The sequence below is a fragment of the Streptomyces sp. CS113 genome, from assembly GCF_002188365.1.
GTDB lineage: Bacteria > Actinomycetota > Actinomycetes > Streptomycetales > Streptomycetaceae > Streptomyces > Streptomyces tendae.
In genome coordinates this window covers 2,937,127-2,993,968 of record NZ_KZ195574.1, presented here as the reverse complement: position 1 = coordinate 2,993,968, position 56,842 = coordinate 2,937,127, and the positions used below count along the sequence as shown (strand labels likewise).

The 56,842-nt window shown below is 71.8% G+C and carries 49 protein-coding genes, 1 pseudogene and 1 riboswitch (2 of these 51 running past the window's edge); of the genes and pseudogenes, 27 read left to right on the top strand and 23 right to left on the bottom strand.

The annotated features are described in order from the left end of the window. The 6 genes from B9W62_RS12850 to B9W62_RS12825 all read right to left on the bottom strand — a co-directional run. A protein-coding gene (locus B9W62_RS12850) for a ribonucleotide-diphosphate reductase subunit beta (RefSeq protein ID WP_087807309.1) crosses the window boundary here: on the bottom strand, positions 1-192 show its 5' end (the start). It extends 840 nt beyond the left edge of the window; the window shows 192 of its 1,032 coding nt (coding positions 1-192); its start codon is at positions 190-192; its stop codon lies beyond the left edge, outside the window. After that, a complete protein-coding gene (locus tag B9W62_RS12845) occupies positions 192-2,567 on the bottom strand; it encodes a ribonucleoside-diphosphate reductase subunit alpha (RefSeq protein ID WP_087807308.1) in 2,376 nt (791 codons plus the stop codon). The genes B9W62_RS12850 and B9W62_RS12845 overlap by 1 nt, the downstream gene beginning before the upstream one ends. A 127-nt stretch (positions 2,568-2,694) precedes the next feature. Next, a riboswitch (cobalamin riboswitch) is annotated at positions 2,695-2,856 on the bottom strand. 61 nt (positions 2,857-2,917) lie between these two features. Then, a complete protein-coding gene (locus B9W62_RS12840) occupies positions 2,918-3,424 on the bottom strand; it encodes a GNAT family N-acetyltransferase (protein ID WP_087811880.1) in 507 nt (168 codons plus the stop codon). A 105-nt stretch (positions 3,425-3,529) separates the two neighbouring features. Beyond that, positions 3,530-5,140 (bottom strand): monocarboxylate uptake permease MctP, encoded by a 1,611-nt coding sequence (gene mctP / locus B9W62_RS12835; protein ID WP_087807307.1) that lies wholly within the window; start codon positions 5,138-5,140, stop codon positions 3,530-3,532. Next, the gene (locus tag B9W62_RS12830) at positions 5,137-5,427 is read right to left on the bottom strand and encodes a DUF3311 domain-containing protein (protein ID WP_179235466.1); all 291 of its coding nucleotides are present in this window, start codon (positions 5,425-5,427) and stop codon (positions 5,137-5,139) included. The genes mctP and B9W62_RS12830 overlap by 4 nt, the downstream gene beginning before the upstream one ends. 134 nt (positions 5,428-5,561) lie before the next feature. After that, positions 5,562-6,326 carry a GntR family transcriptional regulator gene (locus tag B9W62_RS12825; RefSeq protein ID WP_003973740.1) on the bottom strand — a complete coding sequence of 255 codons (765 nt, stop codon included), beginning with the start codon at positions 6,324-6,326 and terminating at the stop codon, positions 5,562-5,564. A 455-nt stretch (positions 6,327-6,781) separates the two neighbouring features. Here B9W62_RS12825 and dasA point away from each other — a divergent pair, with 455 nt between their 5' ends. The 4 genes from dasA (at position 6,782) to B9W62_RS12805 (ending at position 11,460) form a co-directional block, all read left to right on the top strand. Beyond that, a complete protein-coding gene (dasA, locus tag B9W62_RS12820) occupies positions 6,782-8,059 on the top strand; it encodes a N,N'-diacetylchitobiose ABC transporter substrate-binding protein DasA (RefSeq protein ID WP_087807305.1) in 1,278 nt (425 codons plus the stop codon). 88 nt (positions 8,060-8,147) lie between these two features. Next, positions 8,148-9,134 carry a carbohydrate ABC transporter permease gene (locus B9W62_RS12815; RefSeq protein WP_087807304.1) on the top strand — a complete coding sequence of 329 codons (987 nt, stop codon included), beginning with the start codon at positions 8,148-8,150 and terminating at the stop codon, positions 9,132-9,134. Then, a complete protein-coding gene (locus B9W62_RS12810; RefSeq protein ID WP_087807303.1) occupies positions 9,131-9,961 on the top strand; it encodes a carbohydrate ABC transporter permease in 831 nt (276 codons plus the stop codon). The genes B9W62_RS12815 and B9W62_RS12810 overlap by 4 nt, the downstream gene beginning before the upstream one ends. Before the next feature lie 8 nt (positions 9,962-9,969). Beyond that, the gene (locus B9W62_RS12805) at positions 9,970-11,460 is read left to right on the top strand and encodes a glycoside hydrolase family 3 protein (RefSeq protein ID WP_087807302.1); all 1,491 of its coding nucleotides are present in this window, start codon (positions 9,970-9,972) and stop codon (positions 11,458-11,460) included. Positions 11,461-11,974: 514 nt separating this feature from the next. Here the strand turns inward: B9W62_RS12805 and nagB are convergent. Beyond that, the gene (gene nagB / locus B9W62_RS12800) at positions 11,975-12,760 is read right to left on the bottom strand and encodes a glucosamine-6-phosphate deaminase (RefSeq protein ID WP_087807301.1); all 786 of its coding nucleotides are present in this window, start codon (positions 12,758-12,760) and stop codon (positions 11,975-11,977) included. A 134-nt stretch (positions 12,761-12,894) separates the two neighbouring features. Beyond that, positions 12,895-13,647, bottom strand: coding sequence for an SDR family oxidoreductase (locus B9W62_RS12795; RefSeq protein WP_087807300.1), 753 nt, complete (start codon positions 13,645-13,647; stop codon positions 12,895-12,897). A 96-nt stretch (positions 13,648-13,743) separates the two neighbouring features. Between B9W62_RS12795 and B9W62_RS12790 the strand changes: the two genes are divergently transcribed. Next, complete coding sequence (locus B9W62_RS12790; RefSeq protein WP_087811879.1) at positions 13,744-14,388, top strand: TetR/AcrR family transcriptional regulator; 645 nt, start codon at positions 13,744-13,746, stop codon at positions 14,386-14,388. A 426-nt stretch (positions 14,389-14,814) separates the two neighbouring features. Continuing rightward, positions 14,815-16,290, top strand: a complete 1,476-nt coding sequence (locus B9W62_RS12785) for a sensor histidine kinase (RefSeq protein ID WP_087807299.1) — start codon at positions 14,815-14,817, stop codon at positions 16,288-16,290. 187 nt (positions 16,291-16,477) lie between these two features. Here B9W62_RS12785 and B9W62_RS12780 read toward each other — a convergent pair whose 3' ends face one another. Both B9W62_RS12780 and B9W62_RS12775 read right to left on the bottom strand, forming a co-directional pair. Then, positions 16,478-16,735 carry a WhiB family transcriptional regulator gene (locus tag B9W62_RS12780; RefSeq protein WP_003973730.1) on the bottom strand — a complete coding sequence of 86 codons (258 nt, stop codon included), beginning with the start codon at positions 16,733-16,735 and terminating at the stop codon, positions 16,478-16,480. 320 nt (positions 16,736-17,055) lie between these two features. After that, complete coding sequence (locus B9W62_RS12775) at positions 17,056-18,024, bottom strand: diacylglycerol/lipid kinase family protein (protein WP_087807298.1); 969 nt, start codon at positions 18,022-18,024, stop codon at positions 17,056-17,058. 127 nt (positions 18,025-18,151) lie between these two features. On the opposite strand from B9W62_RS12775, the gene B9W62_RS12770 reads away from it, so the two are divergent. Then, complete coding sequence (locus B9W62_RS12770) at positions 18,152-18,625, top strand: hypothetical protein (protein ID WP_087807297.1); 474 nt, start codon at positions 18,152-18,154, stop codon at positions 18,623-18,625. Between the two features lie 48 nt (positions 18,626-18,673). Here the strand turns inward: B9W62_RS12770 and B9W62_RS12765 are convergent, their stop codons facing one another. From B9W62_RS12765 to B9W62_RS12755, 3 genes are all read right to left on the bottom strand, one after another. After that, positions 18,674-19,738: an RNA polymerase sigma factor SigF gene (locus B9W62_RS12765; protein ID WP_179235465.1), complete on the bottom strand. Its 1,065-nt coding sequence runs from the start codon at positions 19,736-19,738 to the stop codon at positions 18,674-18,676. A 17-nt stretch (positions 19,739-19,755) separates the two neighbouring features. Beyond that, on the bottom strand, positions 19,756-20,169 hold the full coding sequence (locus B9W62_RS12760; RefSeq protein WP_004925829.1) for an ATP-binding protein: 414 nt from the start codon (positions 20,167-20,169) through the stop codon (positions 19,756-19,758). A gap of 250 nt (positions 20,170-20,419) precedes the next feature. Beyond that, positions 20,420-20,680, bottom strand: coding sequence for a UBP-type zinc finger domain-containing protein (locus B9W62_RS12755; protein ID WP_087807295.1), 261 nt, complete (start codon positions 20,678-20,680; stop codon positions 20,420-20,422). Between the two features lie 61 nt (positions 20,681-20,741). Between B9W62_RS12755 and B9W62_RS12750 the strand changes: the two genes are divergently transcribed. Next, on the top strand, positions 20,742-22,334 hold the full coding sequence (locus B9W62_RS12750) for a Na+/H+ antiporter (protein ID WP_087807294.1): 1,593 nt from the start codon (positions 20,742-20,744) through the stop codon (positions 22,332-22,334). A 66-nt stretch (positions 22,335-22,400) separates the two neighbouring features. Here the strand turns inward: B9W62_RS12750 and B9W62_RS12745 are convergent, their stop codons facing one another. Continuing rightward, on the bottom strand, positions 22,401-23,309 hold the full coding sequence (locus tag B9W62_RS12745; RefSeq protein ID WP_087807293.1) for a 1-aminocyclopropane-1-carboxylate deaminase/D-cysteine desulfhydrase: 909 nt from the start codon (positions 23,307-23,309) through the stop codon (positions 22,401-22,403). A 256-nt stretch (positions 23,310-23,565) separates the two neighbouring features. After that, the gene (locus tag B9W62_RS12740) at positions 23,566-24,144 is read right to left on the bottom strand and encodes an N-acetylmuramoyl-L-alanine amidase (RefSeq protein WP_087807292.1); all 579 of its coding nucleotides are present in this window, start codon (positions 24,142-24,144) and stop codon (positions 23,566-23,568) included. A gap of 338 nt (positions 24,145-24,482) precedes the next feature. Between B9W62_RS12740 and B9W62_RS12735 the strand changes: the two genes are divergently transcribed. The 4 genes from B9W62_RS12735 to B9W62_RS12720 all read left to right on the top strand — a co-directional run bounded on the left by B9W62_RS12735 (position 24,483) and on the right by B9W62_RS12720 (position 28,600). Continuing rightward, a complete protein-coding gene (locus B9W62_RS12735; RefSeq protein WP_087807291.1) occupies positions 24,483-25,889 on the top strand; it encodes a family 2B encapsulin nanocompartment shell protein in 1,407 nt (468 codons plus the stop codon). An 85-nt stretch (positions 25,890-25,974) separates the two neighbouring features. Beyond that, complete coding sequence (locus B9W62_RS12730; protein WP_087807290.1) at positions 25,975-27,132, top strand: family 2 encapsulin nanocompartment cargo protein polyprenyl transferase; 1,158 nt, start codon at positions 25,975-25,977, stop codon at positions 27,130-27,132. Positions 27,133-27,342: 210 nt separating this feature from the next. Next, positions 27,343-27,939 carry a GNAT family N-acetyltransferase gene (locus B9W62_RS12725; RefSeq protein ID WP_087807289.1) on the top strand — a complete coding sequence of 199 codons (597 nt, stop codon included), beginning with the start codon at positions 27,343-27,345 and terminating at the stop codon, positions 27,937-27,939. Between the two features lie 76 nt (positions 27,940-28,015). Next, positions 28,016-28,600, top strand: a complete 585-nt coding sequence (locus tag B9W62_RS12720; protein WP_087807288.1) for a dihydrofolate reductase family protein — start codon at positions 28,016-28,018, stop codon at positions 28,598-28,600. 164 nt (positions 28,601-28,764) lie between these two features. Here B9W62_RS12720 and sodN read toward each other — a convergent pair whose 3' ends face one another. Then, positions 28,765-29,160 carry a superoxide dismutase, Ni gene (gene sodN, locus B9W62_RS12715; RefSeq protein ID WP_003973716.1) on the bottom strand — a complete coding sequence of 132 codons (396 nt, stop codon included), beginning with the start codon at positions 29,158-29,160 and terminating at the stop codon, positions 28,765-28,767. A 145-nt stretch (positions 29,161-29,305) separates the two neighbouring features. Here sodN and sodX point away from each other — a divergent pair, with 145 nt between their 5' ends. Beyond that, complete coding sequence (gene sodX / locus B9W62_RS12710; protein WP_179235464.1) at positions 29,306-29,743, top strand: nickel-type superoxide dismutase maturation protease; 438 nt, start codon at positions 29,306-29,308, stop codon at positions 29,741-29,743. On the opposite strand, the gene B9W62_RS12705 is transcribed toward sodX, so the two are convergent. Then, the gene (locus B9W62_RS12705; RefSeq protein ID WP_087807286.1) at positions 29,647-30,276 is read right to left on the bottom strand and encodes a CGNR zinc finger domain-containing protein; all 630 of its coding nucleotides are present in this window, start codon (positions 30,274-30,276) and stop codon (positions 29,647-29,649) included. The genes sodX and B9W62_RS12705 overlap by 97 nt on opposite strands. A 98-nt stretch (positions 30,277-30,374) precedes the next feature. Here B9W62_RS12705 and B9W62_RS12700 point away from each other — a divergent pair, with 98 nt between their 5' ends. Continuing rightward, positions 30,375-31,187, top strand: a complete 813-nt coding sequence (locus tag B9W62_RS12700; RefSeq protein WP_087807285.1) for a class I SAM-dependent methyltransferase — start codon at positions 30,375-30,377, stop codon at positions 31,185-31,187. Positions 31,188-31,248: 61 nt separating this feature from the next. Here the strand turns inward: B9W62_RS12700 and B9W62_RS12695 are convergent, their stop codons facing one another. Genes B9W62_RS12695 through B9W62_RS12685 form a run of 3 tightly spaced genes read right to left on the bottom strand, consistent with a single transcriptional unit; the run spans position 31,249 to position 33,950 of the window. Beyond that, a complete protein-coding gene (locus tag B9W62_RS12695) occupies positions 31,249-32,010 on the bottom strand; it encodes an amino acid ABC transporter ATP-binding protein (RefSeq protein WP_087807284.1) in 762 nt (253 codons plus the stop codon). After that, positions 32,007-32,957 carry an amino acid ABC transporter permease gene (locus B9W62_RS12690; protein ID WP_087807283.1) on the bottom strand — a complete coding sequence of 317 codons (951 nt, stop codon included), beginning with the start codon at positions 32,955-32,957 and terminating at the stop codon, positions 32,007-32,009. Before B9W62_RS12690 ends, B9W62_RS12695 begins: the two co-directional genes overlap by 4 nt. A gap of 30 nt (positions 32,958-32,987) precedes the next feature. After that, positions 32,988-33,950 (bottom strand): ABC transporter substrate-binding protein, encoded by a 963-nt coding sequence (locus B9W62_RS12685; protein WP_087807282.1) that lies wholly within the window; start codon positions 33,948-33,950, stop codon positions 32,988-32,990. Positions 33,951-34,586: 636 nt separating this feature from the next. Here B9W62_RS12685 and B9W62_RS12675 point away from each other — a divergent pair. The 4 genes from B9W62_RS12675 to B9W62_RS12655 all read left to right on the top strand — a co-directional run bounded on the left by B9W62_RS12675 (position 34,587) and on the right by B9W62_RS12655 (position 37,996). Further along, positions 34,587-35,816, top strand: coding sequence for an NAD(P)-dependent malic enzyme (locus B9W62_RS12675; RefSeq protein ID WP_087807280.1), 1,230 nt, complete (start codon positions 34,587-34,589; stop codon positions 35,814-35,816). 269 nt (positions 35,817-36,085) lie between these two features. After that, positions 36,086-37,051, top strand: a complete 966-nt coding sequence (locus tag B9W62_RS12665) for a zinc-binding dehydrogenase (protein WP_087807278.1) — start codon at positions 36,086-36,088, stop codon at positions 37,049-37,051. 169 nt (positions 37,052-37,220) lie between these two features. Further along, complete coding sequence (locus B9W62_RS12660; protein WP_087807277.1) at positions 37,221-37,430, top strand: HTH domain-containing protein; 210 nt, start codon at positions 37,221-37,223, stop codon at positions 37,428-37,430. Beyond that, positions 37,430-37,996, top strand: a complete 567-nt coding sequence (locus B9W62_RS12655) for a Clp protease N-terminal domain-containing protein (protein ID WP_087807276.1) — start codon at positions 37,430-37,432, stop codon at positions 37,994-37,996. The genes B9W62_RS12660 and B9W62_RS12655 overlap by 1 nt, the downstream gene beginning before the upstream one ends. A 67-nt stretch (positions 37,997-38,063) precedes the next feature. Here the strand turns inward: B9W62_RS12655 and B9W62_RS12650 are convergent, their stop codons facing one another. Both B9W62_RS12650 and B9W62_RS12645 read right to left on the bottom strand, forming a co-directional pair. After that, positions 38,064-39,137, bottom strand: coding sequence for a PadR family transcriptional regulator (locus B9W62_RS12650; protein ID WP_087807275.1), 1,074 nt, complete (start codon positions 39,135-39,137; stop codon positions 38,064-38,066). A gap of 1 nt (position 39,138) precedes the next feature. After that, positions 39,139-40,089 carry a DUF4097 family beta strand repeat-containing protein gene (locus B9W62_RS12645; RefSeq protein ID WP_179235463.1) on the bottom strand — a complete coding sequence of 317 codons (951 nt, stop codon included), beginning with the start codon at positions 40,087-40,089 and terminating at the stop codon, positions 39,139-39,141. A 137-nt stretch (positions 40,090-40,226) separates the two neighbouring features. Between B9W62_RS12645 and B9W62_RS12640 the strand changes: the two are divergent. The 9 genes and pseudogenes from B9W62_RS12640 to fxsT all read left to right on the top strand — a co-directional run bounded on the left by B9W62_RS12640 (position 40,227) and on the right by fxsT (position 53,276). Further along, a pseudogene (locus B9W62_RS12640) lies at positions 40,227-41,031 on the top strand (hypothetical protein). A 46-nt stretch (positions 41,032-41,077) separates the two neighbouring features. Then, on the top strand, positions 41,078-41,263 hold the full coding sequence (locus B9W62_RS12635) for a DUF6104 family protein (protein ID WP_030190019.1): 186 nt from the start codon (positions 41,078-41,080) through the stop codon (positions 41,261-41,263). Between the two features lie 167 nt (positions 41,264-41,430). Further along, positions 41,431-41,838 (top strand): CU044_2847 family protein, encoded by a 408-nt coding sequence (locus B9W62_RS12630; protein ID WP_256976306.1) that lies wholly within the window; start codon positions 41,431-41,433, stop codon positions 41,836-41,838. Next, on the top strand, positions 41,835-43,943 hold the full coding sequence (locus B9W62_RS12625; RefSeq protein ID WP_087807273.1) for a VMAP-C domain-containing protein: 2,109 nt from the start codon (positions 41,835-41,837) through the stop codon (positions 43,941-43,943). The genes B9W62_RS12630 and B9W62_RS12625 overlap by 4 nt, the downstream gene beginning before the upstream one ends. A gap of 151 nt (positions 43,944-44,094) precedes the next feature. Next, positions 44,095-45,213 (top strand): AAA family ATPase, encoded by a 1,119-nt coding sequence (locus tag B9W62_RS12620; RefSeq protein WP_087811877.1) that lies wholly within the window; start codon positions 44,095-44,097, stop codon positions 45,211-45,213. Positions 45,214-45,220: 7 nt separating this feature from the next. Further along, positions 45,221-48,544: an SAV_2336 N-terminal domain-related protein gene (locus B9W62_RS12615; RefSeq protein WP_087807272.1), complete on the top strand. Its 3,324-nt coding sequence runs from the start codon at positions 45,221-45,223 to the stop codon at positions 48,542-48,544. A 194-nt stretch (positions 48,545-48,738) separates the two neighbouring features. Continuing rightward, positions 48,739-48,912: a hypothetical protein gene (locus B9W62_RS40150; RefSeq protein WP_179235462.1), complete on the top strand. Its 174-nt coding sequence runs from the start codon at positions 48,739-48,741 to the stop codon at positions 48,910-48,912. Further along, the gene (locus B9W62_RS12605; protein WP_087807270.1) at positions 48,909-50,198 is read left to right on the top strand and encodes an aKG-HExxH-type peptide beta-hydroxylase; all 1,290 of its coding nucleotides are present in this window, start codon (positions 48,909-48,911) and stop codon (positions 50,196-50,198) included. Before B9W62_RS40150 ends, B9W62_RS12605 begins: the two co-directional genes overlap by 4 nt. Before the next feature lie 75 nt (positions 50,199-50,273). Continuing rightward, positions 50,274-53,276, top strand: coding sequence for an FxSxx-COOH system tetratricopeptide repeat protein (gene fxsT / locus B9W62_RS12600; RefSeq protein ID WP_087807269.1), 3,003 nt, complete (start codon positions 50,274-50,276; stop codon positions 53,274-53,276). A 93-nt stretch (positions 53,277-53,369) separates the two neighbouring features. Here fxsT and B9W62_RS12595 read toward each other — a convergent pair whose 3' ends face one another. Next, positions 53,370-56,842, bottom strand: partial view of a multifunctional oxoglutarate decarboxylase/oxoglutarate dehydrogenase thiamine pyrophosphate-binding subunit/dihydrolipoyllysine-residue succinyltransferase subunit gene (locus B9W62_RS12595; RefSeq protein WP_087807268.1) — the 3' portion only. 352 nt of this gene lie beyond the right edge of the window; only the last 3,473 of its 3,825 coding nucleotides appear in the window; its start codon lies beyond the right edge, outside the window; its stop codon occupies positions 53,370-53,372.

The following is a 56,842-nucleotide window of genomic DNA, read 5'->3' as shown; positions in this document are numbered from 1 at the left end:
CTCCTCGGGGCTGAGCTTCGCGAGGTCGGCGACGTCCGAGTGGAGGTCGACCTCCTCGACGTGCCAGGTGTTCTTGATGGCGTCCCGGTAGCGCTCGTAGAAGTCCGGGTAGCGCATGGGGCGCAGGGTCAGCTCGAAGCCCGGGTCGAGCAGGTTCTTGGTGGCGCGGGTCGCGGGGATCTCGGTGGTCATTACTGGCAGGCCTCGCAGGACTCGGGGTTTTCCAGGGAGCAGGCGACCGCTTCGGAGTCGGGGCCGGCCTGCACGGGGACGGTGGTGGCGCGGGCCGCGGCGCGGGCGATCCGGGTCGCCGGGCGGGAGCGCAGGTAGTACGTGGTCTTCAGGCCCTGCTTCCAGGCGTAGGCGTACATCGAGGAGAGCTTCCCGATGGTCGGCGTCTCCAGGAACAGGTTCAGCGACTGGGCCTGGTCGAGGTACGGGGTGCGGGCGGCGGCCATGTCGATCAGGCCGCGCTGCGGGATCTCCCAGGCGGTGCGGTACAGCGCCCGCACGTCCTCGGGGATCCAGGAGAAGCCCTGCACCGAGCCGTTGGCCTCGCGCAGCGCCTCACGGGTGCGGGCGTCCCACACGCCGAGCCGCTTGAGGTCGTCCACCAGGTAGGAGTTGACCTGGAGGAACTCGCCGGACAGCGTCTCGCGCTTGAACAGGTTGGACACCTGCGGCTCGATGCACTCGTAGACCCCGGCGATGGAGGCGATGGTCGCGGTCGGCGCGATGGCCAGGAGCAGGGAGTTGCGCAGCCCGGTGGTGGCCATGCGCTCGCGCAGCGCGGCCCAGCGCTCCGGCCAGGCGGGCTCGACGCCGTAGTGGTCGGGGTGGAGCACCCCCTGGGCCGTACGGGTCTTCTCCCAGGCCGGCACCGGACCGCTGCGCTCGGCGAGGTCGGCGGACGTCTCGTACGCGGCGAGCATGATCCGCTCGGCGATGCGGGTGGACAGCGCCTTCGCCTCGGGGGAGTCGAAGGGCAGCCGGAGCTGGAAGAAGACGTCCTGGAGGCCCATCGCGCCGAGGCCGACCGGGCGCCAGCGGGCGTTGGAGCGGGCGGCCTGCTCGGTCGGGTAGAAGTTGATGTCGACGATCCGGTCCAGGAAGGTGACGGCGGTGCGGACGGTGGCGTCCAGGCGCTCCCAGTCCATGTCGCCGCTCGCGGGGTCGGCGAAGGCGCCCAGGTTGACCGAGCCCAGGTTGCAGACCGCCGTCTCCCCGTCGTCGGTGACCTCCAGGATCTCCGTGCAGAGGTTGGAGGAGTGGACGACGTGGCCGGGGGTCGCGGTCTGGTTCGCGGTGCGGTTGGCGGTGTCCTTGAAGGTCATCCAGCCGTTGCCGGTCTGCGCGAGGGTGCGCATCATGCGGCCGTACAGCTCACGGGCGGGCAGCGTCCTGCGGGCGAGCCCCGCCTCCTCCGCCCTGCGGTAGGCGGCGTCGAACTCCTCGCCCCACAGGTCGGTCAGCTCCGGCACGTCGGCCGGGGAGAACAGCGACCAGGTCCCGTCGGCGTCCACCCGGCGCATGAACTCGTCCGGGATCCAGTGCGCGAGGTTCAGGTTGTGCGTACGGCGGGCGTCCTCGCCGGTGTTGTCCCGCAGCTCCAGGAACTCCTCGACGTCCGCGTGCCAGGTCTCCAGGTAGACGGCGGCGGCGCCCTTGCGCCGGCCGCCCTGGTTCACGGCGGCGACCGAGGCGTCCAGCGTCTTCAGGAACGGGACGATGCCGTTGGAGTGCCCGTTGGTGCCGCGGATCAGCGAACCCCGGGCGCGGACGCGGGAGTAGGCGATGCCGATGCCGCCGGCGTGCTTGGAGAGGCGGGCGACCTGGTGGAGGCGGTCGTAGAGGGAGTCCAGCTCGTCCTTGGGGGAGTCCAGGAGGTAGCAGGACGACATCTGGGCGTGCCGGGTGCCGGAGTTGAAGAGGGTGGGGGAGGAGGGCAGGTAGTCCAGGCGGCTCATCAGCCCGTACAGCGCGGCGACCTCGTCCACCGCGCGCACCGTGTCGTCCTCGGCGAGTCCGGCGGCCACCCGCAGCAGGAAGTGCTGGGGCGTCTCGACGGCCTTGCGGGTGATCGGATGCCGGAGCAGGTAGCGGCTGTAGAGCGTACGCAGCCCGAAGTAGCCGAAGCGGTCGTCGGCGGCCCGGTCGATCAGCGCGTCCAGGCGTTCCGCGTGCAGCCGTACGAAGGCGGCGGTGCGGTCGGCGATCAGGCCCTCGCGGTGGCCGGTGGCGACGGAGTCGGTGAAGGTGACGACGCCCTGGGAGGCCGCCTCGGCGCGGATGCCGATGGTCAGCAGGCGGGCGGCCAGCCGGGAGTAGACCGGGTCCTCGGAGATCAGACCGGCGGCCGCCTCGGTGGCCAGCTCCCGCAGCTCGGCCTCGTCCGCGTGGGCGGACCGGCCGCGCAGCGCGGCGGCGGCCACCCGGCCGGGGTCGGCGCCCTGGAGGTCGGCGGTCAGCCCGGTCAGGGTCCGCAGCAGGGCGGCACCGGGTCCGTCGGGTTCCCCGGTCGCCGTCGCCGGGGTCGCTGAAGCCGGATCGGCTGGCGCGATGGTCACGTGGAGCACTCCCTCGCTCGGCACGGGGCCTGGCGGAGGGAGGGCAGGGGGCAGCTCACGAGCGCACGCGGCGTCGCGTCCACCGGCCCACTCCACGAGGCCCGGACGTCATGGCACCCGGGCCAGGGCGGCCGGGCGCACTGTCGGCAGGTCCTCGGACTGGACAGGCGTGCGCGCACGTGCGAAGACGTACGGATGCACGCAAGTACACCGTTGCGGGACAGTTCCGGATTCGCACCGGATTCCCCTGCGGCGACAGCGAGCACGAGCATACATCTTGTGCCGGGTGGCGCGAGCACCCCCAGATGTTGTGTCCCGGCGGGGTGCCGTGCCGGGGTGCCGCGAGCGTGTCAGAGCGTCAGTTCGTAGGTGAGCAGCATGATGTCGTCCAGCTCCGGCACGGGATTCCAGTCGCGGTCGGGCGTGCGGACGAAGCCCAGACGCTCGTAGAGGCGGTGGGCGGTGCGCATGGTGGCCTGGGTCGACAGCACGACGCTCCGGCAGCCCTCGACGGCCCGGGCCCGGTCGACGCAGGCGCGCACGAGGGCCTCGCCCGCCCCGCGGCCGCGCGCCTCGCGGGCGACGGCGAGCATGCGTATCTCGGCCTCGCCGGGGCGCGCTATGTCCGCCATGGGGCCGCCGGACGGCACGAAGGTCACGCCGCCGAGCACCCGGCCGTCGGCCACGGCGTCCAGCACCTCGGCGGCGGTCGCGCGCTTGGCCACGTTCCTCAGCTCGTCGAGATACGCATCGCTCTCCCCGAAGTCGAGGAGGCCGTCGCGCAGGTAGGCCTGCGCGGTGATCTCGCCGAGGGTGTCGTACTCCTCGGCCGTCGCCCGCCGGATCACGAAGTCCATGACGCCGAGTGTGCCCGACGGGTACGGCAACGGGCCGCCGGATTTCTCCGACGGGTACGGCAACGGGCCGCCGGATTTCTCCGACGGCCCGCTGAAGGGGCGCCGCTAGTGCGAGCTGCCCGCCGTGGCCGGCGGCAGTTCCACCTGGACGCCGGGGTCGCCGGCGTCCGCCGTGTAGTCGCTCGGCTTGGTCTCGTCGACGCCGTCGGGCGCCTTGGCCGCCCGCAGGACGAAGGTCAGGACCACGGTGACCAGGACGTTCAGCACGAAGGCGGTGAGCCCGATGTAGCCGATCTCGCCGATGCCGGGGATCTCGTCGGAGGAGCCGCCGAAGTGCTTCTGCGTCGGCGAGGCGACACCGTAGGCGGCGACCGTGCCGTAGACCATGCCGACCGCCCAGCCGCCGAGCAGCGCCCAGCGGTGGAACCAGCGGGTGAACAGGCCGCCGACCAGGGCCGGGAAGGTCTGCAAAATCCAGATGCCGCCCAGCAGCTGGAAGTTGATCGCGACCGTCTTGTCCATGCCCAGGACGAAGATCAGTGCGCCCACCTTCACCAGCAGCGACACCAGCTTGGAGACCTTCGTCTCCTGTGCCGGGGTGGCGTCGGGCTTGATGAAGTCCTTGTAGATGTTGCGGGTGAAGAGGTTCGCGGCCGCGATCGACATGATCGCCGCCGGGACCAGGGCGCCGATGCCGATCGCCGCGAAGGCGACGCCCGCGAACCAGTCCGGGAACATGTTCTCGAACAGCTGCGGGATCGCCAGCTGGCCGTTCTCCACCTTGACCCCGGCCGCGATCGCCATGAAGCCGAGCAGCGCGAGCAGACCCAGCATCAGCGAGTACAGCGGCAGGATCGTGGTGTTGCGGCGGATCACCTCACGGCTGCGCGAGGACAGCGTGGCGGTGATCGAGTGCGGGTACATGAAGAGCGCGAGCGCCGAACCGAGGGCGAGGGTCGCGTACGTCCACTGGCCCCCCGCGTCCGGCACCACCCCGCCCTTGCCCGTCTCGGTGAACTTGTCGCTCGCCGACGCGAAGATGTCGTCGAACCCGCCCAGCTTGATCGGGATGTAGATGATCGCCACCGCGATGACGATGTAGATCAGCGTGTCCTTCACGAACGCGATCAGCGCGGGCGCCCGCAGCCCCGACGAGTACGTGTACGCCGCGAGCACGCCGAAGGCGATCAGCAGCGGCAGGTCCTTGATGAACCAGTTGGTGTCCTCGCCGCCGCCGACGCCCATCACGTCGAGCACGGCCTGGATGCCGACCAGCTGGAGCGCGATGTACGGCATGGTCGCCAGGATGCCGGTGACGGCCACCGCCAGCGACAGGCCCTTGGAGCCGAACCGGCCGCGGACGAAGTCCGAGGTCGTCACGTACCCGTGCTTGTGCGAGACCGACCACAGGCGGGGCAGGAAGGTGAAGATCAGCGGGTAGACCAGGATCGTGTACGGCACCGCGAAGAAGCCGGACGCGCCCGCCGCGTAGATCGCCGCCGGGACGGCCACGAAGGTGTACGCGGTGTACAGGTCGCCGCCCAGCAGGAACCAGGTGACCCAGGTGCCGAACGAGCGGCCGCCCAGGCCCCACTCGTCGAGGCTGTGCTCGTTCTCGGCCCGGCGCCAGCGGGCGGCCAGGAAGCCCATGGCGGTGACGAGGACGAAGAAGAAGATGAAGACGGCGAGTGCGACGCCGTTCACGCCGTCGTTCATCGCGACTCACCGCCCTTCGGCGAGGAGGGGGCGGCGGCGGAGTGGGCCGCGCGCCCGCGCTGGTCGCGCTGCCACAGCTTGTAGGCGGTCATCGTCAGCAGGGTGGAGATCAGCACCCAGGCCATCTGGTACCAGTAGAAGAACGGGATGCCGATGAAGGCCGGGTCCGTCTTCGTGTACGAACCGACCCAGAGCATGGCGACGAACGGTGCGACGAGGCAGATGCCGATGACGACGCGCACCGGCGTCACCACCGGCTCTCTGCTCACTTCTGTGTCTTCTGACATGCGCGGCTCCGTCCCCTCGCTGATCACCTCGTGCAGTGCGCACGAAATGTAGGTGACGGTGTCGAGACAGCGGAAGACCTCGTCCGTATATCGGTCCCCAACCGCAATCTGGGGCCGCGCGGGCGGGTGCTGGTCTAGTCCTGGGGCCGCTTGAGGCGGGCCACGAACTTGTAGCGGTCGCCGCGGTACACGGAGCGCACCCACTCCACCGGCTGGCCGGTGCGGTCCTGCGAGTGCCGGGAGAGCATCAGCATGGGCAGGCCCACGTCGGTGCCGAGCAGACCGGCCTCGCGCGGGGTGGCCAGGGAGGTCTCGATGGTCTCCTCGGCCTCGGCGAGATGGACGTCGTACACCTCGGCGAGCGCGGTGTAGAGGGACGTGTACTTCACCAGGGAGCGGCGCAGGGCCGGGAAGCGCTTGGCGCTGAGGTGGGTGGTCTCGATCGCCATCGGCTCGCCGTTGGCCATGCGCAGCCGCTCGATGCGCAGCACCCGGCCGCCGGCCGTGATGTCCAGCAGCCCGGCGAGCCGGTCGTCGGCGGTGATGTAGCCGATGTCCAGCAGCTGCGAGGTGGGCTCGAGGCCCTGGGCCCGCATGTCCTCGGTGTACGAGGTGAGTTGCAGCGCCTGCGACACCTTGGGCTTGGCGACGAAGGTGCCCTTGCCCTGGATGCGCTCCAGGCGGCCCTCGACGACCAGTTCCTGAAGGGCCTGGCGCACCGTGGTGCGCGAGGTGTCGAACTCGGCGGCCAGGGTGCGCTCGGGCGGGACCGGGGTGCCCGGGGTCTGGGTCCGGGTCATGTCCAGCAGATGCTTCTTCAGACGGTAGTACTTGGGCACGCGCGCGGTACGGACGGTCGCCCCACCCTCGTTCTCCGCACTGCTGACGTCGGTGCTCATGCTCTGCCTTCCCGGCTCCGGGTGCCGAAGCGACCGCTATCCCTGTCGGCCACGGCTCACATCGTGGCACGGCTTCGTGCCGGGATGGCCCCCGCACGCTCCGTGATCCCCTCTGTATACCCGCGGGAACACCCTTGGTCTAGTCCACAGATGGGTCAGGCGTCGCTGGTACGCGCGTTCGGAGCCGTCGTGGCACGTCATTCGGTGGGGGGTGGTACACCCGGTCCCGGTCCGCCCGATCTGTCGCTTGCGCAATGAAAGGTCCCTGCATATCTCGGTCCCATCACGGAGGCGAGGACTGGGTTTGAACACCCTTGACAGTCCTATTGGTCTGGGCCAAGCTCCCCGTACTGGTCTACACCATTGGTCCAGGTCCCGGCCCCATGGGCGGTCCGCGTCGACGAGCAACCGCGGGGAGGCAGGGGGGTTGTGTGGCATCCCTGAGGAGGGTTGGCGTGAAGCGCAAGCTTATAGCCGCGATCGGTATCGCGGGCATGATGGTCTCGATCGCCGCGTGCGGGGGCGACAGCGGTGACGACGACAAGAAGGCCGGCGCCGACGGCTACGCCGGTGAGACGCTCACCGTGTGGGTGATGGACGGCTCCTCGCCGGACGACTGGCAGGCGGACCTCGCCAAGGAGTTCGAGGCGAAGACCAAGGCCAAGGTCAAGTTCGAGATCCAGAAGTGGAACGGCATCCAGCAGAAGCTGACCACCGCCCTCTCCGAGGAGAACCCGCCCGACGTCTTCGAGATCGGCAACACCCAGACCCCGGCCTACGCCAAGACCGGCGGCCTCGCTGACCTGAGCGACCTCAAGGGCGAGATCGGCACCGACTGGTCCGAGTCCCTCAACAAGTCCGCCGTGTTCGACGGCAAGCAGTACGCGGCCCCGTGGTTCGTGGTCAACCGCGTCGTCGTCTACAACAAGAAGATCTGGGCGGACGCGGGCATCAAGGAACTGCCCAAGACCCGCGACGACTTCTACAACGACCTCAAGACGATCGGCGAGAAGACCGACGCCGAGCCGATCTACCTGCCCGGCCAGAACTGGTACCACTTCGTGGGCCTGGTCATCGGCGAGGGCGGCGAGCTGGTCAAGAAGGACGGCGACAAGTACGTCTCCAACCTGTCCGACCCGAAGGTCGCCGCCGCCACCGAGACCTACAAGAAGTTCCAGGCGCTCTCCAAGGCCCCCAAGGACAAGGACGAGGCCACCCCGCAGCAGGGCGAGATCTTCGCCAAGGGCAAGACCGGCGCCTTCATCGGCATGGGCTGGGAGGGCGCCACGGCGATCGCCACCAACCCGGCGATCGAGAAGGACCTCGGCTACTTCACCATCCCGGGTGCCACGGCGGACAAGCCCGAGGGTGTCTTCCTCGGCGGCTCCAACCTGGCCGTCGCCGCGGGCAGCAAGAAGCAGGAGCTGGCCCAGGAGTTCCTGAAGCTCGCGCTCTCCGACAAGTACGAGGGTGCGCTGGCGAAGGCCAACGGCGTCATCCCGAACAAGGAGGCGCTGCAGAGCAACCTGAAGGGCAACGCCGCCGCCGAGGCCGCCGCGCCGGCCGCCGGTACCGGTGACACCACGCCGCTGATCCCGGAGTGGGCCGCCGTCGAGAACGACCCGAACCCGATCAAGACGTACCTGACGGCCGTCATGAAGGGGAAGTCCCCGGCCGACGCCGCCAAGCAGGTCGAGGGCGAGTTCAACAAGCGCCTGGCGCAGCAGCAGTAGCACCGGGTGAGCCGGGGCGGGGGCTGACACACGACGGCCCCCGCCCCGGCGTCGAGGTGGACAGGTCGAGAAGAGAGAGACCGCGAGCATGACCGTGCAGACCGAACGGCCGCCCTCAGGCCCGTCGGACGTCCGCAAGGCGGACGGTGGGGGAACCGGCGGGTCCAGAGCGAGAGCCGCGTCGCGCGCCGGCGCGCTGGCGCCGTATCTGCTGCTGCTGCCCGCCGCCGCGGCCACCGTGCTGCTGCTCGGCTGGCCGCTGGTGAAGGACGGCCTGCTGTCCTTCCAGAACCTCAACATGGCGCAGCTGATCCAGCACGTCACCGAGTGGACCGGCTTCGACAACTACAAGGAGGTCCTCACCGGCGAGGACTTCTGGCGCGTCACCGTCCGTTCCATCTTCTTCACGGCCGTCAACGTCGTCCTCACCATGGTGGTGGGCGGCCTGATCGGCCTCCTGCTCGCCCGCCTCGGCCGGGCGATGCGGTTCGTGCTGATGATCGGCCTGGTCCTGGCATGGGCCATGCCGGTGGTCGCCGCGACCACCGTCTACCAGTGGCTCTTCGCCCAGCGCTTCGGTGTCGTCAACTGGGTGCTCGACAAGCTCGGCTGGCACTCCATGGCCGACTTCAGCTGGACCGGCAGCCAGTTCTCGACCTTCTTCGTCGTCACCGTGCTGATCGTGTGGATGTCCGTCCCGTTCGTCGCGATCAACCTGTACGCGGCGACCACCACCATCCCCGACGAGCTGTACGAGGCCGCCGCCCTCGACGGGGCCGGCATGTGGCGCAGCTTCACCTCGGTCACCCTGCCGTTCCTGCGCCCATTCCTCTACGCGACGACGTTCCTCGAAGTCATCTGGATCTTCAAGGCGTTCGTCCAGGTCTACACGTTCAACGGCGGTGGACCGGACCGTCTCACCGAGATCCTGCCCGTCTACGCCTACATCGAGGGCGTCGGCAACCAGCACTACGGCATGGGCGCCGCGATCGCGGTCCTGACCATCCTGATCCTGCTCGGCCTGACCGCGTACTACCTCAGGATCGTGCTCAAGCAAGAGGAGGACGAGCTGTGAAGCGCTCGCTCTTCGGCCGCGTGTGGCCCAACGTCACGGCCGTCGTCCTGTTCATCGGCCTCGTCTTCCCCGTCTACTGGATGTTCTCCACGGCCTTCAAGCCGACCGGGGACATCATCTCGGAGAACCCGGTCTGGTTCCCGACCGACATCACCTTCGAGCACTTCAAGACCGCGACCGAGGCCGACCACTTCTGGACGTACGTGAGCAACTCGCTCATCGTCACCGTCTGCGCGGTCGTCTTCTCGCTGATCATCGCCCTGGCCGGCTCCTTCGCCCTGGCGCGGATGCGGTTCAAGGGGCGGCGCGGCTTCATCGTCGGCTTCATGCTCGCCCAGATGGCGCCCTGGGAAGTCATGGTCATCGCCATCTACATGATCGTGCGCGACGCGTCGATGCTGAACAGCCTGGTGCCGCTCACGCTCTTCTACATGATGATGATCCTGCCCTTCACCATCCTGACGCTGCGCGGCTTCGTCGCCGCCGTGCCGAAGGAGCTGGAGGAGTCGGCGATGGTCGACGGCTGCACCCGGGTCCAGGCCTTCCGCCGCGTCATCCTGCCGCTGCTCGCCCCGGGCCTGATGTCCACCTCGATGTTCGGCTTCATCACCGCCTGGAACGAGCTGCCGCTCGTGCTGGTCGTCAACAAGGAGGCGGAGTCCCAGACCCTGCCGCTGTGGCTGACCAGCTTCCAGACCGTCTTCGGCGACAACTGGGGCGCGACCATGGCCGCCTCCTCCCTGTTCGCCATCCCGATCCTGATCCTCTTCGTCTACCTCCAGCGCAAGGCCGTCAGCGGCCTGACCGCCGGCGCCGTGAAGGGATAGCACCACCGATGACGACCCTCGCGAGGGCCACCGACACCCTCACGCGCGACGCGCTCGCCGTTCTCCAGCCCGGCTTCGCCGGCACCACCGCCCCCGACTGGCTGCTGCGCCGCATCGGCGAAGGGCTGGCGTCCGTCGCCCTGTTCGGGCGCAACGTCACCTCTCCCGAGCAGGTGGCGGCCCTGACCGCGCAGCTGCGCGCCGAGCGCGAGGACCTGCTGGTCGCGATCGACGAGGAGGGCGGCGACGTCACCCGGCTCGAGGTGCGCACCGGCTCCTCCTTCCCCGGCAACCACGCCCTCGGCGCGGTGGACGACGTCGGGCTCACCCGCGCGGTGGCCGCGGAACTGGGCCGCCGGCTCGCCGCCGCGGGCGTCAACTTCAACTGGGCGCCGTCCGCCGACGTGAACTCCAACCCGGACAACCCGGTGATCGGCGTGCGGGCCTTCGGCTCCGACACCGACCTGGTCGCCCGGCACACCGCCGCCTACATCACCGGGATGCAGTCCGCGGGCGTGGCCACCTCCGCCAAGCACTTCCCGGGCCACGGCGACACGGGCATCGACTCCCACCACGCCATGCCGCGCATCGACGTCGGCGCCGACGTGCTGGCCGAACGCGACCTGGTCCCCTTCCGCGCCGCCATCGCGGCCGGCAGCCGCGCGGTGATGAGCGCCCACATCCTGGTCCCGGCCCTGGACCCGGAGCTTCCGGCAACGTTGTCCCGGCGCATCCTGACCGACCTGCTCCGCGGCGAACTGGGCTACGACGGGCTCATCGTCACCGACGGCATCGAGATGAAGGCCATCGCCGGCACCTACGGCATCGAACGCGGCACCGTCCTGGCCATCGCCGCCGGCGCCGACGCGATCTGCGTGGGCGGCGGCCTGCACGACGAGGGCACCGTACGGCGGCTGAGCGACGCGCTGGTCGAGGCGGTCCGCGCGGGTGAACTGCCCGAGGAGCGCCTGGCCGACGCGGCCGAACGCGTCCGGTCCCTGGCCCGCTGGGCCGCGGCGAACCGTCCTGGCGACGAGGCCGCGGACACCGCCGACGGCGACGTCGGTCTGCGTGCGGCCCGCCGCGCGCTGCGCGTCACCGCCGCGGGGGAGCCCGCGCCGCTCACCGAGGCGCCGTACGTCGCCGCGCTCACCCCGGTGGCGAACATCGCGGTCGGCGACGAGACCCCCTGGGGCGTGGCCGCCGAGCTGATCCGCCTGCTCCCGGGCACGGAGACCGGCAGCTTCAACGGGGCCGACGCTGGCTCCGAGGCGCTGGCCGCGGCGGGCTCCCGCCGCATCGTCGCCGTCGTCCGCGACGAGCACCGCCATCCGTGGATGGCGGCGGCCCTCGACGTCCTGCTGGCGGCCCGGCCCGACACGATCGTCGTCGAGATGGGCGTCCCGCGCGCGGAACCCCGCGGCGCCGTCCACCTGGCCACCCACGGCGCGGCCCGCGTCTGCGGCCGAGTGGCGGCGGAGGCCATCGCGGGCGTCTGACGACCACCCGTCGCCCCGCCGAAGGCGCCGGTCCCCCGACGGGGCCGGCGCCTTCGGCACGCGTGACCGCGCCCGGCCTCGGACGAACGCGGGCGGACGCCTCGGACGGCGGCCGAGGCAGGCCGTCGCCGCACGGGCACGGGGCACCTGCCGGTGCCGACGGGAGTGCGGGCACGGGGGGTGGATTGGTGCCGGTAGGCCGACGGGAGTGCGGGTACGGGGGACTGGCGCCGGTACGTCGGCGGGGGTACGGGTACGGCGGCGGGTTGGTGTCGGTACGCCGACGGGAGTACCGGTACGGGGGACTGGCGCCGTACGCCGGCGGGAGTACGGGTACGGCGGCGGGCTGGTGCCGGTACCCGGGGCGGTGGGACCGGGGTGTGGGCGTCGTGCCCGTGGTGGTGCGGCGGGTACAACGAAGGCGCCGGTGCCCTGTGAGGGGATCCGGCGCCTTCCGCGCGTGGAGGTCAGCCCCGTCGGCCCGGGGGCGGGACGGGTCAGCTGCCGGGACGGGTCAGATGCCCTGCCAGTCCGGCTTGTGGGCGTAGGTGTGCCGGAAGTAGTCGGCGAGCTTCAGCTTGGAGGCGGCCGCCTCGTCCACGACGACCGTGGCGTGCGGGTGCAACTGGAGCGCGGAGGCCGGGCACACGGCCGCGACCGGGCCCTCGACGCTCGCGGCGACCGCGTCGGCCTTGCCCTCGCCGGTGGCGAGCAGCACCACGTGCCGGGCCTCCAGGATGGTGCCGATGCCCTGGGTGATCACGTGGTGCGGCACCTGCTCGATGTCGCCGTCGAAGAAGCGCGCGTTGTCGACCCGGGTCTGCTCGGTCAGGGTCTTGATCCGCGTCCGCGAGGCGAGCGAGGAGCAGGGCTCGTTGAAACCGATGTGCCCGTCGGTGCCGATGCCCAGCAACTGGAGGTCGACCCCGCCGGCGCCGCCGAGCGCCCGGTCGTAGGCCTCGCACGCGCCCTGCACGTCCGCGGCCGTCCCGTCGGGACCCATGAACGCGTCCATGTCGATGCCCAGCGGTTCGAGCACCTCGCGCCGGAGCACCGAGCGGTACGACTCGGGGTGCTCCGCGGGCAGCCCCACGTACTCGTCGAGCTGGGCGATCCGCGCCCGCGCGGTGTCCACGGCACCCGAGCGCACCTTGGCCGCCAGCGCCTCGTACACGGGCAGCGGCGTCGAACCGGTGGCCACCCCGAGCAGGGCGTCGGGCTTGCGCCGGAGCAGCTGTGCCATGGCCTCGGCTATGAGTTCGCCGCCCGCCTTGGCATCGGGAACGATGACAACTTCCACGCTGGCCTGCCGTTTCGAAGAGAGGACTCACCCGGGGCCCGGGACTGGCTATGTGGTTTAGACCAATCTAACAGAGCGGAGCCGCGCGGTCGCGCCGAAACGGTCAGGCGAGTGGTGGTGTGCCGGCGGTGGTGTCAGGTCAGTGAACCTCCCGTGGCGTCCACCCAGCTGCCCGTGACCCACCGGCCCCCGTGCGAGGCGAGGAACGCGACCACGTCGGCCACCTCGGCCGCCGTTCCCACCCCGCCCAGGGCGGAGAGCGCCGCGGCCCGCTCCCAGCCGCCCTCGCTCCCGTGCAGCATCCCGGCCGTGTTGTCCGTGTCGATGATGCCGGGCGCCACCGAGTTCACCGTGATGCCGCGGGCGCCCAGCACCTTGGAGAGGTCGCGCGAGAACACGTCCAGCGCGCCCTTCGTCATCGCGTACGCCATGTTGTCCGGCATCACCGCCGTGCGGGCCAGGCCCGACGAGATGTTGACGACCCGGCCGCCGTCGCGCAGCCGGCCCATGCCGTGCTTGAGGATGAAGAACGGTGCCTTCACGTTGACCGTGAAGACGGCGTCGTACTCCGCTTCCCCTATCTCCCCGATGGGGCGGGTGTTGCCGATCCCCGCGTTGTTCACCAGGACGTCCAGGCCGTCGGCGTGTGCGTCGAACTCCTCCCACAGGGCCTCGGCCGCCCCCGGAGCCCCCAGGTCGGCCTTGATCGCGAACGCCGAGCCGCCCGCGGCCTCGATCGCGACCACCGTCTCCTTCGCCGCGGCCTCGTTCCTCCCGTAGTGCACCGCGACCCGAGCGCCGTCGCGGCCCAGTCGCTCCGCGATGCCCCGCCCGATGCCCCTGCTCGCCCCCGTCACGAGTGCCGTCCTGCCCGCAAGCACGCCCATGGTGACGCCCCCTTCACATTCGCTAGTGGTCGCTACAGAAGTGACCGTACAGGAGCCCCGAAGCTTTTTTCTAGTGGCCGTTATAAAATGCACTCCATGGTGAGCGGCGAGAAGAGTGAACGGTCCGGGGCGCCTGCTCGGAGCGGTGCGGCCAGGACCCGCGGGCGTCCGCGCTCCTTCGACCGGGCGACGGCGCTGGAGGCGGCGCTGCTGGCGTTCTGGGAGCACGGTTACGAGGCGACGTCCGTCTCCGACCTGACGCGGGTGATGGACATCGGTGCCCCGAGCCTCTACGCCGCCTTCGGCGACAAGCGCTCGCTCTTCGAGGAGGTCGTCCAGGAGTACGGCGCGCGGTACGGCTCCTTCGGCGACCGCGCCCTCGCCGAGGAGCCGACCGCACGTGCCGGTATAGAGAGGATGCTGCGCGAGGCCGCCGCCGAGTACACGGTCCCCGGCCGGCCGCACGGCTGCCTCGTCATCCACGCGGCCGCCAACTGCTCCACCGTCGAAGTCGAGGAGTCCCTGCGGGAGCGGCGCAACGCCAACATCGCGGCCATCGAGCGCCGGATCGGCGCCGACGTGGCGGAGGGCGTCCTGCCGCCGGACACCGACGCGGCCGCCCTCGCCCGGTACACCGGCGCGATGATCCAGGGCATGTCCCAGCAGGCACGTGACGGCGCGAGCCGGTCGGAGCTGGAGGCGCTCGCGGAAATTGCCCTGGCCGTCTGGCCCCGAGGTTGAGCCAACAGGGTTAGGCTTCTGGCGGCTGCCCGGACAGTGGTGCGGCCGACAGAAGCCACCAACGACGAACAACGTCCACCGCATGGACACGGTTAGTGGTCTAGTCCACAATGGTGACTGAGGCACCGACCGTGTCACTCGCGCGAGGTGTCGTCAGGCTTCCGTCCTCCCCGCACAGGAGGACGGACCGAGGAACCGGAGCTCTCTGCCCTGACTGCCCCGGCTCCTCATCCTTCGGCCGACCGGGACCGCACACCCCACGGCCGATGTTGCTCCGGGCTGCGGTGCCGGGAGGGTTGAGGGTCCCTCTCAGGCGCCGCGGCCCGCGGGTGTTTCCGGGGGTCCTCCGGGCGCGTCCCGCGCGGGGGAGCAGTGCGGAGTGGCTGGTTTCGATCGCTGTCCGTACCGCCAGGTACGCTCAGCCCCGTGCCCTCCATGAACGAACTCGTACGCCAGCACACCGCGCTCGACGACTCCGACCTCGAGTGGCTCCATCTGCTGGTCTCGGAGTGGCAGCTTCTCTCCGACCTCTCCTTCGCCGACCTGGTCCTGTGGGTCCCCACCCGGGACGGCACGCGCTACGTCTCCGTGGCCCAGATGCGGCCCAACACCGGGCCCACCTCGTACCAGGACGACATGGTCGGCCACCTCGTCCCGCGCGGCCGGCGCCCCATGCTGGACGCCGCCCTGGACGAGGGCCGCATCGTCCGCGAGGGCGACCCCGAGTGGCGCGAGGAGGTCCCGGTCCGCGTCGAGTCCATCCCCGTGCGCCGTCAGGGACGTGTCCTCGGGGTCATCGCCCGCAACACCAACCTGCTCACCGTGCGCACCCCGAGCCGCCTGGAGCTCACCTACCTCCAGAGCGCCTCGGACCTGGCCCAGATGATCGCGGCCGGCGCCTTCCCGTTCGAGAACCAGCAGGTCGACATGGACGCCTCGCCCCGCGTCGGCGACGGCCTGGTCCGGGTCGACGCCGACGGCATCGTCCAGTACGCCTCGCCGAACGCGCTGTCGGCCTACCACCGCATGGGGCTGGCCGCCGACCTCGTGGGCCAGCACCTGGGCCGCACGACCGCCGAACTCGCCCCCTCCCGCGGCCCGGTGGACGAGGCACTCGCCAAGGTCGCCAGCGGCTGGGCACCGCGCGAGTTCGAGATCGAGGCGCACGACGGGGTGATCCAGTTCCGTGCCATCCCGCTCAAGCCCAAGGGCACCCGCATCGGTTCGCTCGTACTCCTGCGCGACGTGACGGAACTGCGCCGCCGCGAGCGCGAGTTGATCACCAAGGACGCCACCATCCGGGAGATCCACCACCGGGTGAAGAACAACCTCCAGACGGTGGCGGCCCTGTTGCGCCTCCAGGCCCGGCGCATCGAGTCCGACCGGGGCCGCGAGGCGCTGGAGGAGGCCGTGCGCCGGGTCGGCTCGATCGCGATCGTGCACGAGACGCTCTCCCAGAACCTGGACGAGCGCGTGGAGTTCGACGAGATCGCCGACCGCGTGCTGGCGATGGTGGCGGAGATCTCGCCGGGCAAGGTCGCCGGCCGGCGCACCGGACGCTTCGGCATCCTCGACGCCGAGGTCGCCACCCCGCTGTCGATGGTCCTCACCGAGGTGTTGCAGAACGCCCTGGAGCACGGCTTCCGGGACGGCGACACCGGCACGGTCGAGGTCTCCGCGGTCCGCGGCGGTACGACGAAGGAGGCCCGGCTGCTGGTCACCGTCCAGGACGACGGCGTCGGCCTGCCCGAGGACTTCGACCCGCACCGCTCCGGCAATCTCGGCCTGCAGATCGTCCGCACCCTGGTGGAGGGCGAGCTGGGCGGCACCTTCGACATGGTCCCCGCCTCGGAGCGCGGCACCCGGGTCATCCTCGACATCCCGGTGCCCGCCGAGAAGTAACGGCGCGCAACGGGACCGGGGCGTGGGCACAGCAAAAAGCCCCGGACCGGTGAAGGTCCGAGGCCAGTGCTCGTGCGATACATCGTCCGATGCGCATCGGGGGGTACTGCGCGCTGCGGCTCGGGAGCGGGGGATGCGTACTCGCTGTACGCGCCGCCAAGCTGAGGCTGTCAGTAGGGGTGGGTTGTCAGGCGGAGGCCTGACGAGCCCGGTTGCGGGCGGCACGGCGCTTCATTGCGCGGCGCTCGTCCTCGCTGAGACCACCCCAGACGCCGGAGTCCTGGCCGGACTCGAGCGCCCACTGCAGGCACTGCTCCATGACGGGGCAGCGACGGCAGACGGCCTTGGCTTCCTCGATCTGCAGCAGCGCGGGACCGGTGTTGCCGATGGGGAAGAAGAGCTCGGGGTCTTCCTCGCGGCAAACGGCGCGGTGACGCCAGTCCATGGCTGCTACCTCTCCTTGGTATTACATGCTGGGATGCTTGTGAATGTGAACGCTTTCACGAATCCCTCAACAAGGGAAGGGCCTACCGCCAGGTTCCCTGGCGTGGTCCTGTGGTTTGAAGAGGGGTTCCGGTGATCTGTGGATGCCGGTCCTGCGGGCTGTCCCGATCGCCAAGAAGAGACTCGCAAACCTCGGCGGCGGATACAACCCCTTCCGGAAAGTTTTTTTTGATTCTTCGGTGTCGACTAGGTCACAGCCGTACTTCCATGGGGTGGACCCTGGTCTAAACGTTCGAGTGAAAGGACTTTCGCCCCTTCTGCTCACACAATCACACGCAGTGCACGGCGTACGCCTGTGAACGCCACGCTGGTACGCAACCCGAGGTGGTCACCGTCCATCTGAAGGGGCAGAGGCACCTTCGAATGCAAGGTGAAGTCGGTCAGGTCGTGCAGGGAGACCGCGTGCCGGCCGCGCGGCCCGCGCTCGGGGGACGAAGTGAGCAACTGGGTGCCATACCGGGCAACCGCGGCCGTCGACAGCCGGCTGAGCCCGAAGACGTCGAGCGCGGTGTCGAACGAGGCTTCGGGAGAGGCGTAGATCGGGCGGTTGCCGAGGAACGTCCAGGGGCAGGTGTTCGAAACTATGGACAGCACCAGATCGGTGACCGGGTCCTCGCCCGCCCGCTCCAGGGTGATCGTCCCGCTGCGGCGGTGCGGCTCGCCGATGAGCTGGCGCACCACCTGGCGGACGTAGAGGGCGTGCGTCGACTTCTTGCCCCGCTCGCGGTGCTGCTCGACGCGGCCGACCACGCCGGCGTCGAAGCCCAGACCGGCGTTGAAGGTGAACCAGCGGGCCGGCACCCCCTCGTCCTCCGAGCCCGGCGTACCCGACGCGAGGCCCAGGCCGACGGTCCGCTCGCTGCCCTCACGCAGGGCGTCCAGCAGGGCGCCGGTGGCCTCCACCGCGTGGTTGGGCAGGCCGAGGGCGCGGGCGAAGACGTTGGTGGAACCGCCGGGGACCACCGCGAGACCGGGCAGGTGCTCGGGGTCGGGACCCGCGTGCAGCAGACCGTTGACGACCTCGTTCACCGTGCCGTCGCCGCCGAGGGCCACCACCAGGTCGATGTCGTCGCTCTGCGCCGCCTGCCGGCCGAGGTCGCGCGCGTGGCCGCGGTACTCGGTCGTGACCGCTTCCAGCTTCATCTCGCTCGCGAGCGCGTGGATCAGCACGTCGCGCGTGCGCGCGCTCGTGGTGGTTGCCGCCGGGTTGACCACGAGAAGTGCACGCATGCTGTGCAGGGTACCTACTGGGTGGTACTCGGCCCAGACCGATGTGAAGATCGCCACCGGCGCACCGGGTGCGTGATACGCCCGACACCCGGGCGGGCGCGTACGGGCCGAGGGCTACCCTTCAGGGGTGAGCAGTGAGCAGACCCCCACCACCCCCGCCTCCGCGGCCGCCGACGCCGATGCCCGTGCCGAAGCGGCGGATCCCCGCCCCGGGCGGCTGACCGCCGCGGCCGCGCTCGCCGCGCTGGAAGGGCTGGCGCTCGTCGTCGGCGGTGCCTGGATGCTCGTGGAGGGCCTCACCGGGCACCCCGACGACCGGACCTCGGCCGTCACCGGCGGCGTCACCCTGATCGTGCTCGCCCTGCTGCCGCTGCTCGCCGCCCGCGGACTGATCGGCCGGAAGGGCTGGAGCCGTGGGCCCGCCGTGATCACACAGATCATGGCGCTGCCCGTCGCCTACAACATGGTGCGCGCCGACAGCCTGGCCGTCCCGGCCGGCATCGTGCTCGGTGTCGTGGCCGTCACCGCGCTGGTGCTGCTCGTCAATCCCACGACCACCCAGGCCCTCGGCATCCGGGGGCCCGGCAGCGCCGAGAAGTAGCCCCGGGGGTGCCGGACGGCGGCGCCCAGGCCGCGCCCGACCCGGCGGCTACTCCTCGACCAGGAGCTTCTCCCGCAGCTGTGCCAGTGTGCGGGCCAGCAGCCGGGAGACGTGCATCTGTGAGATCCCGACCTCCTGCGCGATCTGGGACTGGGTCATGTTGCCGAAGAAGCGCAGGAGCAGGATGCGCTTCTCGCGCGGGGGCAGGTCTTCGAGGAGCGGCTTGAGGGACTCCCGGTACTCGACCCCTTCGAGGGCCTCGTCCTCGGCGCCGAGGGTGTCGGCGACCGCCGGGGACTCGTCGTCGGTGTCCGGGACGTCCAGGGACAGCGTGGAGTACGCGTTGGCCGACTCCAGGCCCTCCAGGACCTCCTCCTCCGAGATCGACAGCTTCTCGGCCAGCTCGTGGACCGTGGGGGAGCGGCCGTGCAGCTGCGACAGCTCCGCCGTGGCCGTCGTCAGGGCCAGCCGCAGCTCCTGGAGCCGGCGCGGGACGCGCACCGCCCAGCCCTTGTCCCGGAAGTGCCGCTTGATCTCGCCGACGACCGTCGGGGTCGCGTACGTGGAGAACTCCACTCCGCGGTCCGGGTCGAAGCGGTCCACCGACTTGATCAGTCCGATGGTGGCGACCTGGGTGAGGTCGTCCAGCGGTTCGCCGCGGTTGCGGAAGCGCCGCGCGAGGTGCTCGACCAGCGGCAGGTGCATGCGGACCAGCCGATTGCGCAGCTCCGCGTACTCCGGACTGTCCTTCGTCAGCGTGCGCAGCTCGGCGAAGAGGAGGCGCGCACCGCTGCGGTCCTGCGGGTCGTGCCGTGTGCCCTGCGCGCCCCGTGCGCCCGGCGCCTGCCCCTCGGAGTGTCGCTCGTGCTCGCTCATCGTCCCGCCCGTTGCCCTTTCCCGAGCCCCCGCCTCCGCTCGGACGGGACGGACGGGGGTGTCCCCGGTCCGCTGCCCGTCGCCCGGAACGACGGCCTCGGGCGAGGTCTCGTCCTCCGGATGCGGCCGGGCCTGCTCGGGAATGCCGTCGATGCCGTCCGCCGTGCGCCGTGCCTCGTTCGGAGAACGTGTGCCCTCGGCCGGCAGCTCCCGTGTCCCGCGCTCTTCGTCCCGCACCGGCCCGTCCCCGTCCCTCACGCCGGCCCGGGTCCCGCGCCGCGCTGTTTGTAGAGGCTGATCGAAACGGTTTTGTCCTCGTCCACGGCGGAGGAGACCTTGCCCGCGAGGGCGGAGAGCACCGTCCAGGCGAAGGTGTCCCGCGAAGGGGCGTGGCCGTCCGTGGTCGGCGCCGAGACGGTGACCTCGAGCGAGTCGTCGACGAGGCGGAAGACACAACTGAGCACCGAGCCGGGCACGGCCTGCTGAAGCAGGATCGCGCAGGCCTCGTCGACTGCGATGCGCAGGTCCTCGATCTCGTCGAGGGTGAAGTCCAAACGAGCTGCGAGGCCGGCCGTCGCCGTACGCAGCACCGACAGGTAGGCACCCGCGGCCGGCAGCCGGACTTCGACGAAGTCCTGGGTCGCGGGCTCGCCTGCGATCTGGGACACCCTCACCTCCAAGGTGGTACAAGCGTTACAGGGCCGAGGGACGCCCCTCGGGTTAACGCGATACGTGGTTCAGCGGTGACGTTATCGCGCTCCGAAGTTTCCTGTCCCCGAGACCCCAAGCCCATGCTGTCACTCATAGTAAACACGCGAACACGCACAGTGGCTAGGGGGTCGGCGGGCTCAAATCGGAAGAGCGCGCGCCGGGTTGACGTACCCAGACGTCAGACGGTCGAACCGTCCCGGGCAGAGGTCACACGAGGACGTGATCGACGAAGCACCAGCGCCAGCTCTCCCCGGGCTCGAAGGTCCGCATCACCGGGTGACCGGTCTCCTTGTAATGCGCCGTCGCGTGCTGCCTCGGCGAGGAGTCGCAGCAGCCGACATGGCCGCAGCTGAGACACAGCCTCAGCTGCACCGGATCCGTGCCCTCGGCCAGGCACTCCGGACAGGTCTCGCCGCACGGCTCGGGTTCCGGGTGCGGCAGCGCGTCGGCGTGCGTGCACTGTTTCATGATTGCCAGGTTACGACGGGTGTGCGGATGACCGCGCGGAAGACGAGGGCGGGCGAGGACAATGGACGTGATGCCGCTGCTGCTGCTGGTGGCGGGGAGCGCCGCGATCGCCGCGGCGGGACGGCGGGTGCCGGTGCCGGTGCCGCTGCTGCTGGTCGCGGCGGGCCTGGCGGTGAGCTACGTGCCCGGCGTGCCCGACTACACCCTCGACCCGCACATCGTCCTGCCCCTGCTGCTGCCCCCGCTGCTCTACACGGCGGCCACCGACAGCTCGTACCTGGACCTGCGGGCGCAGGCACGGCCCGTGGCGCTGTTGTCCGTGGGCTACGTCCTGTTCGCCACCTTCGTCGTCGGCTGCGCCGCGTACCTCATCGTGCCGGGCCTGCCGCTGACCGCGGCCCTGGTGCTCGGCGCGGTGGTGGCGCCGCCGGACGCGGTCGCGGCCACGGCCGTCGCCCGCCGCGTGGGACTGCCCTCCCGGATCACCACGATCCTCCAGGGCGAGTCCCTGGTGAACGACGCCACCGCCATCACCGCCTTCAAGGTGGCGCTCGCGGCGGCCGTCGGCGAGGGCGCCACCTGGGCCGGCGGGATCGGCGAGTTCCTGATCGCCGCGGTGGGCGGCGTCGGCGTCGGACTGGTCCTGATGGTGCCGCTGCACTGGCTGCGCACCCACCTGACGGAGGCGCTGCTACAGAACACGCTCTCCCTGCTGATCCCGTTCGTCGCCTACGCGGTCGCCGAGCAGGTGCACGCCTCGGGGGTGCTCGCGGTGGTCGTCGTCGCGCTCTACCTGGGGCACCGCGCGTGGGAGGTCGATTTCGCCACCCGGCTCCAGGAGGAGGCGGTGTGGAAGATGGTCGCCTTCGTCCTGGAGTCGGCCGTGTTCGCCCTCATCGGACTCCAGTTGCCCGTCGTCCTCAAGGGCCTCGGCGAGTACGAGGGGATCGACGCCGCCTGGTACGCCCTCGCCGTGTTCCTGGTGGTCGCGGTGGCGCGGTTCGTGTGGGTGTACCCGGCGACCTTCCTGCCCCGGCTGTCGGCACGGGTACGCGCGCGCGAGGGCGACCTCTCCTGGAAGGGTCCGTTCGTGATCGGCTGGGCCGGGATGCGGGGCGTGGTGTCCCTGGCCATCGCCTTCTCCATCCCGCTCACCGTGCACGGCGGCGAGCCCTTCCCCGAGCGCAACCTCATCCTGTTCCTCACCTTCACGACCGTCATCGGCACGTTGGTCGTCCAGGGCGTCAGCCTGCCGCCGCTGATCCGCCTGCTGAAGTTCCCGGCGCACGACGTGCAGGCCGAGACGCTGGCGGAGGCCAACGCGCAGGCGCAGGCCTCGCGGGCCGCGGAGCTGCACCTGGACGAGCTCCTGGCCGACGAGCGCAACGCGCTGCCGGCGCCGCTCGCCGACCGCCTCCGCATGGTCCTGGAACGCCGTCGCAACGCCGTCTGGGAACGGCTCGGCCAGGTCAATCCCGTCACCGGCGAGACCGTCGACGACACCTACCGGCGACTCTCCCGGGAGATGATCAGCGCCGAGCGCGAGGTCTTCGTCCGGCTGCGGGACGGCCGCTACATCGACGACGAGATGCTCCGGACCCTGCTGCGCCGGCTGGATCTGGAGGAGGCCGCCGCGTACCGGGAGACGACGTGAGCACGCGCACGCGTACGTGCACGCGTACGCGGGCGCGTAGGCGTGCGTGCGGTGGTCCGGTGCGGCTCAGGGAAAGGGGCGGCCGGTGACGACCGCCGCCAGGGCCGTCCCGCGCGGGAAGGCGCCCTCCTCGGTGAGGGCGAGCAGGGCGTACAGCATCTTGGCGACGTAGACGCGCTCCACGGGGAGGCCGTGGCGGCGTTCGAAGTCCTCGGCGAAGGCGTCCAGCGCCGGTGTCGTGCGGGCGTAGCCGCCGTGGTGGAAGCGGTCGTCCAGGCTCCAGGTGCCGCGCGGCCCGCCGAACGCGCGTTCCTGGAGCCGCCGTATGTCGCCCTCCAGGAAGCCGCCCCTGAGCACGGGTATGCCGAGGGCCCGCCGCCCCCGGGGAAGCCCGGCGGCCAGCCCGGCGAGGGTGCCACCGGTGCCGCAGGCGAGGGCGGCCACGTCGGCGTGCTCGCCCAGCTCCTCGCCCAGGGCGCGGCAGCCGCGGACCGCCTCCGTGTTGCTGCCGCCCTCGGGGACGACGACGGCGCCCTCGGCGTCCACCGCCCGGAGGAGGGCCGCCAGCGTCTCCGGTTCGGACTTGCGCCGGTACGTCGAGCGGTCGACGAAGTGCAGCCGCATCCCGTCGGCGGCGCACCGGGCCAGGGACGGGTTGAGCGGCCGGCCGGCCAGCTCCTGACCGCGGACCACGCCCACGGTGGACAGCCCGAGCAGCCGGCCCGCGGCGGCCGCGGCGCGCAGGTGGTTGGAGTAGGCGCCGCCGAACGTGACGACGGTACGGCCGTCCGCCGCGGCGAGCACCGGTGCCAGCTTGCGCCATTTGTTGCCGACCAGCTCGGGGTGGATCAGATCGTCCCGCTTGAGCAGCAACCGGACGCCGCGCCGCTCGAACCGTCCGTCGGCCACCTCGTGCAGGGGGGAGGGCAGACGGGGCCGCAGGGCGGCGAGGTCGCGGGTGTCGGTGCCGGTCACCCGGCCATTGTCCCGCCGCCGCCCGGCGCACACCTCCCGCGGCCCGGTCCCAGAGCCACTGCGCCCGGCGGTGGGCCGCCGCGGCCGCCGGTCCCCGGATCGCCCGCTCTGGTTGTTCTGCGGGGTGCTGCCGTCGGTGCGCGGATGGCGCAGACCGGTGCGAGGGGTGCTGCGGTCGGTGCGCGGATGGCGCCGACCGGTCCGGAAGGTGCTGCGGTCGGTCCACGGGGCACTCCGGCCGGTCCCTGGATCACTCTCACTTCAGGCGGTCGCGGATGCGCTCCCGCATCGACGCCATCGTGAAGCCGCGCGGGTCGACCTTCCCGGGCTGCCACTCGAGGTGGCCGATCACCGAGCGCTCGTTCCAGCCGTGGTGGCGGCACACGGCCGCGGCGGCCCGCTCGATCGCGTCCAACTGCGCGGCGGGCCAAGGGTCCTTGCCGTCGCCGAGGTTCTCGCACTCGAAGCCGTAGAAGTGCCGGTTGCCGTCGGTGTTGGCCTCGTTGTCCCGGGGCAGCGCCTTCTCCGCGACGACGGCCCGCAGGACGTCGTCGTCGCCGAGACCGGCGTGGTTGGCCCGGCCGTAGCCGACCAGATGGACCCTGCCGTCCTTGGTGATGACACCGTGGCACAGCGGGCCGGGCAGGCTCTCGTGCCCCTTGCGGCAGATCTCCACCGTCCGCGCGCTGCCCCGGGTCACGGTGTGGTGGATCATCACCCCGTTGACGGGGCCCCAGGGGCCCTTGTGGTTGCGATTGTGGTCCCGCCAGTCGCCCACCTCGACGACGGTGAGACCCTCCGCCTTCAGTGCCTTCAGGAAACTACTCGCGGACATGGGTGAGGCCACGGCCGGCTCCTTCACGCTGCGCGACGACCGCCCGACGCGACCGCCTCGTACGGAGCTTGTACCGAACCGGAGCTTCACCTATTACTTGCTCGGTCGGTGTGCGAATCGTTTCGGCCAATCTCGTCCCGGCCAGTGGCGTCGAACAGGGGCGGACCGAGTCGGACAAGTCGCCGAGACGCCGAACAAGCCCCCATATCTGCCCCGGCCGCAAGTGATCCATTCCCGCTCTTTCGTGTAATAGCACCGGCACGCTCCGTGAGGAAGGCTGGTCCATGCACATCGATGCCGGGCGCAGCCGTCCGGCATGACCGGGAGGGCAATTCCTTATGTCGGTAGGCGAAGAGGTCCGCACCGAGCAGACCAGGCCGCAGCAGAGCCTCGGCACGGCGGCCGCGCGGAACCTGGCCACCACCACCAAGTCCGTTCCTCAGATGCAGGAGATCAGCTCCCGCTGGCTGCTGCGCTCGCTCCCCTGGATCGACGTCCAGGGCGGCACGTACCGGGTCAACCGGCGCATGACCTTCGCCGTCGGCGACGGTCGCGTGACGTTCGTGAAGACCGGCGACCGCGTCGAGGTCATCCCCGCGGAGCTGGGCGAGCTGCCGGCCCTGCGGTCGTACGAGGACGACGAGGTTCTGTCGGAACTCGCGCAGCGCTGTGAGCAGCGGGAGTTCGGTCCCGGCGAGGTCATCGCCTCGTTCGGCGGCCGGGCCGACGAGGTCTACCTGCTGGCGCACGGCAAGATCGAGAAGATCGGCACCGGTCCCTACGGCGACGACGCGGTGCTCGGCGTCCTCGCCGACGGCGCCTACTTCGGCGACCAGGCGCTCCTCGACGGTGACGCCATCTGGGAGTTCACCGCCCGCACGGTCACCGCCTGCACGGTGCTGGTGCTGCCCCGCCAGGAGGTGGAGCAGGTCGCGGAGCGGGCGGAGTCCCTGCGCGAGCACCTGGAGCAGCGGCGCTCGATCCCGGAGCAGCGCACCAACAAGCACGGTGAGAAGGAGATCGACCTCGCGGCCGGTCACAGCGGCGAGCCGGACATCCCGCACACCTTCGTCGACTACGAGGCCCGGCCCCGTGAGTACGAGCTGAGCGTCGCGCAGACCGTGCTGCGCATCCACTCGCGCGTGGCCGACCTGTACAACCAGCCGATGAACCAGACCGAACAGCAGATCCGCCTGACGGTCGAGGCGCTGAAGGAGCGCCAGGAGCACGAACTCATCAACAACCGCGAGTTCGGCCTGCTGCACAACTGCGAGTACGACCAGCGCATCCAGCCGCACGAAGGCGTGCCCGGCCCGGACGACCTCGACGAGCTGCTGAGCCGCCGGCGCGGCACCAAGCTGCTCCTCGCCCACCCGCGTGCCATCGCCGCCATCGGCCGCGAGCTGAACAAGCGCGGTCTCGTCCCGGAGACGATCGACGTCGCCGGGAACCGCATCCCGACCTGGCGCGGTGTGCCCATCTACCCGTGCAACAAGATTCCGGTCACCGAGGCCCGCACCTCGTCGATCATCGCGATGCGTACCGGCGAGCAGGACCAGGGCGTCATCGGTCTGCGCGCCACCGGCATCCCGGACGAGATCGAGCCGAGTCTGTCGGTGCGCTTCATGGGCATCAATGAGCAGGCCGTCATCAAGTACCTGGTCACGGCCTACTACTCGGCCGCCGTCCTGGTACCGGACGCGCTCGGCGTCCTGGAGAACGTCGAGATCGGCCGCTGGCGGTGACCTCGCAGCCCCGAACGCGGTGTTCCCGCCCTCCCGGGCGGGTACACCCCGGGGGTACGGACGGGCCCAGGGGGAAGGTGAGTCCATGACGGAGACCCGGCGCGGCGGCACCGCGACGCGTCGTCCCACCGGAGCACCGGAAAGGCACGGGCCCATCGGTACACAGCGCGAGAAGGAGCCGGCGGAGTCGTCCGACGGTCCGGGACGGGCGGCCGAAGGACACGAGGCGGCCGTGCTCCTGAGCGAGTCACGGGCATCGGTCGACCCCGAACTGCGGTCCGCCATCGCTTCGCTGCCCGAGTCGATGCGCCGGATCGCGCTCTACCACTTCGGCTGGCAGCACGCGGACGGCACGCCCGCGGCGGGCAACGCGGGCAAGGCGATCCGCCCCGCGCTCGTCCTCACCGCGGCGACCGCGCTCGGCGGGCCGGCGGCCCGCGCGGCGGCCGGCCGGGCCGCCGCGGCGGTGGAGCTGGTCCACAACTTCACCCTGCTGCACGACGACGTGATGGACCGGGACGCCACCCGGCGACACCGGCCGACCGCGTGGACCGTGTTCGGTGACGCCGACGCGATCCTCGCCGGAGACGCCCTCCAGGCGCTCGCCCTGCGCCTGCTCGCCGCGGACCCGCACCCCGCGTCCGCGGCGGCGGCCGCCCGGCTCGCCGACTGCGTCATGGAGCTGTGCGAGGGCCAGCACGCGGACACGGCCATGGAACGGCGCCCGCCGGGCGAGGTCACGCTCGACGAGACGCTTGCCATGGCCGAGGCCAAGACGGGAGCCCTGCTGGGCTGTGCCTGTGCCCTGGGTGCGCTGTACGCGGGTGCGGCCACGGAGGACGTCGAGGCACTGGACGCCTTCGGCCGCGAGGCCGGGCTGGCCTTCCAGCTCATCGACGACGTGATCGGCATATGGGGCGACCCGCGCCACACCGGCAAGCCGGCCGGTGCCGACCTGGCCGCCCGCAAGAAGTCACTGCCGGTGGTCGCCGCCCTCACCTCCGGCACCACGGCCGCCGCCGAACTGGCCGAGCTGTACGCGGCGCCGTACGACGAGGGCAAGGAGGACCTGGAGCGCACCGCCCTGGCCGTGGAGCGGGCCGGCGGCCGGGACTGGGCGCAGGCCCAGGCGGCCGACCATATGGCGAAGGCCATGCAGGAGCTGGCCCGTGCCGTGCCCGAACCGGAGGCGGCCGGCGGCCTGCTCGCGCTGGCCGAGTTCGTGACCCGGCGCAGTACCTGAGCGCCGCCACGCAAGACCCCGGAGCCCGTGCAGGGCCGTACGGCACCTGACCGACGTACGGCCGCACCGCCGACGGCTCCGGTCCGGCGGGTCCCGCACTTCCCCACGGTGTGCGGGGCCCGCCTCCTTGTCTCCCCCGTCAGGGCCCGGGGCCACCCGTTAGGCTCAACCGCCGTACACACGAGCGGTGTTGAGTCGGAGGGGTGAGGTATGGGTGTGGTGATCCGGACGGCGGGGGAGGACGACCGGGATCTGGTCGTCCGGTTGCTGGACGAGGCCTTCCAGGACGATCCGGTGAGCAGTTGGGTCTTCCCCGGTGAGGAGTACCGGCGCCGGACGCACCACCGGCTCATGGCCGCGTTTGCCGACGCCGTGTTCGCCGACGGACGCATCGATCTCACCGAGGACGGCGCCGCCTGCGCGTTGTGGCTGCCCGTCCCGGCGGACGAGCACACGGCCGCCGAGGACGCTCCCGCGCAGATCCGCGAGGCCGTCGACCCGGAGAACGAGCGCGTGGAGCTGATAGCCCGGCTCACGGACGGCATCCACCCCACCGGGCGGGCCCATGAGTACCTGTGGATGATCGGTGTGCTCCCCGGGCGGCAGGGCGAGGGTCTCGGCACCGCGCTGATCGAGAGCGTGCTCGACCGCTGCGACCGCGAGAGGCTGCCCGCCTACCTCGAGGCGAGCAGTGCCCGCGGCAAGGCGCTGTACGAGCGCCTCGGGTTCGAGTTCACCGGCCGGGCCCTGGACCTGCCGGACGGCCCCCGGATGTGGCCCATGTGGCGCGAGCCGCAGACCCGGTAGCCCCGACAATCCCCTCCCCAAACAACTACGGGTGGAGTACTGTGATCGTAGTGGTCAACATGAAGGGGAGACCGGTTTGCGCAAACTCACGTACTTCGTCGCCTGCTCGATCGACGGTTTCATCGGCGGCCCGGACGGCGACGCCACGTTCATGGTCCCGTTCGTCGACGAGGAGTTCTTCGCGTTCCTGAAGTCGGAGTACCCGGAGACGCTGCCGACCCACGGCCGTAGGCCGCTGGGCATCGACGACCTGCCGAACAAGCGGTTCGACACCATCGTGCAGGGGAGGGCCAGCTACGACCTGGCCCTCAAGGAGGGCGTCACCAGCCCGTACGCGCATCTGCGCGAGTACGTCGCCTCCCGCACGCTCACCGAGTCGCCCGACCCGAACGTCGAGATCATCTCGACCGACCTGGTGGGCAGGGTCAGGGAGTTGAAGGCGGAGGACAGTGCCTTCGACATCTACCTGTGCGGCGGCGCGGCCGTCGCCGGCGAGCTGGCCGACGAGGTCGACGAGCTGGTCATCAAGAGCTACCCGGTGGTGCTCGGCACCGGCATGCCGATGTTCGCCTCCGGTTTCGCCGTCTCCGAGTTCGTGACGGACTCCGTGCGGACCTTCGGCAACGGCGTCGTGGTGCGGACGTACCACCGCAAGCGCTGAGCTACCCGCAGGACCGAGGGGCGGTCAGGGGCAGGCCCCGACCGTGGGCCCCTCCTGGCCCCGGCAACGCCGAAGGGGCCCGGCCGGATGGCGGCCGGGCCCCTTCGGGCTGTCCTGCGGCCTGCGATGGTGCACCGATCGCCGGCCCAGGATGCTGACGTCCGTCAGGCCTTCTTGGTCTCCCAGAAGATCTTGTCGATCTGGGCGATGTAGTCCAGCGCCTTCTGGCCGGTCGCCGGGTCCTTCGAGCCCTTGGCGGCCGACAGGGCCTTAAGGGTGTCGTTGACCAGCTGGTGCAGCTCCGGGTACTTCTCGAAGTGCGGGGGCTTGAAGTAGTCGCTCCACAGCACGGAGACGTGGTGCTTCGCGAGCTCGGCGCGCTGCTCCTTGATGACCGTGGCGCGCGTCTGGAAGTGCGGGTCGTCGTTGCCGGCCATCTTTTCCTGGACGGCCTTCACCGACTCCGCCTCGATGCGGGCCTGGGCCGGGTCGTACACGCCGCAGGGCAGGTCGCAGTGGGCGCTGACCGTGACCTTGGGGGCAAACAGGCGGGAAAGCATGAAGCGTTCCTTCCTCGTGATCGTCTTCTCAGGGGGGACATTACTCCCTGGGAGACCCGATTTCGCGAGTGCCCCCGTGGGCTTAGGACAAAAGTCCGGGGTGAGACTGAGACTGGTGGAGGAAAGACCGGGGAGGTGCCGGGTGATGCCGGAGCAACTGTCGCAGGAGACCGAGCGCGCGAGAGGGACGCTGCCCTTCGGGCCGGCCGAGGTGACCGGGCCGTCGATGGTGCCCACGCTGCACCACGGTGACGTGCTGCTCGTGCACTGGGGAGCGCGGGTCCGGCCGGGTGACGTGGTCGTCCTGCGGCACCCCTTCCAGCAGGACCTGCTCGTGGTCAAACGGGCGGCCGAACGGCGCGGGACCGGCTGGTGGGTGCTCGGGGACAACGCGTTCGCGGGCGGGGACAGCACCGACTACGGCGTGGTCCCGCAGGACCTCGTGCTGGGCAGGGTCCGGTTCCGCTACCGCCCGCCGCGGCCGGGTCAGCGTTCGCCGCTCGCCGTGGTCCGCTGGGTGCTGTCGGCGGTCAGGCCGGTGCTGGCCGACCGGTCCGCCTCCAGGCGCTTGCGGGCGCGGTAGGCCGCGACGTTGGCGCGGGTGGCGCAGCGGTCGGAGCAGTAGCGCCGGGAGCGGTTGGTGGAGGTGTCCAGGTAAGCGTTGCGGCAGGGGGCCGCCTCGCACAGGCCCAGCCGGTCCACCCCGTACTCGGTGAGGTGGAAGGCCAGGCCCATCGCCGCGATGGCCGCGAAACCGGCGGTCGCGTTGGAGGGGTGGTCCGCCAGGTGCATGTGCCACAGCGGGCTGCCGTCCTCCGCCCGGTGGTCGTGCCCGGAGATCTGCGGGCTCACCGGGAACTCCAGGAGCAGTGAGTTCAGCAGGTCCACGGCGAGGGTCTCGTCGCCCCCGTCGGCCGCCTCGAAGACCGCGCGCAGCCGTCCCCGGACCGAGCGGAACCGGGTCACGTCGGCGTCGGACGCGCGCCGGGCCGCCGACTGGTTGGCGCCGAAGAGGTCACGGACGGCCTCCACCGAGGTCAGGGAGTCCTGCCCGCGCGACGGTTCCTCGGTGTTGACGAGACGTACGGCGTAATCCGAGTAATAGGCCAGTTCCACTTGTAGTCCTTACGGAGGGGCTCTATGGTCGTGCCTGCGGTCAGGTAACAGCTGATCGTGCTTCCAGGGTATTACGCGACGCAGTACGGAGGGGCTCGATGACGAACGCGGACACGACCACCACCACGACGACCGCCACCCCGGCCGCCACCCCGGCCACCGCGGCGGGTGCCGACTGGCAGGCCTGGCAGCAGAGCTGGGACCGGCAGCAGGAGTGGTACATGCCGGACCGCGAGGAACGGTTCCGGATCATGCTCGACATGGTCGAGGCGCTGGTCGGCACCGCGCCGCGCGTGCTGGACCTGGCCTGCGGCACCGGCACCATCACGGCCCGGCTGCTCGACCGGTTCCCGCAGGCCACGAGCACCGGGGTGGACCTCGACCCCGCGCTCCTCGCCATCGCCGAGGGCACCTTCGCGGGCGACGAGCGGGTCTCCTTCGTCACCGCCGACCTCAAGGACCCCGACTGGCCGTCGAAGCTGCCGTACGGCTCGTACGACGCCGTGCTGACCGCGACGGCCCTGCACTGGTTGCACGCCGACCCCCTCGCGGATCTCTACGGCCGGGTCGCGGACCTGGTCCGCGACGGTGGTGTCTTCATGAACGCGGACCACATGATCGACGACACGACGCCCCGGATCAACGCGGCCGAGCGCGCCCAGCGGCACGCACGGATGGACGCCGCCAAGGAACAGGGCGCCCTGGACTGGGCCGAGTGGTGGCAGCTCGCCGCCAAGGACCCGGTGCTGGCCGGGCCCACCGCCCGCCGCTTCGAGATCTACGGCGAGCACGCCGACGGCGACATGCCCTCGGCGGCCTGGCACGCGCGCGTACTGCGCGAGAAGGGCTTCGGCGAGGCGCGGCCCGTGTGGTGCTCGCCGTCCGACACCCTGCTGCTGGCGGTCAAGTAGGACCACACGCCGAGGGGCGGTACGGAGATCCGTACCGCCCCTGACCTCTGCTCACGCGGTCTCAGAGGACCTTGGACAGGAATGCCTTCGTCCGGTCGTGCTGCGGGTCGGTCAGCACGTCGCGCGGGTTGCCCGACTCGACCACCACTCCGTCGTCCATGAAGACCAGGCTGTCGCCGACCTCGCGGGCGAAGCCCATCTCGTGGGTGACGACGACCATCGTCATGCCGGACTCTGCGAGGTCGCGCATGACGTCGAGGACGTCGCCGACCAGTTCGGGGTCGAGCGCGGAGGTCGGCTCGTCGAACAGCATCAGCTTCGGGTCCATCGCCAGGGCCCGGGCGATGGCGACGCGCTGCTGCTGGCCGCCGGAGAGCTGCGAGGGGTAGTTGCCGGCCTTGTCGCCCAGGCCCACGCGCTCCAGCAGGGCCCGTGCGCGTTCCCGGGCCTGGGGCCTGCTCATGCCCTTGACCTGGACCGGGGCCTCCATGACGTTCTCCACGGCCGTCATGTGCGGGAACAGGTTGAAGCGCTGGAAGACCATGCCGATGTCGCGGCGCTTGCGGGCGACCTCGCTGTCCTTCAGCTCGTAGAGCCTGTCGCCCTTCTGGCGGTATCCGACCAGCTCGCCGTCGACGTACAGACGCCCGGCGTTGATCTTCTCGAGGTGGTTGATACACCTGAGGAAGGTGGACTTGCCGGAGCCGGAGGGGCCGATGAGGCAGAACACCTCGCCCTGCTCCACCTCCAGGTCGATGCCCTTGAGGACCTCGACGGCGCCGAAGGACTTGTGGACGCCCTCGGCCTTGACCATGGCGGTCATGCCGCACCTCCCGTCGTGCTGGAGCGGTTCGACAGGGAGAACAGGTTCGCCCTGATCTTCTGCATCGGGGTCGGCGGCAGACTGCGGCTGGAGCCGCGGGCGTAGTAGCGCTCCAGGTAGTACTGGCCGACGCTGAAGACCGAGGTCAGCAACAGGTACCAGGCCGCCGCGAGGAACAGCATCTCGGCCGGGGCGCCCGAGGTCTGGCCGATGTCCTGGGCGACTCTGAACAACTCGGCGTACTGGACGACCGACACCAGCGAGGTCGTCTTCAGCATGTTGATGACCTCGTTGCCCGTCGGCGGCACGATCACGCGCATCGCCTGCGGGACCACGATCCGGCGCAGCGTCCTGGAGTGGCTCATGCCCAGCGCGTGCGCCGCCTCCGTCTGGCCCTCGTCGACCGCGAGCAGACCGGCGCGGCAGATCTCCGCCATGTACGCCGCCTCGTTGAGGCCGAGACCGAGCAGCGCCGTCAGGAACGGCGTCATGAAGTCCGACCACTCGTCGCGGTAGAACGGGCCCAGGTTGATGTACTCGAAGACCAGGCCGAGGTTGAACCAGACGACCAGCTGCACCAGGACCGGCGTGCCGCGGAAGAACCAGATGTAGAACCACGCGATGGACGAGGTCACCGGGTTCTTCGACAGCCGCATCACGGCGAGCAGGATGCCGCCGACGATACCGATCAGCATGGCGAGGACGGTGATCAGCAGCGTCTTGCCCATGCCGGTCAGGACACGGTCGTCGAAGAAGTAGTCCGGGATCGCGCCCCAGTTGATCTTGCCCTGCGAGAACGCGTACACGACCGCGGCCAGCAGCGCGATCGCGACGACCGCGGAGACGTACCGCCCGTAGTGCCGGACCGGGATGGCCTTGATGGCCTCCGGCGGGGTCGGCGGGTTACCCGCCGGGCCGCCCGCCGTCTTGTCGATGTCAACAGTCACGGATGTTGCCTTTCAGCGCCCGCCGCGCGGTCACTTGCCGCCGTTGACGGCGGCCTCGGTGACGGCGCCTTCCGCCACACCCCACTTGTCCATGATCTTCTTGTATTCGCCGTTCGCGATCACCGCGTCCAGCGCCGCCTTCAGGGCGTCACGCAGCTGCGCGTTGTCCTTGGCCACCGCGATGCCGTACGGCGCGGCCTCGACCTGCTCGCCGACGAGTTCGAAGTCCTTGCCGCCGCCCGAGGTCTTCACCGCGTACGCCGCCACCGGGAAGTCGGAGGAACCGGCGTCCGCGCCGCCCGCGCGCAGGCGGGTCTGGGCCTGCTGGTCGTTGTCGAAGGCCTCCATGGAGATCTTCTTGCCGGCCGGGCACTTCTCGTTCTCGGCCTTGGCGAGGTCCTCGGAGACCGTGCCGCGCTGGAGCACGAGCTTCTTGCCGCACAGGTCGGACCAGGTCTTGATGCCCTGGTTGTCGCCCTTCTTGGTGTAGATCGAGACACCGGCGGTGAAGTAGTCGACGAAGTCGACGCCCTGGCCGACCTTCTTGCCGGTGTCGGAGTCGATGCCCTCCTGGCGGTCCTTGGTGTCGGTCATCGCGGACATGGCGATGTCGTACCGCTTGGAGCGCAGCCCGGTGATCAGGGTGTCGAAGGTGCCGTTCTCGAACTCGAACTTCACGCCGAGCTGCTTGCCCAGGGCGTCCGCGAGGTCCGGGTCGATACCGACGGTCTTGCCGGAGTCGTCCTTGAATTCGACGGGCGCGTACGCGATGTCCGAGCCGACCTTGATGGTGCCCTTGTCGCGGATCGACTGCGGCAGCTTGTCCGCGAGCGGAGCGCCGGCGGCGGACTGGTTGTCGCTGCCGCTGGAGTCGCCGTTCTCGGTCTGGTCGCCGCATCCGGTGAGCAGCAGGGCGCCGGCGACCGCGATCGCACCGACCGCTGCTAGCCGGGAGTGCGCGGCGGTCGTACGACGGGTGAAGCGTGCGGTCATGGTGGTTCCTCCGGCGGATGAGGGAGTTGCCGATGGGGACGGTGGAGTTCCTGACGAGACGCCGGCCGGGGGACCGGCCGGTGCCGTGGGTCGACGAGAGCACACACCTTCGAGTGCCGCGACCTCGTGTGATTACGGCATCTTGCCATTCGGACTCGGCCGTTCAGGGGGCCCGTCATGTCAAAATCGGATAACGGGTCAGCCCCCGAACCGCACCAGGTCGGTACATCACGACCGAACCTTTGCGGGAATCTGCCCTTCCGGCCGGAAGATCTGCGGAATCTCTCCTTATCCCGCCATGGATCGCGGGTGTACAGGGCGGCCGATGTCTTCGATCCGAGGTCTGTCAAGAGGGCCTGGGAGGTTGTCCAAAACCCTGGCTATGAGTCATGTCACCGACATGCGGCGTTCGAGGTCCGGCATGTGAGCTTGCGCTTATCGGACTCGTCGCGGGAGGCGTCCGTCGGGTAAGAAGGTTCTTTACACCCCTCATCAGGGGCTCAGGGCGCGTGTGCGGCGCGCCCGTCGCGCAGGGTCCACGTGGCCCAGACAGTCATCTCCCTGTGCGGTGCCCGCCCATTCCTCACCAGGAGTGGACAAACCCTCAAACCATGAACTCTTAAGGGGTAAGACAAAGTGGCAGCGGAGATCGTCAATCCTCGCAGCGACAGCGAAGCCGGTGCGGAGCAGAAGGAGGGCGCCGAGCCGCTCGACGCCTTCGACCCCGCGTTCGCGCTGCACCGCGGCGGCAAGATGGCCGTGCAGGCCACCGTGCCGATCCGCGACAAGGACGACCTGTCCCTGGCGTACACGCCCGGCGTCGCGAAAGTGTGCAGCGCGATCGCCGAGCAGCCCGACCTCGTCCACGACTACACCTGGAAGTCGTCGGTCGTCGCGGTCGTGACGGACGGCACGGCGGTGCTGGGACTCGGTGACATCGGGCCCGAGGCCTCCCTCCCGGTGATGGAGGGCAAGGCCATCCTGTTCAAGCAGTTCGGCGGAGTGGACGCGGTCCCGATCGCCCTGAACTGCACGGACGCCGACGAGATCGTCGAGACCGTGGTCCGGCTCGCGCCCTCCTTCGGCGGCGTCAACCTGGAGGACATCTCGGCGCCGCGGTGCTTCGAGATCGAGCGCAAGCTCCAGGAGCGCCTGGACATCCCGGTCTTCCACGACGACCAGCACGGCACGGCCGTCGTGACGCTGGCCGCCCTGCGGAACGCGGCGCGGCTGAGCGGGCGGACGCTGGGCGAGCTGCGCGCGGTGATCTCGGGCGCGGGCGCGGCCGGGGTCGCCATCGCCAAGATGCTGGTGGAGGCCGGCATCGGCGATGTCGCGGTCGCCGACCGCAAGGGCGTCGTCTCGGCCGACCGGGACGACCTGACGCCGGTGAAGCAGGAGCTGGCCTCCTTCACCAACAAGGCCGGACTGTCTGGCCCGCTGGAGGCGGCCCTCGCGGGTGCGGACGTCTTCATCGGCGTCTCCGGCGGTACGGTGCCGGAGCCGGCGGTGGCCTCGATGGCCGAGGGCGCGTTCGTGTTCGCCATGGCCAACCCGAACCCCGAGGTGCATCCGGAGGTCGCCCACAAGTACGCGGCGGTCGTCGCGACGGGGCGGTCGGACTTCCCGAACCAGATCAACAACGTGCTGGCGTTCCCGGGCATCTTCGCGGGCGCGCTCCAGGTGCGGGCGTCGCGGATCACCGAGGGCATGAAGCTCGCGGCGGCCGAGGCGCTGGCCTCCGTGGTGGGGGACGACCTCGCCGCGGACTACGTCATTCCGTCCCCGTTCGACGAGCGGGTCGCGCCGGCCGTGACGGCGGCGGTGGCCGCGGCGGCCCGGGCGGAGGGGGTTGCGCGCCGGTGACGGTGTGATCCCTGCGGTGTGGTGAGCGGTCCCGTCCCTCGGTGGGCGGGGCCGCTTGTCTTTGCCGGTGCGTGTGCCGACGCGGGTGCGGGTGCGCTGGGCGCGGGGTGGGGGGTGGGGGCGCTGACCGGTGCTGGGCGGGTGCCGCTGCGCCCACCCGTGCCGCCCCAGCGGCACGACTGCCCGCAGCTGAGGGGGGCTGGCAAGAGGGGGTGTGTCACACGGGCTTGTGGTTTCGGATGGGCGGTGGGGAACCTATCGTCAAGGTCATGTTCGCTGTCTACGCCGCCCGAATCGACCGCGACCAGCCGTTGGCCGGCCTGGAGTTGGGAGAGCTTCCGGCTCCCGAGGCCCGGCCGGGCTGGAGTGTCGTCGATGTCAGGGCCGCCTCCCTCAACCACCACGACCTGTGGTCCCTGCGCGGCGTCGGCCTCCCCGAGGACCGGCTGCCGATGATCCTCGGCTGCGACGCCGCCGGGATCGACGCGGACGGCAACGAGGTCGTCCTGCACTCCGTGATCGGACAGACCGGCCACGGTGTCGGCCCCAAGGAGCCCCGCTCCATCCTCACCGAGCGCTACCCGGGGACCTTCGCCGAGCAGGTCGCCGTGCCGACCTGGAACATCCTGCCCAAGCCCAAGGAGCTCTCCTTCGAGGAGGCCGCCTGTCTGCCGACCGCATGGCTGACGGCGTACCGGATGCTGTTCACCAACGCCGGGGTGCGTCCCGGTGACTCGGTGCTGGTGCAGGGCGCCGGCGGCGGGGTCGCCACGGCCGCGATCGTGCTCGGCAAGGCGGCCGGGCTGCGGGTCTTCGCCACCAGCCGGGACGAGGCCAAGCGCAAGCGGGCCCTGGAGCTCGGGGCGGTGGAGGCCGTCGAGACCGGTGCGCGGCTGCCGCAGCGGGTGGACGCCGTGATCGAGACCGTGGGCGCCGCCACGTGGTCGCACTCGATCAAGTCGCTCAGGCCGGGCGGCACGCTGGTCATCTCCGGTGCCACCAGCGGCGACCGGCCCTCCCACGCCGAGCTGACCCGGATCTTCTTCCTGGAGCTCAAGGTCGTCGGCTCCACGATGGGCTCCAAGGACGAGCTGGAGGACCTGCTGTCCTTCTGCGCCGCCACCGGTGTACGGCCCGTCATCGACGAGGTGCTCCCGATGGACCGGGCTCGTGAGGGGTTCGAGCGGATGGCCTCCGGGGGGCAGTTCGGCAAGATCGTGCTCAGCAACTCCTGACGCGTTTCCCCACCTGCGGCGGGTCCGGTTCTCCGGGCCCGCCGTTCGCGTTGCCGGGCGCCGGTCCCGGCCGTCGGGCGACTCCGGGCCGTCGGACCGCTCCCGCCCGCATGTCAACCGCATGTCAACCTAGGTTGACATGCGGGTCATGTCAACCTAGGTTGACTGTATGAGCGAAGCAACGGATCTCGCCACGCGTGCGGGTGACCGCGATCCCCGGATCGGGCTGCGCGCCGTCACCGCCCTGCGGAAGCTGGTGGAGCAGCTGGAAGCCGTACAGGTGCGCAGCGCCCGCGGGCAGGGATGGTCCTGGCAGGAGATCGCCACGGAACTCGGGGTCAGCAGGCAGGCCGTGCACAAGAAGTACGGGAGGCATTGATGTTCGAGCGATTCACGAAGGACGCCCGCGCGGTCGTGCAAGGGGCCGTCGGGCATGCGGAGCAGGCGCGGGCGGAGACCGTCGAGCCCGAGCACCTGCTGCTCGCCCTGCTGGACCGGGAGGGCAGCCGCGCCTCCTTCGCGCTGACCTCCCTCGGCCTCGGTGAGCACCGGGACGCGGTGCGCCGGGCGCTGGGGGACGCACGGCGCCGTGCGGGTCTGTCGCAGTCCGAGACGGAGGCCCTCGCCGGACTGGGAATCGACGTCACGGAGATCGTCGCCAAGGTGGAGGAGGCCCACGGTGTGGGGGCGATGTCTGCCGACGACCGCAAGCGCGGGCGCCGGTGGTCCGGACACCGGAGCTTCAGCCGGGGCGCCAAGGACGTCTTGGAGAAGGCGCTGCGGGTCGCCGTCGCCCGCCGTGACCGGCACATCGGGGACGAACACCTCCTCCTCGCCCTGGTCCTGCGCCCCGGAGTGCCCGCCGAGGTGCTCGCCGACCACGGCGTGACCCACGCGTCGCTGTCCAGGGTGCTGGGCGACGGGGCCGGGGAAGCCTGCGCCTGACCGGCGGCACCGGCAGTTCACCGGCGCGCGGCGCCCCGGAGGCAGTGGGGACCGCGTCGCGCCGTGCTCAGGCCTTCGGTGTGCGCAGGATGGCCCCGATGTGCGCCGCCGCATCCGACAGCCGCCGGCGGGAGTCGCGCAACTGGTCCGCCGTCACGCCGTGGTCCCGGGCCGCGTCACGAATGTCGTCCCGGAAGCGGTCGAGCAGCCGGTCCAGGTCGCGGGCCGGGTCGCCGGTCGACTCCGCGGCGTCCTCGTGGGCCCAGCTCGGGACGTATCCGGCGGGGAAGTCCTCGGGTGTGCCGGAGTACTCGGGCTGGTGGGTCTGGTGGGCGGTGCTCCCGGTGTCGGAGCGGCCGAAGCCCCAGTCCTTGCCGAACTCCTTGCCGAAGTCCTTGCCGAAGTCGCCGACGTCCTTGGCCAGCTCGCTCAGCCCCTCGACCAGTCCCGTCGGCCAGTCGCCCTGCGAGAAGTGGCCCTGCACCTGTTCCTGCACGCGTTGGGCGATGCGCTGGACCTCCTCCTGCGCCTGGGCCCGGGCCCGCTCCTGGGCCTCCTTGGCCTGGCGGCGGGCCCGCTGCGCCTCGTCGCGGGCGCGGCGGCTCTCGTCCTTGGCGCGGCGGGCCTGCTCCTTCCACTCCTGCTTGATCCGCCGCATCTCCTCCTTGGCGGCCCGCCACGCCTCCTTCTCGTCGGTGCCCCCGGCGCCGCCGGCCGAGCCGCTCTCCTCGTCGTACGCCCCGGAGGTGCCCCCGCGGGCAGCGGTGGCCGCGGCCCGCATCTCGCGTCGCAGATCGCCGGCCGCGCCCCGCACGTCGGCCCGGATCTCGGCGGCCAGCTCGGCGACCGACTCGCGGATCTCCAGCTCCAGATCGGCCAGCTCACCGCTGCGGTCGGCCAGCTCGGCCCGCCCGGCGTCCGTGATGGCGTACACCTTGCGGCCGCCCTCCGTGGTGTGGGTGACCAGGCCCTCCGCCTCCAGCTTGGCCAGGCGCGGATACACCGTGCCCGCGGAGGGGGCGTACAGGCCCTGGAAGCGTTCCTCGAGGAGCCGGATCACCTCGTAGCCGTGGCGCGGAGCCTCGTCCAGGAGCTTGAGGAGGTAGAGGCGGAGGCGGCCGTGGGCGAAGACGGGGGGCATGTCAGAGCACCTTCTTGTCGGTCGTGCCGTCGGAAGGGGCGCCGGTGGCGCCGTCGTCCCGGACGGAAGCGGAATTGTCCCCCGAGTCGGCCTGCGCCCGGCCCGCCGGGTCGGAGTACTCCGGCTCCCGCTCCCACGCTTCTTCCTGCTCCGCCGGCCGGCGGAGCAGGGCGATCGAGCCGGTGACGGTGGTGGCCTTCAGCCGGCCGTTGCCCGCGCCGAGCCGGCCGGTGATGCGCTTGGCCCCCCAGTGGCCACCCACCCGGAGGTCCTCGAAGGCGCTGCTGACCATGCCGCTGGCCGTGTTCGCCTCGACCCGGGCGTCGGCCGGCTGGGGCAGTCGGATGGCGATCTCGCCCGAGACGCTGTTCATACTGATGTCGGTCGGTCCGCCGGCCGGATCCAGGTCGACGATCATCGAGCCGCTCACCGATTCGGCCCGCACGGAGGAACCCGCCTCGACCACCGTCAGGTCGCCGGAGACGGAGTTGAAGAGCAGGTCGCCGGTGAGGGCCTGGGCCTCCACGTTCCCCGAGACGGTGTCCGCGCGGACCGGGCCCGCGAGGCTCACCAGGGTGGTGTCCCCGGAGACGCCCTTGACCTCGGTCGGTCCGTCGAGGCCCGAGACCACGGCCGCGGCGCTGACCGCGCCCACCTCCACCCGGGCGCCCGTCGGCACCGCGAGGGAGACGACCGCGCTGCGGCGCCAGCCCTTGCTGTCCAGCCACTTGAGGAAGCCCTTCCAGGGCAGGTCCTCGTAGGCCACGGTGAGCACGCCGTCCTGGTGGGTCACGACGAGAGGTGGTCCCTCGATCTCGGAGACCTCCAGACGGGCGGAACCTTCGTCGGTGCCCACCACGTTCACCGTGCCACCGACAATGCGTACGTGGAGCCGGCTCACGGACTCGTCGAAGGTGAGCTTCCTGGGCTCCGCGACGGACCACTCGGACATCGTGCAGACCTCCTCGACCGAACGCGCCATATCGCGTCACTCTCAATTCACGATATATCGCGGAGGGGGAAAGTCAAGACACCCGTTCTGGTGATCAGCGATCGGCCGGGTGGGGCGATCCGGCCTAACTTGTCATCATGCCGACGGAAAAGTCCGCACCCGCTCACGCCACCGGCGCCCTGCTGCTCTGCCGCGCGGAGCCGGACGACGTCGCCCTCGTCGCCGGTCTGCTGGGGGAACCGATGCCGCTGGTCCGGGCCGGTGCGCGGTGGAGCGCGCTGGTGCCCGAGGGCCGGCCCTGGCGGGACGGGGGCGAACCGGTCGACCGCGTCGCCACCGGCTGGGCCGCCGCGCTCGCCGTCGGGGCCCCCTGGCCCGTCCTCGCCCTGTGGTGGGACGCCGACCGGGCCGGATACACCCTCGCGTCCGGATTCTGCCGCCCGGTGGGCTACGTGTGGCTCGCGAACGGCACCCCGGCCGGCGAGGACGAGGCGATGCGCACCTTCGCCGCCCGGCTGGGCCTGGACCCGGTCCTGGACCTCGAGTCGCTGGAGCTGCTGACGAGGCCCGACCCCGAGACCGGCGCCCGCGCGAGGATGCGCGGCCTGATCGCGGTCCTCACGCGCGCGGGTGTCTCCCTCCCGGCCGGACTCGACCCGGGCGAACCCGCCGACCGCCTGCGCGAGCGCGCCCGCGCCCTGCCCGGCGCCCGCCGCACCGCCGGGACGGTGCGCGGACGCGACGCCGCCCGTCCGGCCGCCCGGCGCGCACGGCCCGGCCGGCCGGGCCCTCGCCGTGGCCGAGGTGGTGGCCGGGGCCCCGCTCCTGGCCTGGGGCGCCCGGCACCGCAGCGGCGGCTGGACCGCGGCGGGCGCCCTGCTGGCCGTGCACGGCACGTCGCTCCTGGTCCGCGCCGGCACCCGCACGGCGCCCTTTGCATAGTCTTGGGGGCGGATTCGGAACACGGACGCACGCAGGAGAACACCACATGTACTTCACCGACCGCGGCATCGAGGAACTGGAGAAGCGGCGCGGCGAGGAAGAGGTCACCTTCGAGTGGCTCGCCGAGCAGCTGCGTACGTTCGTCGACCTCAACCCGGACTTCGAGGTGCCCGTCGAACGCCTCGCCACCTGGCTCGCCCGGCTGGACGACGAGGACGAGGACGAGGAGTAGGACCACTCGGCGACGTGGAGCGGAACCACTCGGCGACGACGAGCGGAACCATGCCGCGACGATGAGTGGACCCGCGCGGCACGGCCAGGGGTTTAGCCTGCTCCCCCCGGTGGGGTAAGAGACCTCCACAGCAGCGGGGGAGCCGGAAGCGAACGGACGGGGGCGCCGTGGCCGGTGGGATCGAACGGATACGGCTCGACGACGGGACCGTCGTCTGGGCCAGAGTGAACGCGTCCGACGACGCGGCGACCGGGGACGGATTCGAGGACACCGGCGTACGGGACCGCGTCATCGACATGGCGGGGGGCCTCGCCGACACGGTCGGTGGTGTCGTGCGCTCCCTGCGCGCCGGACTGGACACCCAGGAATCCGTCGAGGTCTCCGTCGGCTTCGGCATCGAACTGTCGGCGCAGGCGGGCACCATCGTGGGCGCCATCGCGGGGGGCGGCGGCCACGCCTCGCTGACGGTGTCGTTGACCTGGACCGAACCCGCCCGCCGGGACGGCGCGCCGCGGCCCGGACCGGACGGCGGTGCCGTTCCTCCGCCCGGACCTCCGGCGACCGGAGCCGTATGAGCGCCCTCGAAGATCTGGTGCGCCCCTCGCTGGCACGCATCGTCGCACCGGGTGACGGGTATGCACCGGAGCGTGGCGAATACTGGGGATCGGGATTCTTCATAGCGCCGGGCTGGCTGTTGACCTGTGCCCACGTCGTGGGGAAGGGGGGAGCGGAGGTGTGGCGGAGTCGGAGCCCCGTGGGGGTCACCTGGCAGGGCGGCACCACCACGGGCGAGGTGGTGCTCGCCAAACCGCGGCCCGAGCCCGCGCACGCGGGCCGCGGGCGCTGGGAGTTCCCCGACATCGCGCTCGTGCGGGTGCACGGCGCGGACGACGCCCGTTGCGTCTGGCTGAGCGATCGCGCCCCGACCATCCCCGCCCCGGTCTCGCTGCACGGCTGGTCGCGGCAGACCGGCGCCCTCGGCCTGCGGCACGGTGTCGGCGAGGCGAGTGGCCGGGACGGCAAGGCCCTGCTGCTCACCGGCGCCCTGCCGGTCGAGGGCCTGTCCGGCGGACCCGTGGTCGACCTGCGCCACGGCTCCGTCATCGCCATGAACAAGGGCGTCCGGCAGACCGAGGGGGCCGCCGTCCCCGTCACCGCGCTGCGCGAGCTGCACGACGTGCGCGGGGGCGACATCCTGCACAGCGTCATGCGCGAGCACGACCTGCACCACCTCGCCCGCTTCAACCGGCCCGGCGCGGACACCGACTGGACGCGTGTCCAGACCGAGCTGCGCGATCCCGGCGCCCCGGGTCTCACCCCCGCCCAGCGTCTCCACCTCTACGGCCACCTCGCCCAGTTGCCGCCGCCCAGCGGTCCGGGCGAGATCGCGGACCTCGTGCAGGAGGCCAAGTCCCGCGTGGTGCAGTCGGACTTCCGCTCCCCGTTCCCCGAGGACCTGCGCACCTGGCGGGAGGGCGCGGCCCTGCTGCACGGGCTGCGCGACCTCGGTGACAAGGGAGGCAGGCCCGAACTGGACCTGGACGCCGTCCTGCTGTACGCCGCCAAGGTGGCCCGGCACACCGTGCTGACGCGCCCGGGGGACACCGACCCGGAGCGGCTGCGGGACTTCACCCGCTGGATCGGGGAGCAGGCGGTCCTGTACGCCCAGCCGGTGATCCGCGAGGACATCGACCGGCTCCTCGACGAGGTGCGCGAGCCGGAAGCCGCCCGGTTCCCCGGTGCCGTCCTCGCGTCCGAGCCCCCGTCCCGCACCGGAGCCGACGTCCTCGTCGACATCGGGGAGCCGGTCTACGGGGAGCGGTACCCGCTGAGCGTGCGCCTCCTGTACGACGGCCGGGACGTCACCCCCCTCTACAGCAACGACCTCGGCGTACGGCGCCACGAACTCCAGGAGCACCTGAGGGAGCCGCTGGCCGAGGCGCTGCGGCTGGGCGACCGCGGTGAACACCTGGCGGTCGTCGAGGCGTTCCTGCCCCGCGCCCTGCTCGACGAGCCGATCGACGAGTGGCGGCTCGTCCCCGAGGGGGACGGCGACGGCGCGGCCGGCGAGGGGGACGACTACGAGGAGACCGACTTCTTCGACGAGCAGTCCATGCCGCTCGGACTGCGTCGTACCGTTCTGCTCCGAGACCGCCGCCGCAACGCCAAGCCGCCCATTCCCGAATGGCGTCGGCGCTGGACGGCCTCCGCGCGCGGGCCGCTGTCCGGCATCCCGCTGCGCGGCGAGTCGACGGACACCGGCCACGCGTCCGGCGCGCGCCGGGAGAGCAGGTACGGCACCCTCCGCCGGCTGTCGGGCAGCGGCGACGGCTGCGTGCCGGTCTTCTGCGGGCCCGTCGGAAGCGGCGCCGGGCGCCAGGCCATGGACGTCGCCCTCGCCGCCGGACACCCTCTGGTGCTGTGGCGCCGGGACGGCCACGACCACGACGAGTGCCGGACGTTCCACCGCAGCGCCGCCCGCCTGCTGTCCCTCGCCGGCCGGGCCGAGGGCCTGCACGCGCACGTGCGCGACCTGCGCATCGGCGCCTCGGACCCCGACATCGCCCTGAGCGAGGGACTCACGGGCCGGATCGCCGTCCTCTACGACCCGCCGGACCGCCCGCCGTACGGCACGGAAACGATGCGGCCGCCGCCGCTCGCCGGACCCCAGGCCCTCTGATGCCGCGTCAGAAGCCGTCGACCCGCCGGTCTTCGAACGTCGGGCGAGCGGGAGCGTCCGGGAGTCTCGGCAGGCCCGGCGGCCGGACGGTAACGTCGTACTCGAACGGCCCGAACCGCTGCAAGATCACCAGAGCCGGAAGGAGCCCATGGTGAACGACTGGCGGATCTACCGCGGAGTGGGTCAGCCGCACGACGGCGTACGGCGGTTACCGGAACCGCCTCCCTGGCGCGACTTCACGCGCGCGCAGGACGACGCGCCGACCGGATCCCAGGACCCCAGCGGCGCCCGCCGGCTCGGCGTCCGCCGCCGCCGTGCGGAGAACTACGCGCCCCGCCCCGCCGAGGTCGACGCCGTCAACGCGGCCCTGTACCTGCGCCGCCCGCTCCTCGTCACCGGCAACCCCGGCACCGGGAAGTCCACCCTCGCCTACGCCGTCGCCCACGAGCTGCGACTGGGCCGGGTGCTGCGCTGGCCGATCGTCAGCCGGACCACCCTCCAGGACGGTCTGTACCGCTACGACGCGATCGGACGGCTCCAGGACGTCCAGCTGGAGCGCGCCCGCGGCGTCCGCGACACCGGCGGCAACGGGAGCGGCGCGGGTGACGGGACCAGGATCGACGCGGGCGACGGCAACGGGAGCGACGCGGACGGCCGGGCCGACGGGGACGGGCCCGACGCAGTGGACCGGGACCCGGGCATCGGGGCGTACATCCGGCTGGGACCGCTCGGCACCGCGCTGCTGCCCTCCGAACTGCCCAGGGTCCTGCTCATCGACGAACTCGACAAGAGCGACCTCGACCTGCCCAACGACCTCCTGAACACGCTGGAGGAGGGCGAGTTCGCCATCCCGGAGCTGGAACGCGTCGCCGACCGGCAGCCCGTGGTCGAGGTGCTGTCGCACGACAGCGGCCGGGTCGCGGTGCACGGCGGGCGGATCGCCTGCACCAACTTCCCGCTGATCGTCCTGACCTCCAACGGCGAGCGGGACTTCCCGGCGCCCCTGCTCAGGCGCTGCGTCCAGCTCGAGTTGGAGCCACCGGGGGAGGAGCAGCTCACCGCCATGGTCGAGGCGCACCTCGGCGAGGAGGGGGTCGCCGCGGGACAGGACCTGATCGGCAGGTTCCTCGACCGGGAACCGGGCGAGGTGATGGCCGCCGACCAGCTCCTCAACGCCCTTTTCCTCACCCAGCACACGCCCCACGCGGAACGGCTCACCCGCGAGCGCATCGCGGACCTGCTCATGCAGCGGCTCGACCGGTCGAGGTGAGGGCCCGATGCAGGGGGCGCCGCTGGAGGAGCTGATCGGCCGGCTGCGCCGCGCCGGCCTCGACGTCACCGCCGAGGACGTCGCGGACGCCGTCTGGCTCGCCCGACGGCTCGGCGCCGCACCTCCCGGCGCCGCCGGCCGCCCCGGCCCCGCCACGGACCCGGACGCCGGCACCGGTCCCGGCTCCGACACCGGCTCCGGGGCCGAGTACGAGTCCGAGTCGGCCGGTACGTCGGAGGACGGATCCAGGAGCACGCCCGCCTCGCCCGACACCGCGTCGCCCGACCCCGCCGCCGCAGCGGACGGCGCGGCACGGCACGACCCGGACGACACCGGCCCCGGAACAAGGGCGTCCACCCCGGTACCGCTGCGTACCGCGGGCGCCGCCACCGGCCGCAGCGACGACGGAGGCTCCCGCGTCACCGTCCCGGTGCGCGCCCCCGCCGCGTCCGCGCTGCCCGGTCTCCTCGGCCTGGAGAAGGCCCTGCGCACCCTGGGCCGTTACCGGGTCGCGAGCAGCGAGTACACCGACGGCGGCATCGACGAGGAGGCGACCGCCGAGCGCGCCGCCGTGACCGGCTTCGTCCTGCCCGTGACGCGGCCGGGCCGCAGCAGGCGGTCCGACATGCGGCTCCTGGTCGACACCGGACCCGCGATGGCCGTGTGGGGACAGCTGGTCGAGGAGCTGCGCCAGGCCTGTCAGCAGTCGGGAGCGTTCGCCGCCGTCCGGGTCCACCACCTGCACGCCGACGCCACCGGGAGCCCGGCGATCGGTCCCGCCGCGGAGCCCGGCCGCCCGCTGCGGCTGCGCTCGCCGGACGAGCTCCACGACCCCTCCGGCCGCTCCGTCACCCTGCTCGTCAGCGACTGCGTGGGCACCCTGTGGCAGAGCGGCGGTGCGCAACGGCTGCTGCGGCAGTGGCCGCGCTCCTCGCCGCTGGCCATCGTCCAGCCGCTGCCGCCGCGGCTGTGGGGCCGTACGGCCCTGCCCGCGGAGCCCGGACTGCTGGTCCGGCCGGCCGAGTTCGGCGGGCGGCTCGCCTTCCACCCGGACGACGAGCCGTGGGACGAGCCCGCCACCGCCGCGCCCGCCATCGCGGTACCGGTGCTCCAGCCGACACCCGAGGCGTTCGAGACCTGGGCGCGTCTGCTGGCCGGCACCGGTCCCACCAGCGAGCGGGCCTGGGCCGCCCGGACGACGTACCGCCCCGCGCCCGCGGCCCCGCCCGGCACGGGCGTGCGCGGCGACGAAGAACTCGTCCGCGCGTTCCGGGCGACCGCCTCGCCGGGGGCACTGCGCCTCGCCGTGTACCTGGCCGCCGCCCCGCTCACCCTGCCCGTGATGCAACTGGTGCAACGCGCCATGCTGCCCGACACCGGTCCCATGGAACTGGCGGAGGTCCTGCTGGGCGGGCTGCTGCGGCGGCTGCCCGGCACCGGGGACCAGCCGTGCTTCACCTACCCGGGCCGGGTGCAGGACCTGCTGCTCTCCACCCTGGACCAGGACACCGCCGGGCTCGTCCTCAAGCACTGCTCGGACTACGTGGAGCGGCGTTTCGGCAAGGGCACCCGCAACTTCGCCGCGCTGGCCGCCGTCCGTCTCGCCGGGCGGGACGCCGGGCCCGTCGACACCGGGGCGCGCACGGACGACGACTTCGGACCGAACGCCGGGGACAGCGCGGAGGCCGAGCTGTTCGCCCGCGTCCCCGCCCGGGTGCTGCGCTTCTACCTGCCCGAGCTGGTCACGCCCGAGCCCCTGACGGAGGCGGAGCGGCTGCTCGGCCAGTGGCGGACGCTGGCCGACCCGGACGTGCTGCACCGGGCGCGCGAGCACGCCGAGGCCGCGGTCCGGGCCGCCACCAGAGCCACCGTCGACGCCGCCGACGCCGCCGAGGCCCACGAAGAGGCCGACGGCGTACGGGCCCGGCTGGTCCTCGGCCGCGTGCTGCGCGCCGAGGCCGACACGGTGGCGGGCCGCGCGCCGGAGCGCCGGGCGGACCTCCTCACCGCCGCCACCGGGGAACTGGCGGCGGCGCACCGCGCGGCGCCGGACCACAGCCTCGCGCAGGCGGAGTCCGCGCTCGAACTCGCCGCCGGGCTGCACGCGCTGTGGCGCGTCACCGGCGACCCGGACCGCCTCATGGCCGCGCTCGACGTCCTGGCCCCCGACATCGCCCCCTGGCCCGCGGCCGTCCGCCGCGTCTTCGAGCCCACGGAGGACGGGTCCGCCGCGGAGGGCCACCGCACCGAGACCTGGCGCGCCGTCCACCGGGCCCGGCTGCTGCGCCGCGGCCGGCTCCTGCTCGACCTGGGGCACCACGGCGAGGCCGCCGCCGAGCTGCGCCCGGCCTGCGCCCTGCTCGACGAGTCCGACGCCCCCGGCCCGGTACGCAGCCGGGCCCTGCTCGACCTGGCACGGGCGCTGCGCGGCGCCCCGGCGGACGAGGAGGCGACCCGGGAAGTGCTGCTGCGGGCGGAGCGGGCCGCCGGTGACGACCCCGCCCTGCGGCTGCCCTGCCTCGCCGCCCGCGCCGCCTTCCACGACACCGTGGGCGAGGCCCGGGAGGCCGACGAGGCGTACGAGTCGGCCGTACTGCTCGCACCGCCGGAGAGCGTCGTACGCTGCGGACTCCTCACCACCTGGGGCGAGTCGCTGCTGCGCAGGGCGTCCCGGGGGGACGGCGCGGGACTCGTGGACCGGGCGGAGTCCGTACTGAGGGAGGCGCTCAAGGAGCTGCCGGCCCGCTCCGCGCAACGCGGCAGGCTACAGGCGCTCGTGGGCAGCGCCCTCGCCCAGCGTTTCCGGCACCTGGGGTTCCTGCCGGACCTGTTCGAGAGCCGGCACCTGCTGGGGCAGGCCGTACGGGCGGCGGCCGACGTGGGCGTACGGGCCGAGGCCTGGCTCCAGCTCGGCAGGGTGCGGCTCGAGGGGTGGTACCGGGCCGGCGCACCCGTGCTCTTCGAGGCGCTGCACGCGTACGAGAACGCCGAGCGCGAGGCCTGGGAGGCGCACCCGGTCGGGCCGGGGCCGGCGACGGTGGCACGGGCCCGGCACGGGCGCGGAGCGGTGCTGGTGCTGCTGGGCCGGCCCAGCGCGGCCGGTGCGGCCTACCGGGCGGCGCGGGAGCAGTGGCAGCGGCTCACGGGGTCGCTGCGGGAGGTCGACTGGGACGACGTGGAGCTGACCCGCCGCGCGGCGGACGACCTCGCGGCGGGACGGACACCCGCGGCCCCGTCCCGGGCCATGCCCGAGGAGGAGTGGAGGCGGCTTTCGCCGCCTTGGCACCCTTGGGAGGAGCGGTCCAACGAGGCCGAGTTTGCGCGCAGTTGATCCGTGAAGGGTTTCCGTCTCCGGCCGGTCGGGAAGAACTGGGCAACCATCGCGAGGGGACGGGGCGGGACGTGGGCAGGGAGGAGCCGAGGGTGGCGGAGCAGGGGATGGGAACGCCCGGTCGTGGCGGGGGTGCCGGACCGACCGTGCTACTGCCCGGGCTCACCGATGCCGACCTGCGGACATTGCGTGCCATGGACGATCCGGAACTCATCGCGGCCGTCGACCGGGTGCTGGCCGGTACCGACGAGTCCCAGCAGGTCTGGCACTCCGGGGAGAGTGAGCCTCTGATGCCGGAAGGCTCGGGGGAGTGCACGTTTTCGGCCCCACTCGCCGAGTCCCCGCCGACTCGGGTGTCCGGGGGATGATTCCGGCCTCCGTACCGACCGACGTCTTCGTCGCCCTCGCCCGGACCCGCCCCCTGCCCGCCGCGACCGCGGCACTGCGTGCCGCGATCCACGCGCGTCGCATGCTGCTCCTCAAGGCCCTGCTGGTCCGGGTCGAACGGCAGGGTTCCGCGCTGTCCGCCGCCGCGCACCGGGACTTCGAGGACGACTGGGCGCTGCTGGAGCGTGCCGAGCGGGCCGACGGCGCGGCGGTGCGCGACGTCCTCGACTACCCCACGGTCGGCGCCTGGCTCACCGAGGCCCTCGCCGCCCGGCCGGGAACCGCCTTCGAGGCCCATCTGCCCCACCTGCGGGGCGTCGCCGTCGCCGCCGCCGTCCGGTCCGGCCGGGCACCGTCCGGCAGGTTCGCGGCCCCTTCGGGCCGGCTGGCGCTGCCCGGCCTGGGCGTACTGCGCAGCCCTTCGGGGTGGGCCCGGGCGAGCGGCGGTGCGGGGCCGCCGCGGCTCACCGCGGCGGCCGGCCCCGGCGCGGTGGACCCGCGCTCCCGCCGGACGCGCCCGGAGGCCGGAGCACCGGGACCGGAGGAGGACGCAGCCGGTTGGTCGGCGCTGCGGAAGCTGCCCGGCGGTGACACGGTCCTCGACGACCTCGACCCCTACCGCGTGCCGTCCCGGGGCATCGGCGGCGCGGCCGCGCCCGCGGCCGACAGCGCCCGCACCGAGTACCGCACGTGGGCGGCGCGGTGGCGCCAGGCCCGCGCGCTGCTGGCGGCGACCGACCCGGGCCGGGTCGGCGAGACGGACGCGCTGGTGCGCTCCGTCGTGCCGCTCGCCACCGGGCGCGGCGCGGGAATCCCGAGTGGCGCGACACTCCGTGCCGCCCCGGGTGCCGTGCTGACCCGGATGCCGGCCGACGCGCCGGACCTGGCGGAGACGCTGGTGCACGAGACCCACCACAGCAAGCTGGCGGCCCTTGGCGAGGCCGTCGCCCTGTGCCGTCCCGGCGGCGGCGCCCTGCACCGGGTGGCGTGGCGGCCGGATCCCCGCCCCGTCCCGTCGGTGCTCCAGGGCGCCTACGCCCATCTCGCGCTGCTCGATCTGTGGGCGCGGGCGGAGCGCGCGGCCGCCGTGCCCGAGGAGTGGCGACGGCGGGCCGCCGAGCGCTTCGCACGCTACCGGGAACAGGTCGGAGCGGCCCTTGCCGTACTGGGCGAATCCGATGAACTGACCTGCGTGGGACGGAGTTTCGTGCGGGAGATGCACGGGCACCACGAGAGTCTCGGCGTGGCCGCCCGAAACTCGACATGACGGAGCGCACGAGTGTGACCGCGTTGCGTTAGCGTGTGCGCGAGCGCGGCGGACGCGGCGGGACAGGGAGCGGTGATGGCGGAACAGCGGCGGTCCGGCGGGGGCGGTGCGACGGCCTCCGAGCACATTCTTGTGGTCTTCCCCGGCTATCACCGCTCATGGGCGGCGTGGATCGAGCAGTGTCTGGAACGCCACGGCCACCGGGCCACCCTGCACCGCTGGGATCCGCCGCGGGAGATCCCGCTGGAGGACTCCCTCGGTGACCTGCTGCTGTCCAGCGGGCGCGTGCTCCTCGTCCTCAACGACTGGTTCTTCGAGCTCGGGCCGCGCCCGGCGGGGGAGTGGAACGACGCGCTGCGCGGCTTCGTCGCCGCGCACGCCGACCGCTTCGCCGCCGTCAACCTCACCAACCGCCCGCTGCTGCCCGCCACGGCCGTGCTGGAGCCGGCCAGCCTGTGGGGACTGAGCGAGGAAGCCGTCGAGGAGCGGCTGCTCGCCCGGCTGGGGCTGGCGCCGCTGGCCACGCCGCGGACCCCGGTCAGCCGGGTGCGCTTCCCCGACACGCGATGCGACGTCTGGGGAGAGGTGCCGCGCCGCAACCCGCGCTTCACCGGCCGCGACGACCTGCTCACCACCATCCACCAGCGCCTCGCCGACGCCGAGCGCGGCGCGGCGGCCTGCACGCTGCTGGGCATGTCGGGCATCGGCAAGACCCAGCTCGCCGCCGAGTACGCGCACCGCTTCAGCACCGATTACGACGTGGTCTGGTGGGTCAACTCCGACGACCGCAACATCCAGCGCGACCGGCTCGGCGAGCTCGCGGTCGGACTCGGTCTGCGCAGCGGCAGCGAACCCGGCGAACGCATCCGCGCGGTCCGCAACGCCCTGCGCCGCGGCGACCCGCACGAGAAGTGGTTGGTGATCTTCGACGGCTGGGACGACACCGAAGGGGCCGACGCCCTGCTCCCGCAGGGGTCCGGCCACGTCCTGATCACGTCCCGCAACCGGGCGTGGAGCGAGCGGACGGACGCGGTGGAGGTCCCCGGCTTCGTGCGCGCCGAGTCCGTCGCCTACCTGATGCGCAGGGCCGGCCACATCAGCGCCGCCGAGGCGGAGGAGGTCGCCGCCGAGTTCGGTGACGTACCGCTGCCGCTGGTCCAGGCGGCCTCCTGGCTCGGCGAGTCCGGCATGGAGGTGTCCGAGTACCTGCGGATGATGCGCGAGCGCCGGCTCTCCACCGTCGACGAACCCGTCACCGGTGACGGCTTCCCCCAGTCCTCCATGACCTCCTGGTCGATACTGCTCAACCGGTTCCGCCGGGCCCAGCCGCAGGCCATCGACGTGCTGGGACTGTGCACCTCCTTCGCCCCGGGGCGGATCCCGCTCGGACTGATCCGCGCCTACCCGCACGCCGACCTCCCCGAGAACCTGCGCTGGATGACGGCGGACCTGCCCGCCTGGTCCCGGGCCCTGGACACCCTGGTGAAGTACTCGGTCCTCACCCGCGAGACCCGGGGCCCGGCCGGCCTGGAGATGGGCCCGCACCAGGAGTCGGTGCACATGCACCGCCTCGTCCACGACATCGTCTCCAAGCTGACCGGCGACGAACAGCGCGACAGCCACCGCAGGGCGGTGCGCACCCTGCTGGCCGAGGCGGACCCCGGCAACCCCCTCGACAGCCGGAACTGGCCCCGGTACGCCGAGCTGCTGCCGCACCTGGAGCCCTCGGGCGCGCTCGACAGCACCCGGCCCCGGGTCCAGGAGACCGTGCTGAACTGCCTGCGCTACTGCTCCCGCAGCGGGGAGTACACCACCGGTCTGAACCTGGCCCGGCGCACCCGTAAGCGCTGGGCCGGGTTCCTGCCCCCGCTGTCCCCGCAGATGCTGGACCTGACGCGGGAGGAGAGCACCATGGTGCGGGTCAGCGGCCGGTTCCGGGAGGCCTACGACCTCGACCGCGACGTCCTGGAGCGGCTGCGGGCGGCGCCCGGCACCAACCCGCTGGCCGAGCTGACCACCCAGGGCGCGATGGCCAGCTCCCTGCGCCACCTGGGGCGCTACGACGAGGCGTACGCCTTGCAGCACGAGGTCCTGGAAGGCACCGACCGCCTGCTCGGCCCGAACGAGTCCGCCACCATGGTGGCCCGGCACAACCTCGGTGTCAGCCTGCGCCTGCTCGGCCGGTTCGCCGAGGCGTACGAACTCGACCTGGAGAACTACGGCGTCCGCGAGAGCGTCCTACGGGCCCGGCACATCAGCACGCTCAACTCCTCGAGCGCCGTCACGCACGACCTGCGGCTGCTCGGCCGCTACCGGGACGCGCTCGCCCGCCAGGAACCGACGGTCCGGCTCCACCTGCAAGTGCTGGGCCCGCAGCATCCGCAGACCCTGGGAGCACGCACCCAGCTGGTGATGAGCCGCCGCCGAGGGGGCGGGCCCACGCAGGACATCGGGCCCGAGATGGCGAGCCTGCTGGAGGAGCTGGCGCAGGTCCACGGCCGTGAGCACTACCGCACCCTCGCCTTCCTCACCAACTACGGCAACTACCTCCGCGAACACGGCGACCTCAGTCACGCCCGCGAGCTCATCGAGGAGGCCGAGGCCGGGTACCGGGCGCTGCTCGGACCCGCCCACCCCGTCGCCACCGGCATGCTCGCCAACACCGGTCTGGTCATGCAGGCGGCCGGCGAGCGGGCCGAGGCCATGTCGATGTTCGAGGCGGCCCTGGCCGGGCTCACCGCGATCCTGGGCCCCGACCACCCCTGGGTGCTCGGCTGTGCCCTGTGCGCCACCGGCGCGCGCAACTTCAACGGGCGGATCGCCGACGCGGTGGAACTCGGCCGGGACACGGTGCGCCGGGCCCATCGCACACTGGGCGGCGAACACCCGCTGACCCTGTCCTGCCAGGTGGCCCTGGCCGCCGATCTGCGGGCCGCCCGGGAGCACGAGGAGGCCGGGAAGCTGGAGGAGGACGGGCTGCTGGCCCTGACCCGGACCCTGGGCGCCCAGCATCCGCACACGCTCTCCGCCCGGCAGCGCACCCGGCCCTACTGGGACTTCGAGCCCTACCTCGGCTGAGCGACGCCGGGCGCGCCCGGCCACGGACACGACACGAAGAGGCCGGCCCCGGGGAACGGGGCCGGCCTCTTCGGCGGATCGGGTGAGGCGGGCTCAGGCCTCGAAGACCTCACGCACCAGCTGCTCCTGCTCGGCCTGGTGCCGCTTGGCGGAACCGACGGCCGGGGACGAGCCGTGCGGCCGCGAGATGCGGCGCAGGCGCTCGCCGTGCGGGACGTCGGCGCCGACCGCCAGGTCCAGGTGGTCGATCAGGTTGAGCGCGATGAACGGCCAGGCACCCTGGTTCGCCGGCTCCTCCTGGGCCCACAGGTACTTCTCGGCGTTCGGGTACTTGGCGATCTCCGCCTGGAGCTCGGCACCCGGCAGCGGGTACAGGCGCTCGATGCGGATGATGGCCGTGTCCGTCAGGCCGCGCTTCTTCCGCTCGGCGTCCAGGTCGTAGTAGACCTTGCCGGCGGTGAAGACGACCTTCTTGACGGCGGCCGCCTCGACCGAGTCGTCGCCGATGACCGGGCGGAACTGGCCCGTCGTGAACTCCTCCGCCTTCGACGCGGCGGCCTTCAGGCGCAGCATCGACTTCGGGGTGAAGACCACCAGCGGCTTGTGGTGCGGGTTGTGCACCTGCCACCGCAGGAGGTGGAAGTAGTTCGACGGCAGGGTCGGCATCGCGACCGTCATGTTGTTCTGCGCGCACAGCTGGAGGAACCGCTCGGGGCGGGCCGAGGAGTGGTCCGGGCCCTGGCCCTCGTAGCCGTGCGGGAGCAGCAGGGTGACGCCCGAGGTCTGGTTCCACTTCTGCTCGGCCGACGAGATGAACTCGTCCACGACCGTCTGCGCGCCGTTGACGAAGTCGCCGAACTGCGCCTCCCACATCACCAGCGCGTCCGGGCGGGCCAGCGAGTAGCCGTACTCGAAGCCCATCACCGCGTACTCGGAGAGCAGGGAGTTGTAGACGTTGTACCGGGCCTGGTCCTCGGACAGGTACAGCAGCGGGGTGAACTCGTCGCCCGTCTCCCGGTCGATGACGACCGCGTGGCGCTGGCCGAAGGTGCCGCGCTGCGAGTCCTGGCCGGTGAGCCGGACCGGCACGCCGTCCAGCAGGAGGGAGCCGACGGCGAGGGTCTCGCCCATGCCCCAGTCGATCGTGCCGTCCTCGACCATCGCCGCGCGGCGCTGCAACTGCGGCAGCAGCCGCGGGTGCACGGTGATGTGGTCGGGGATGTTGACCTGGGACTCGGCGATGCGCTTGACGGTCTCGGCGCTGATCGCGGTGTTCACGGCGACCGGGAACTCCGCCTGCGGCTCCGAGGGCTCCGCGGACGCGGGCTGCGAGACGGCCTCGCGGACCTCGGTGAAGACCTTCTCCAGCTGGCCCTGGTAGTCCTGGAGCGCCTGCTCGGCCTCTTCCAGGGTGATGTCGCCGCGACCGATGAGGGACTCGGTGTACAGCTTGCGCACCGAGCGCTTCTTGTCGATCAGGTCGTACATCAGCGGCTGCGTGAAGGCCGGGTTGTCGGTCTCGTTGTGACCGCGGCGGCGGTAGCAGATGAGGTCGATCACCACGTCCTTGTTGAACGCCTGGCGGAACTCGAAGGCCAGCCGCGCGACGCGGACCACGGCCTCCGGGTCGTCGCCGTTCACGTGGAAGATCGGGGCCTCGATCATGCGGGCCACGTCGGTGGCGTACATCGAGGAGCGCGAGGACTCCGGGGCGGCGGTGAAGCCGACCTGGTTGTTGATGACGACGTGGACCGTGCCGCCGGTGCGGTAACCCCGCAGCTGCGACATGTTCAGGGTCTCGGCCACCACGCCCTGGCCCGCGAAGGCCGCGTCGCCGTGGATCGCCACCGGCAGGACGGTGAAGTCCGTGCCGCCCTTGTTGATGATGTCCTGCTTGGCGCGCGAGACGCCCTCCAGGACCGGGTCCACCGCCTCCAGGTGCGAGGGGTTGGCGACCAGCGAGACCTTGATCTGCTCGCCGTCCAGACCGGTGAAGGTGCCCTCGGCGCCCAGGTGGTACTTCACGTCGCCGGAGCCGTGCATCGACTTCGGGTCGAGGTTGCCCTCGAACTCGCGGAAGATCTGCGCGTACGACTTGCCGACCACGTTGGCCAGCACGTTCAGCCGGCCGCGGTGGGCCATGCCGATGACGACCTCGTCCAGGCGGGACTCGGCCGCCGAGTCGATGACCGCGTCGAGCAGCGGGATGACGGACTCGCCGCCCTCCAGGGAGAACCGCTTCTGGCCGACGTACTTGGTCTGGAGGAACGTCTCGAACGCCTCGGCGGCGTTCAGGCGGCGCAGGATGCGCAGCTGCTCCTCGCGCTCCGGCTTGGTGTGCGAGCGCTCGATGCGGTCCTGGATCCACTTGCGCTGCTTCGGGTCCTGGATGTGCATGAACTCGACGCCGGTGGTGCGGCAGTACGAGTCGCGCAGCACGCCGAGGATGTCGCGCAGCTTCATCAGGGACTTGCCGGCGAAGCCGCCGACCGCGAACTCGCGCTCCAGGTCCCACAGGGTGAGCCCGTGCTCGGTGATGTCCAGGTCGGGGTGCTTGCGCTGCTGGTACTCCAGCGGGTCGGTGTCGGCCATGACGTGGCCGCGGACCCGGTAGGAGTGGATCAGCTCGAAGACGCGGGCGGCCTTGGTGACGTCGTCGTCGTGCGAGGCGTCGATGTCCTTGAGCCAGCGGACCGGCTCGTAGGGGATGCGCAGCGCCTTGAAGATCTCGTCGTAGAAGCCGTTCTCGCCGAGCAGCAGGTTGGCGACCTGGCGCAGGAACTCGCCGGAGGCGGCGCCCTGGATGACCCGGTGGTCGTAGGTCGACGTGAGCGTCATGACCTTCGAGATGCCGAGCTTGTTCAGGGTGTCCTGGCTGGTGCCCTGGAACTCCGCCGGGTAGTCCATGGAGCCGACGCCCAGGATGACCGACTGGCCGGGCATCAGGCGCGGCACGGAGTGGACGGTGCCGAGGCCGCCGGGGTTGGTCAGGGAGACCGTGACGCCGGTGAAGTCGTCCATCGTCAGCTTGTTGTCGCGGGCGCGACGGACGATGTCCTCGTAGGCCTGCCAGAACTCGAAGAAGTTCAGCGTCTCGGCCTTCTTGATCGCCGCGACGACCAGCTGGCGGTCGCCGTTGGGCTTGACCAGGTCGATGGCGAGGCCGAGGTTGATGTGGGCCGGCTTGACCAGGGTCGGCTTGCCGTCCTTCTCGCCGAACGAGTGGTTCATCGTCGGCATGGCCTTGATGGCCTGCACCATCGCGTAGCCGATCAGGTGCGTGAAGGAGATCTTCCCGCCCCGGGCGCGCTTGAGGTGGTTGTTGATGACGATGCGGTTGTCGAACAGCAGCTTCACCGGGACCGCGCGCACGGACGTGGCCGTGGGCAGCTCCAGTGAGGCGTTCATGTTCTTCGCGACCGCGGCGGCCGGGCCGCGCAGGGTGACCAGCTCGGGGCCCTCGGGCGCGGCGCCGGCGTCCTTGGCGGGCGCGGCGGCCTTCGGCTGCGGCTTGGCGGCCGGCTTGGCCGGCGCGGCGGCGGGCTTGGTGGCCGGAGCGGCCGGAG

Coding starts and splice junctions, on each gene's coding strand:
- sodN (WP_003973716.1), bottom strand. CDS start 29,160: ATGCTTTCCCGCCTGTTTGCCCCCAAGGTCACGGTCAGCGCCCACTGC.
- B9W62_RS12650 (WP_087807275.1), bottom strand. CDS start 39,137: ATGCCCCCCGTCTTCGCCCACGGCCGCCTCCGCCTCTACCTCCTCAAG.
- B9W62_RS40150 (WP_179235462.1), top strand. CDS start 48,739: ATGGACGATCCGGAACTCATCGCGGCCGTCGACCGGGTGCTGGCCGGT.
- B9W62_RS12665 (WP_087807278.1), top strand. CDS start 36,086: ATGTTCGCTGTCTACGCCGCCCGAATCGACCGCGACCAGCCGTTGGCC.
- B9W62_RS12605 (WP_087807270.1), top strand. CDS start 48,909: ATGATTCCGGCCTCCGTACCGACCGACGTCTTCGTCGCCCTCGCCCGG.
- B9W62_RS12790 (WP_087811879.1), top strand. CDS start 13,744: ATGGTGAGCGGCGAGAAGAGTGAACGGTCCGGGGCGCCTGCTCGGAGC.
- B9W62_RS12815 (WP_087807304.1), top strand. CDS start 8,148: ATGACCGTGCAGACCGAACGGCCGCCCTCAGGCCCGTCGGACGTCCGC.
- B9W62_RS12830 (WP_179235466.1), bottom strand. CDS start 5,427: ATGTCAGAAGACACAGAAGTGAGCAGAGAGCCGGTGGTGACGCCGGTG.
- B9W62_RS12775 (WP_087807298.1), bottom strand. CDS start 18,024: ATGCGTGCACTTCTCGTGGTCAACCCGGCGGCAACCACCACGAGCGCG.
- B9W62_RS12740 (WP_087807292.1), bottom strand. CDS start 24,144: ATGTCCGCGAGTAGTTTCCTGAAGGCACTGAAGGCGGAGGGTCTCACC.
- B9W62_RS12805 (WP_087807302.1), top strand. CDS start 9,970: ATGACGACCCTCGCGAGGGCCACCGACACCCTCACGCGCGACGCGCTC.
- B9W62_RS12730 (WP_087807290.1), top strand. CDS start 25,975: ATGACGGAGACCCGGCGCGGCGGCACCGCGACGCGTCGTCCCACCGGA.
- B9W62_RS12795 (WP_087807300.1), bottom strand. CDS start 13,647: ATGGGCGTGCTTGCGGGCAGGACGGCACTCGTGACGGGGGCGAGCAGG.
- B9W62_RS12645 (WP_179235463.1), bottom strand. CDS start 40,089: ATGTCCGAGTGGTCCGTCGCGGAGCCCAGGAAGCTCACCTTCGACGAG.
- B9W62_RS12825 (WP_003973740.1), bottom strand. CDS start 6,326: ATGAGCACCGACGTCAGCAGTGCGGAGAACGAGGGTGGGGCGACCGTC.
- sodX (WP_179235464.1), top strand. CDS start 29,306: ATGCCGGAGCAACTGTCGCAGGAGACCGAGCGCGCGAGAGGGACGCTG.
- B9W62_RS12635 (WP_030190019.1), top strand. CDS start 41,078: ATGTACTTCACCGACCGCGGCATCGAGGAACTGGAGAAGCGGCGCGGC.
- B9W62_RS12725 (WP_087807289.1), top strand. CDS start 27,343: ATGGGTGTGGTGATCCGGACGGCGGGGGAGGACGACCGGGATCTGGTC.
- B9W62_RS12660 (WP_087807277.1), top strand. CDS start 37,221: ATGAGCGAAGCAACGGATCTCGCCACGCGTGCGGGTGACCGCGATCCC.
- B9W62_RS12615 (WP_087807272.1), top strand. CDS start 45,221: ATGCAGGGGGCGCCGCTGGAGGAGCTGATCGGCCGGCTGCGCCGCGCC.
- mctP (WP_087807307.1), bottom strand. CDS start 5,140: ATGAACGACGGCGTGAACGGCGTCGCACTCGCCGTCTTCATCTTCTTC.
- B9W62_RS12755 (WP_087807295.1), bottom strand. CDS start 20,680: ATGAAACAGTGCACGCACGCCGACGCGCTGCCGCACCCGGAACCCGAG.
- B9W62_RS12655 (WP_087807276.1), top strand. CDS start 37,430: ATGTTCGAGCGATTCACGAAGGACGCCCGCGCGGTCGTGCAAGGGGCC.
- B9W62_RS12625 (WP_087807273.1), top strand. CDS start 41,835: ATGAGCGCCCTCGAAGATCTGGTGCGCCCCTCGCTGGCACGCATCGTC.
- B9W62_RS12750 (WP_087807294.1), top strand. CDS start 20,742: ATGGACGTGATGCCGCTGCTGCTGCTGGTGGCGGGGAGCGCCGCGATC.
- B9W62_RS12780 (WP_003973730.1), bottom strand. CDS start 16,735: ATGGACTGGCGTCACCGCGCCGTTTGCCGCGAGGAAGACCCCGAGCTC.
- B9W62_RS12685 (WP_087807282.1), bottom strand. CDS start 33,950: ATGACCGCACGCTTCACCCGTCGTACGACCGCCGCGCACTCCCGGCTA.
- B9W62_RS12840 (WP_087811880.1), bottom strand. CDS start 3,424: ATGGACTTCGTGATCCGGCGGGCGACGGCCGAGGAGTACGACACCCTC.
- B9W62_RS12695 (WP_087807284.1), bottom strand. CDS start 32,010: ATGACCGCCATGGTCAAGGCCGAGGGCGTCCACAAGTCCTTCGGCGCC.
- B9W62_RS12700 (WP_087807285.1), top strand. CDS start 30,375: ATGACGAACGCGGACACGACCACCACCACGACGACCGCCACCCCGGCC.
- B9W62_RS12735 (WP_087807291.1), top strand. CDS start 24,483: ATGTCGGTAGGCGAAGAGGTCCGCACCGAGCAGACCAGGCCGCAGCAG.
- fxsT (WP_087807269.1), top strand. CDS start 50,274: ATGGCGGAACAGCGGCGGTCCGGCGGGGGCGGTGCGACGGCCTCCGAG.